The following is a 56,120-nucleotide window of genomic DNA, read 5'->3' on the forward strand; positions in this document are numbered from 1 at the left end:
TCTCCGCCGACCACCCGATGTCCGTGTCGGACGGGTCGTTGAGCGTGCCGTCGACGTGGACCGCGGTCCGCAGACCGGGCAGGTTCGTCGGGTCGATCGGCACGCCGCCGTCGACGTACGGCTTCGGCAGCGTGAGCTCCCAGATCGTCCCGAGTGGGTTGATCTCGAACTCGTAGTAGTTCTGCCCGTCGCCGTCCGGGTCGAGGAACAGCTCGAAGTTGTTCTCGTGGAACAGCTTGCTGTTGTGCTCGGTCATCGTCGACCAGACGTGCGGCTCCTCGAGCAGGCCGCCGACGTACAAGTACTGGTCGTCGTACATCAGCTTCGCCCGGGTCAGGAACCGCGGCGTGGGGCCGTCGTGGATCGGGACGAAGGCGGTCGTCCACGGCGCGGCGTCCCAGGCCGGGTCGGTCAGGGTGCCGTCGAGGTTCGGCGTGGTGGCGGTCCGCGGGCACTCGTAGACGGGCAGGTCAGGCATCGGCACGCTCCAGCAGTCGGGCGAGAAGGTTGGCGAGGAGGAAGGTGACGGCGGTCAGCACCGGTACGACGGCGAGGATCCACCGCGAGTCGAGATGGCCGGTCAGGAACGCCACCACCAGCGCGACCATGAACGCGACGCCGAGGAACGGGATCAGCTTCGGGTGCGGCATCGCCAGCCGGCTGAGCGCCGTACCGCCGAGCACCATCGTGACGACCACGATCAAGATCAGCAGCGGCAGCCCGAGGGCGCCGCAGTTCGTGGTGTCCCGGAACCGCTCGCAGCCGCGCTCACTCAGCCACACCAGCGCGATGGTCGCGAACCCGCACAGCAGCCCGACGACGGCCAGAATCAGCCCCGGCGGCAGCGGCGGCGCGTCGTACCGCCCCGGGCGCTCCTCCTCCGCCTCGTCGTCGGCGGCCTCCAGCACGGCCTCCAGATCGTCCGGCATCCGGTCGCCGTCGTCCTCCTGACTCATTGCGGCAGGCTATCGGGCTCCCAGGCTGTTCGCGATGGCATCGCGCACCTCGGCGTCGGTGGGCGCGGCGAGGCCCTGCTCCGCGGCCAGTTCGGCGAGCGAGACCATCGTGACGTCGTGCAGCCCGCAGCTGGTGAACGTGTGAAACACGGTCATGTCCGGGTCTACGTTCACCGAGAACCCGTGACTGGTCACACCGCGCCGGATCCGCATGCCGATCGAGCACAGCTTCCGGCCGTCCTCGGTCCAGACACCGACGAGGCTGCTGGCGCCCTTCGGCGTGTCCCGGCGTACGAGCGGGAAACCGAGCGACCCGAGAGCCTCGATCAGGCCGTTCTCGACCCAGCGCACGATGTCGACCGGGCCGCGCTGGTGCAGGTCGATCACCAGGTAGCCGACCAGCTGGCCGGGGCCGTGGTACGTCGCGAAGCCGCCGCGGTCGACCTGCACCGTCGGGATCGCGGCCGCCTCCGCGGGCAGGTCGTCGAGGACGGTCCTTGGTCCGTAGGTGATCACCGGCGGATGACTCAGCAGGAACAGACGGTCCTCGGCCTTGCCTGCGACGCGCTCCTCGACCCAACCACGCATGTCCTTCGCGGCGACGTCGTACTCCACCTCGCCGAGATCAACCCGCTCCATGCGTTCAGATTAGGCCGTACGGTGCGCGGCGCAGGACGTCGTACAGGAGCCGGCGGTCGAGAACGTTCCCATCTGGCTCCAACCAGTTGAGGAGTTCGCGGTCGGCGGACCGTGCGGACAGGCACGTCACGGCGGCCTCGGAGCCGGAGTCCGTCATGATCCTGCCCTGGCCCTCCACGGTCGGGTGGACGATCAGGAAGCCGCGTACCTGAGCCGTCCGCAGCCGTCCGCTCCAGGCAGCAACGGCGGCCTCCAGCGCGGGCACCGGGCTGTCGATCGGCTGGCCGTTGAAGACGAGGGACCCGTAGGCGTCGAGGGAGTACGCGCCGGGCGATCCCACCAGCGACACGATCAGCGCGACGCGGTGCCCGTTGAGCAGCATGTGATCGACGGCGACGGCACCGAGTTGCGCACCGTGCACCAGCTTCGCCGCGGGCAGTGCGCCGACCACAGGGTCGAGGAGGCTGGCCGTACGCCGCTGCAGCAGCACGTCGTACGCCGAGATCGGTGCGGCGAGCGCATCGTCGACGAGCGGCTCGCCGGGACGGCCCCACAGGTTGAACTCGTACGCCGCGGTCCGGTCGATCGCGAGATCCAGCGCGTGCGCTTTCGACCAGCGACCGGTGAGGATCCGAACCACCACCAGACCCGCGACGACCGCGCCGAGCAGAATCCGGCCGACCGTGGACGCGCCGCTCGCCGCGAACGGATTGAACGTCAGGATCAGCGCCAGCAGGAAGAAGGCCGCGGTGAGGACGCCGAGCGTCTTGAACAGGCCGCCGAGCGGCACTCGCCTGCTCCAGTGCGGTGGCATCGCCACCACGATCATCGCGGCGGTGCCGACGCCGAAGACAACGTCCCAGAAGCCGTGGTAGTCGATGCTGACAAGGATCCAGATGACGAGCGCGCAGAAGACGGTCAGCGCGACGAGGGCAGGAGCCCGCCAGCGGCCGAAGGGCGGACCGACGAGGATGGGCCCTGCATCCACCGGTTGGACCCGCTCACCGGTCGTCCTGGGCTGCTCCGGCTGCTCGCTCGACGAGCTCGACGTGCTGGACCAGGGCTGGTCGGTCGACCAGGTCCAGGTGGGCTCAGGTTCGGGCTGTGGATCAGGGTGGGGCTGCGGATCCGGCTCGCGGGTGGTCGTCGTCGACTGGCCGGCGAGCAGGCGGTCGTAGGAGGCGCGCTTGGCCGGGTCCGAGAGCGTGTTCCAGGCTTCCTGCACGAGGCGGAAGAGCGCCGCGTTGCCGCCCTGGTCCGGATGGACCTGGCGAACGAGCTTCCGGTACGCGGTCTTGATCTCGGCGGCGCTGGCCGTGCGCTCGACATTCAGCACTTCGTAGTGATCGGCCCCGCTCACCCCAGCACCTCCGCGACACGACAGAACGCACTGAGGGCCAGTCACCGCAGTGACTGACCCTCAATGGTGGTCGGGCTGACAGGATTTGAACCTGCGACCTCTTCGTCCCGAACGAAGCGCGCTACCAAGCTGCGCCACAGCCCGAAGTCGCGAGTAGCTTACATGGGCTCAGCGTCCGGACGAAATCGGGTTATTGCGTGGGACGAGGGTGAGCAAGGTCGCCTCGGGGCGGCAGGCGAAACGGACCGGCGCGTACGGCGACGTACCGAGCCCTGCCGACACGTGCAACGCCGCCTGACGGCCGCCGTACCCCCAGGTCGACAGGCCCTTCACGCGCGACGTGTCGAGGTCGCAGTTCGTCACCAGCGCGCCGTACAACGGGACTGCCAGCTGACCGCCGTGCGTGTGACCGGCGAGGACCAGCGGATAACCGTCGCCGACGAAGCCGTTCAGGACCCGCTGGTACGGCGCGTGCGTGACGCCGATCGACAGGTCCGCCGTCGGGTCGATCTCGCCCGCGACCTCGTCGTACCGGTCGCGCCTGATGTGCGGGTCGTCGGTGCCGGCGAAGTCCAGGCGCAGGCCGTTCACCTTCAGCGTGGCCTTGGCGTTGTTCAGGTCCGTCCAGCCGGCGCCGCTGAACGCACGGCGCATCTCCTCGTACGGCAGGTCGGGCCCGTGCGGCTTGTGGCGCTGCTTGTTCGCGGGCAGCAGGTACTTGCCCGGGTTCTTGAAGTGCGGCTTCCAGTAGTCGTTGGAGCCGAACACGAACACGCCAGGAAGATCGAGCAGATCGCCGTACGCACGGAGCAGCGGAGGAACCGAGTGCTCGCTCGCGAGGTTGTCGCCGGTGTTGACGATCAGGTCGGGCTCGAGCGCGGCCAGGTCGTTGACCCAGCGGATCTTCTTCTCCTGTGTGGGCATCAGGTGCAGGTCGGACAGGTGCAGCACCCGCAGCGGCGCGGTCCCCTCCGGCAGCACGGGCACCGTCACTCTGCGCAGCGTGAACCAGCGCACCTCGATACCGGCCGCGTACGCGACACAGGCGGCGCCCACGGCACCGACCACGGCGGTGGTCTTCAGGGTGGTGGTGGCGATCCCGCGCAAGCTCATCTCACCAGCCTGCCACAATCTCAGGTATGTCCAACTCCGGAATGAAGCAGCGCCTGCACGACGACATGACCGCCGCCCTCAAGGCGCGCGACGAGATCCGCAAGTCGACGCTGCGGATGGCGCTCACGGCAATCACCAAGGCGGAGGTGGCCGGTAAAGAGGCCCGCGAGCTCACCGACGCCGAGATCGTCGACGTACTCAGCTCCGAGGCCAAGAAGCGCCGCGAGTCCGTCATCGCCTACCGCGACGCCGGCCGCGCCGAGCTCGCCGAGAAGGAGCAGGCCGAGGCGGACATCCTGGCCGACTACCTCCCCGAGCAGCTCACCGAGGACGAGATCAAGGCCCTGGTCACCGAGACCATCGCCGCCACCGGCGCCGCCGAACTCGGCCCCCGCGGCATCGGCAAGGTCATGGGCGCCCTCCAACCCAAGGTCAAAGGCAAAGCCGACGGCTCGATCGTCTCCGCCGAAGTCAAACGCCAACTCGGCGCCTGACCGATCAGCCGTGGCCGCGGCCGCCGCAGTTGGGGTATTTCGGGTTCCAGGGTGGGCAGTTCGGGTTGATTGTGGTCGGCGACCCGGGTGGTTGCACGGTCTGTGTGGTTGTCGGCTTCCCGGGCTTGACCTGTTTGCTGCCGTTGGAGACGTAGATCGTCACCAGCGAGCCGGCGGGGGCGCCGTCGCGCTGCCTCGGGTCCGTGTAGGCGACCGTGCCGGCGGTCTCCTCGGAGTTGACGGTGCCGGAGGCGATGGCGACCTCGAAGCCGGCCTGGCGAAGCTTGTTCGCGGCGTCCTCGGGGTTCATACCGTTGACGAACGGCAGGCTCTTCACGTCACCGCGCTGCGTCTTGTCGGTAGGCGCAACGAAGCGCGTGGTCGGGTATCCCTGCAGGGCCGCCTTCATCGCGGCCTCCCAGATTGGGCCGGCCGTACCGGAACCTGACGGGTCGTTGATGCGCTTGCCATTCAGTGTCTGGTTCTGCAGCTTGGTGTATGGCACCGATGCGTCGGCCACCGTTGCTGCCGCGGCGAGCTTGGTCGAGTAGCCGGCGTACCAGACAGCCTTGGCGTCGTTGATGGTTCCGGTCTTGCCGGCCAGGTCGCTCTTGCCGAACTTCAGCTTGCCGCCGGTGCCGTTCGGCTCCATGACCTGATGCAGGACCGCGTTGACGCCGTCCGCGACCTCAGGCGCCAGCACCTGCTTGCAGTTCGCGCCGGGGACGCTGACTGACTTGTTGGCCGAGTCCTTGACCGATGTGATCAGCCACGGCGTGCAGTACATGCCCCGTGCGGCGAAGGCGGCGTACGCGTTCGACAGCTGCAACGGAGTGACGTAGTCGACGCCGAGGGTCATCGACGCGACCTGCTCGAGTGGCTTGAGGTTCTGCGCGTTGTACATCCCCAGGGAGCCGGCGAGCTTGGCGATCGGGCACAGGCCGACCCGCAGCGACAGTTGCAGGAAGTAAGTGTTCGTGGACTTCTGCGCGGCCTCGATCATGGTTGGGTCCGCGACATTGGTCGTCGAGTTCTTCGGCGAGTAACCGTCCGGGATCTTGCGAGGTCCGTCGCAGGTGCTGTACTTCATGCCGCCCATGTCCAGCGGGCTCGGCGAGTTGATCTTGTAGTTGAGCGGGATGCCCTTCTGGATCGCGGCCGCGATCGTGAATGCCTTCATCGTCGAGCCGTTCTGGAAACCGCCGTACCCGCCCGGATACGTCTTCGGGGCGTTGTAGTTGTACGCCGTCTGGCCGCGCTTGCTGCCGTACCCGCGGCTCTGCGCCATCGCCTTCACCAGACCCGTGCCCGGCTCGACGATCGTGATCGCCGCGATCGCCTGGTCGGTCGGCTTGGAGTGGGTGTCGATCGACCGCTGGGCGTCGGCCTGGATCTTCGGGTCGAGCGAGGTGCGGATCGTCAGGCCGGCGGTTTTGATGTAGTTCGCACGCTCGGTCTTCGTCTTGCCGAAGGCCGGGTTGTCCTCGAGCTCGGCGACGACGTACTCGCAGTAGAACGGGTATGGGCCGTTGCCGCAGCCGAGTTTGTTCGGGCGGACCTTGTTGGGGTCGATGACCGGGGTCTTCAGGGCCGAGTTGGCCTGGGCCACCGAGATGACGTGCAGTTCGAGCATCCGGCGGATGACCACGTCGCGGCGGTCCTTGGCGCGCTTGGCGTTGTTGGTCGGGTCGTAGCCGGTCGGGTTCTTGACCAGGCCGGCCAGCATCGCGGCCTGCGGGAGCGTCAGCTGGGAGGCGTTCACCGAGAAGTAGTGCTGGGCGGCGGCCTGGATGCCCCACGCGCCGTCGCCGAAGTTGGCGAGGTTGAGGTACTTCTCCAGGATCTCGTTCTTCGAGTACTGCTTCTCGACCGCGACCGCGTACCGCAGCTCGGCGACCTTGCGCTGGTACGTGTCGGCGGTCGCCGCGGCCACCTCGGCCGGCGTCTTCGCCTTCTCGACCAGGCTGATCTTCACGTACTGCTGGGTGATGCTCGAGCCACCCTGCTGCACCGAGCCCGAGGACTGGTTCTGCAGCAGCGCGCGCAGCGTGCCCTTCGCGTCCAGCGCGCCGTGCTCGTAGAAGCGGTCGTCCTCGATCGCGACGATCGCCTTCTGCATGATCGGCGCGACGTCCTTGAGCTTCACCGGAACCCGGTTCTGCTCGGCGAGCGTGGCGATCACCGTACCGTCGGCGGCCAGGATGGTGCTCTTCTGCTTGAGCGGCACCTCGTCGAACTGCTGCGGCAGGTCCTGCAGCGTGTCGGAAGTCTTCTCCGTGGTGAATCCGGCGAGGCCGGCGAACGGGATGGCGAGACCGGCGGCCAAGGCCCCCGACAGCACGCTCACCCCTAGGAACAGAACCACAGATTGGACGACGCCTCGGTCGCCCTTTTCCCTGACGCGCATGGTTGTTAAGACTACGGGACCGCAGATAAGGGTTACCGCTCCGCGTGTGAGTTCGGTCACCCTCGCTGGACAAAGTTCATCCAAAAGGAGGAGGGCCCGAGCAATTGCTCGGGCCCTCCTTCGGTACGCCCGGTCAGGCGGCGAACTGGTGTGCGCCGACCTCGGCCGGCTCCAGCGCCAGATCCAGCACCTCACGGACGTCGCTCACCGGGTGCACGGTCAGCTCCGCGAGCACGGACGCCGGCACGTCTTCCAGGTCCGGCTCGTTCCGTTTGGGGATCAGGATCGTGGTCAGCCCGGCCCGGTGCGCGGCGAGCAGCTTCTGCTTCACCCCACCGATCGGGAGCACCCGTCCGGTCAGCGACACCTCACCGGTCATCGCGACCTCCGAGCGGACCGGCCGCCCGGACAGCAGCGACGCCAGCGCCGTTGTCATCGTCACACCCGCCGACGGTCCGTCCTTCGGGACGGCACCGGCCGGCACGTGGATGTGCGCGTTCCGCTCGGCCAGGTCACCGACGGGCAGCCCCAGCTCCGCGCCGTGCGAGCGCAGGTACGACAGGGCGATCTGCGCCGACTCCTTCATCACGTCACCCAACTGCCCGGTCAACGTGACTCCGGTCGGGCCGGTCTCCTTGTCGGCCAGCGACGCCTCGACGAAGAGCACGTCACCACCCGCACCGGTTACTGCCAGTCCGGTCGCCACACCCGGAAGCGCCGTACGCTCGGCCGACTCCGGCGTGAACTTCGGCGAACCCAGGTACCCCTTCAGCCCACCGCCGTCGATCGTGAGGTTCCCAACGTCCTCGCCCAGAGCGAGCTTCGCCGTCACCTTCCGCAGGACCCGCGAGATCGACCGCTCGAGCTGCCGTACGCCGGCCTCCCGGGTGTACTCACCCGCGAGCACCCGGAGCGCCGACTCCTCGATGGTCACTTCGTCCGCCGTCAGGCCCGCCCGCTCCAGCTGACGCGGGAGCAGGTGGTCACGGGCGATGATGACCTTCTCGTCCTCGGTGTACCCGTCCAGCTGCACCAGTTCCATCCGGTCCAGCAACGGCGCCGGGATGGAGTCCAGCACGTTCGCCGTGGCCAGGAACACCACGTCGGACAGGTCCAGCTCGACCTCCAGGTAGTGGTCCCGGAAGGTGTGGTTCTGCGCCGGGTCGAGGACCTCGAGCAGCGCGGCCGTCGGGTCGCCCCGGTAGTCCGCACCGACCTTGTCGATCTCGTCCAGCAGTACGACGGGGTTCATCGAACCCGCCTCGGTGATGGCCCGGACGATCCGGCCCGGCAGCGCGCCGACGTACGTCCGCCGGTGGCCACGGATCTCGGCCTCGTCCCGCACGCCACCCAGGGCGACCCGGACGAACTTCCGGCCCATCGCACGCGCCACGGACTCACCCAGCGAGGTCTTGCCCACACCAGGAGGCCCGACCAGCGCCAGTACGGCGCCACTGCGGCGACCGCCCACGACACCGAGACCACGGTCCGCACGACGACGCCGTACGGCGAGGTACTCCGTGATGCGCTGCTTCACGTCGTCCAGGCCGGCGTGGTCCGCGTCCAGCACGGCCCGCGCCTCACGGATGTCGTAGCTGTCCTCGGTCCGCTCGTTCCAGGGCAGCTCGAGAACGGTGTCCAGCCAGGTCCGGATCCAGCCGACCTCGGGAGACTGCTCGGAGGTCCGCTCCAGCTTGTCGACCTCGGCCAGCGCGGCCTTCTGCACGTGCTCCGGCAGGTCGGCCGCCTCGACGCGGGCCCGGTAGTCCTCTTCCTCGGACTCGGCCTTGCCGTCGAGCTCGGCCAGCTCCTTGCGGATCGCGGCCATCTGCTGGCGCAGCAGGAACTCCCGCTGCTGCTTCTCCATGCCTTCCTGGACGTCCTTCTGGATCGTCTCGGAGACCTCGAGCTCGGCGAGGTGGTCCTTCACCCAGCCGATCAGCTTCTCCAGCCGCTCGGAGACGTTCGCGTTCTCCACCAGCCAGGACTTCTGCTCGTTGTTCAGGTACGACGCGTAGCCGGCCAGGTCGGACAGCTCCGCCGGGTCGTCGACCTGCTTGATCGAATCGATCACCTGGTACGCGCCGCGCCGCTGCAGCACCGAGGTGGTCAGGGTCTTGTACTCGCGGGCCAGCTCGACGGAGCGGTCGTCGGTGATCTCGTGCATCACCGTCGCGCCCACCCAGAGCGCCGCACCCGGGCCGGTGGTCCCGGCGCCGATGCGGACCCGCTGGGTCCCGCGGATCACGGCCGCCTGGGCACCGCCCGGCAGCCGGCCGATCTGCTCGATCTCACCGAGCGTCCCGGCCTTGGCGTATTTTCCGTCCAGCCGCGGGACCAGGAGCACCTGGTCCTGACCGGCGGCCTGCGCGGCATCGATCGCCGCCCGGGCCTCGCTGTCGGCGAGTCGGACCGGCACGACCATTCCCGGCAGGACCACGACGTCGTCCAGCGGCAGTACAGGAAGATTCAACGTATCGGTCACGCTGTCACACCCTTTTCCAAGTTGAGTCTGATGGGCTCAACCACAGGTGTAAGCAAGTAATTCCCGGCGCTTCCCGACGTTCGCTGACGGTGAAATCAGGCAGTCAGCAGGTCGCCGATCTGGCGTAGACCGGTCAGGTCGTGCACGTCGTCGGCCAGTGCGGGCACCTCGACGATCCGGATCGCGCGGTGACCTCGCCGGAAGCGTTCGGCCCGCTTGTGGTCGCCTACGACCTGCTGCATCTTGTCCGCGTGCAACCGCAGTACGGCGGCCGTCAGCGGCGACTTGTCCGCTTCCTCCAGCTTCTCTGCTGCGGCGAGTGACCGCTCCGCCGACAGTTCCGGCGCCTCCGTGTTCGTCACACGGTTCAGCACGACGCCCGCCAGCGGCATTCCCTCGGCCCGCAGCCGCTCCGCGAAGTACGACGCCTCCCGCAGCGCATCGTTCTGCGGCGAAGCCACGACGAGGAACGCGGTGTGCGACTCCCGGAGCAGCGCGACCGTCTGCTCGGCGCGCTGCCGGAACCCGCCGAACAACGTGTCGAACGCCGCCACGAACGTCTGTACGTCGGTCAGCACCTGAGCGCCGAGCACTTTGTTCAGCACCGACATGGCCATGTTCACCCCGGCCGACATCAGCTTGAACGGGCCACGCGCCGGCGCCAGCAGCAGCCTGAGGAAGCGGCCCTCGAGCAGCGACGCCAACCGCTCGGGCGCGTCCAGGAAGTCCAGCGCCGACCGCGACGGGGGAGTGTCCACGACGATCAGGTCCCACTCGCCGGTCCGCTCGGCCTGCTTGTGCAGCTGCCCGAGCTTCTCCATCGCCATGTACTCCTGCGTGCCGGCGAACGACGAGGAAAGCGCTTGATAGAAGGGATTCGCGAGAATCTGCTCGGCCTTCTCCGGCGTCGCATGCTGCAGAACGACGTCGTCGAACGTCCGCTTCATGTCGAGCATCATGGCGTCCAGCCGGCCGCCGTTCTTCGCGTTCACCTCCGCCACCGCACGCGGGGTGTTGTCGAGCTCGGTCAGCCCCAGCGACTGCGCCAGCCGCCGGGCGGGGTCGATCGTGAGGACGACGACCTTCCGGCCGCGCTCCGCCGCGCGCAGACCGAGCGCGGCCGCGGTCGTGGTCTTCCCGACTCCGCCGGAACCGCAGGTGACGATGATCCGCGTTTCGGCGTCGTCGATGAGCGCGTCCAGATCCAGATTCATGCCCGGAACTCCTCGGCCAGGTCGATCAGGGTGCCTTGGTCGATCCCGTCCGGCTGCAGCGTCAGCTCCGTCACCTGTTTGCCCAGGGCATCGATCCGGTCGCGGTTCTCGCGTTCGAGCCCGACCCGGATCGCGTGGTCGTGCGCCTCGCTCGCGAGCGTCTGCACGAGGTCGTCGCCGATCGTGAGACCGGCTGCCTTCAGGCCTCTGGTCAACTCGGCAGCAGGCAGTTTCTCCTTCACCGCAAGGGCAAGCGCGTCGTCGTCGAGCGGGCTGTTGCGGACCATGTTCACCACGATCGACCCGATCCGCAGGTCCAGTGCCTCGAGTTGCCCGACCGCGTCGAGGGTCTCCTGGACCGGCATCTCCTCGAGCAGCGTGACCAGGTGGATCCGGGTGATGTCCGAGCGCAGCATGCCCATGATCGCGTCCGCCTGGTTGCGGATCGGTCCGACCTTGGCGAGTCCGGCGACCTCGGTGTTGACGTTCAGGAACGGCGCGATCCGCCCGGTCGGCGGGGCGTCCACCACCACGGCGTCGTACGCGAGCTTCCCGTGCACCTTGCGGCGGGTGGCCTCGTACACCTTCCCGGTGAGCAGTACGTCGCGGAGCCCGGGGGCGATCGTGGTGACGAAGTCGATCGCGCCGACCTTCTCGAGCGCCTTCCCCGCGCGGCCGAGGTGGTAGTACATGTCGAGGTACTCCAGGAGCGCGGCCTCGGCGTCCACGGCCAGCGCGAACACCTCACCCCCGGCGGGGCCGTGCGCGATCCGGCGTTCGACGTACGGCAAGGGTGGTACGTCGAAGAGCTGGGCGAGACCCTGACGGCCCTCGACCTCGACCAGCAGGATCCGTTTGCCCTGCTCGGCCAGCGCGAGCGCCATCGCGGCCGCGACGGTGGTCTTCCCGGTGCCGCCCTTGCCGGTCACCACGTGCAGTCGCGCCATAGGTCCCAGGGTAGGACGTGTCCCGCGACACACCGTTAGAGTCCCCTTCATGAAGAAGTTCGAGTACTTCACCGCGCCGCTGCTGGTCCACTCGACCAAGGAGATCCTGGACAACTTCGGCCAGGACGGATGGGAGCTGGTCCAGGTGATCCCGGGCCTCAACCCGGAGAACCTGGTCGCCTACTTCAAGCGGGAGATCGAGGACAAATGAGCCACCCCGAGGAGAAGCTCGCCGAGCTCGGCCTGAAGCTGCCCGAGGTGGCCAAGCCGGTCGCCGCGTACGTCCCGGCCGTCCGGACCGGTGACCTGGTCTACACGTCCGGCCAGCTGCCGCTGCGCGAGGGCACGCTGATCGCCACCGGCAAGGTCGGCGACGCGGTCACACCCGAGGTGGCCGGCGAGTGCGCCCAGCAGTGCGCGCTGAACGCCCTGGCCGCGGTCAAGGCGGAGATCGGCGACCTGGGGAACGTGAAGCGGATCGTGAAAGCGGTCGCGTTCATCGCCTCCACGCCGGACTTCACCGGCCAGCCGCAGGTGGCGAACGGGGCGTCCGAGCTGTTCGGCCAGGTCTTCGGCGGCGCCGGGCAGCACGCCCGGAGCGCGGTCGGCGTCCCGGTCCTCCCGCTCGATGCCCCGGTCGAGATCGAACTGATCGTCGAGGTCGGCTGACCGCTCGTGCGGGACCTGAAGTCGCAGCTGATGACCGGCCGGATGGCCGAGGTGGCCCTCGAGTACGCCGCGGGCACCCGGACGCCGGCCGATCCTCGCCCCGCCTCCACGGTCATCCTCCTCCGCGACCCACCACCGACCACACCGGCCGCCCCACCCCGACCCGCCGCACCAGCGGGTCGCCCGGAGGTCTACCTGCTGCGGCGGCAGCGGACCATGGCGTTCGCTGCCGGGATGACGGTGTTCCCCGGCGGGCGGGTCGACGCGACGGATTCCACCGTCGCGGACTCCTGGTCGGGACCTTCGCCGGAGTGGTTCGGCGAGCGGCTCGGCTGCTCCGCGCGGACAGCAGCGGCGTACGTCGCCGCCGCCGTCCGCGAGACGTTCGAAGAGTCGGGCGTCCTGCTCGCCGGACCGTCGGACGACTCGGTCGTCGGCGACACCACCGGAGCCGACTGGGAGGCCGACCGGGTCGCCCTGGAAACCCGTGAGCTGGGCTTCTCGGAGTTCCTGCACCGCCGCGGGCTGGTTCTGCGCGCCGACCTGCTCGGCCCCTGGACGCACTGGATCACCCCGGAGTTCGAGCCCAAGCGGTACGACACCGCGTTCTTCGTCGCCGCGCTCCCCGCGGGACAGGTCACCCGAGACGTGACGAGCGAGTCCGACCAGGTCACCTGGATCCGCCCGGCGGACGCGGTCGCGGCCGTCGACGCGGGCGAGATGCTGATGCTGCCCCCGACGTACATCTGCTGCCACGAACTCTCGCAGTACGACGACGTCGCGGCGATCCTGGACGCGGCCGGCGCGCGGGAGATCCGCGCGATCATGCCCACCGTGCGCGTCGACGGCGACCAGGCCTATCTGGAGACCACATGAACGTCACCGAGTACGCCACGCTGGTGCGGGCCGACAATCCCGGCCTGATGACGCTGGACGGCACCAACACGTGGATCCTCCGTGCCCCGGACGCCGAGCGGTCCGTGGTCGTCGACCCCGGCCCGATGCTGGAGGACCACCTCCGCGCGGTCCTGGACGCGGCCGGCAAGGTCGCCGTCGTACTGCTGACCCACAAGCACCCGGACCACTCCGAGGGCGCCGCGTGGTTCGCCAACCAGGCCGGCTGTGGCGTACGGGCTGTGGATCCCGAGTTCCGCATCCCCACCGATCACGCCCACGGTCTGGCGGAGGGTGACGTGATCACCGCCGACGGCCTCCGGATCGAGGTCCTCCCGACGCCCGGCCACACGCTCGACTCGGTCTGCTTCTGGCTGCCCCAGGACGGCTCGCTCCTCACCGGAGACACCGTCCTCGGCCGCGGTACGTCGGTCGTCGCGTACCCGGACGGTGCCCTGGGCCCCTATCTCGACTCCCTCGAGCGCCTCCGGGCCTTCGCGAACTCCCCGGCCGACGTACTCCGCCTACTCCCCGGCCACGGCCCCGTGATCGACGACCCGTCCGACGTCCTCACGTACTACCTGAACCACCGCGAAGAACGCCTGGCCCAGGTCCGCGAAGCCATAGCCCAAGGCCACACAACCCCCGAATCCATCGTCCAACACGTCTACGCCGACGTACCCCAATCCCTCTGGCCCGCCGCCGAACGCTCAGTCCGAGCCCAACTCGACTACCTGAACCCCTAGCTCCAGATGGGGTTGCCCACCGACCCGGAGGGTTGCCCCTCATATTTTCAGTGGGTAACCCTCCAACCGAGGGGATGCCCACCGAGTTGGAGGGTTCGCGGTTATCCACAGGTTGGGGTTTGTGGCAGCCGGGGGAGGGCGATTCGGTTGATGCTTGGCTGGTGAATCCGAAGTTGAAGCTCCTCGCAGACACCCAGGGCGGGGTGTACAGCCGTGGTCAGGCCGCGGATTGCGGTTACACCCCAGGGCAGATCAACGACCGGATCCAGGACGGACGCTGGGAGCGGATCCGCCACGGGCAGTACGCCGAGGCAGTCGAGCTGGACCATCTCCCGGCGTGGGACCAGCAGAGCCTGAAGCATCGTCGACTCGTCCACGCGGTGATGAACTCGATGAGCCCCGGCAGGGTTGCCGTGAGCCATCAGTCCGCCCTGGTCCTGCACCGAGTGCCGCTGTGGGGGCTCGAGCTCGCAGAGGTTCACGTGAATCGACTCGACCGGCACCGTGGGGGTCGGATCGCCGGTGTCCGCCACCATCGCGGCAAGCTCACCGATGTCGATCTGACCGTCACGGACGGTCTGCTCGCGACGACCGTGCCGCGAGCCCTCTTCGAGACGGCGTGTACGTCGTCCTTCGAAGCGGCTGTCGTCAGCGCGGACGCCGTACGTCGGGATCATCCGATCAGCGAGGTCGACGTACAGCGTTTGCTGGAGGCTACCGAGTTCTGGCCGGGGAGTGCGACGGCGAGGGCGGCCCTCGGCTTCAGCGATCCGTTGTCGGAGTCGGTCGGCGAGTCGCGATTCCGGGTGCTGGTGCATACCTATGGACTCCCCGCGCCAGTGCTCCAGGCGGTGTTCACCGACGCCGCCGGATTCGTCGGCCGGGTTGACTTCTTCTTCGCCGCGGAGCGGACCGTGGTCGAGTTCGACGGTTTGCTCAAATACGGCGACGGGGCACGGGAAACCTTGATCCGGGAGAAACTGCGGGAGGACCGTCTCCGCGCCCTCGGACTGCAGGTCGTCCGCGTCACGTGGGCGGACCTCGACCACCCCGCCAGCCTCATCGCGCGCATCCGCGCCGCCTTCGCCCGCGCCTGACCGACCGAACGTTGCCCACTCATCTGGAGGGTTGCCCCCTCGTATTTTCAGTGGGCAACCCTCCAGTTGAGGGGATGCCCACCAAGCTGGAGGGTTCGCCGGCGGGCGGGAGTGGGGCTAGCGGGCGCGGCGTTGGAGGCGGTCTACGTCGAGGAGGACTACCGAGCGGGGTTCGAGGCGGACCCAGCCGCGGGAGGCGAAGTCGGCGAGGGCCTTGTTGACGGTTTCGCGGGAGGCGCCGACCAGTTGGGCGAGCTCCTCCTGGGTGAGGTCGTGGTGGACGTGAACGCCGTCGTCGGCGGTGCGGCCGAAGCGGCTGGCCAGGTCCAGGAGGGCCTTCGCGACCCGGCCCGGTACGTCGGAGAAGACGAGGTCGGCCACCACCTCCGAGACCTTGCGGAGCCGGCCGGCCAGCTGCAGCAGCAGGCCGCGGGCCACCGCGGGACGGCCGTCGAGCCAGCGGAGCAGCTCGTCGTGGGTCAGCGACATCAGCTGGGCGTCGGTGACGGCGGTGACGGTCGCGGACCGCGGTCCCGGGTCGAACAGCGACAGCTCACCGAACATCTGGCCCGGCCCGAGCACGGCGATCAGGTTCTCCCGGCCGTCGGCGGAGGTGCGGCCCAGCTTGACCTTGCCCTCGACCACGACGAACAGCCGGTCACCGGAATCGCCCTCGTGGAACAGCACCTGACCGCGGCGCAGCCGGCTCTCGGTCATCGATGCGGCCAGGGCGTCGGCCGCCTCGTCGTCGAGCTGACTGAACAGCGGTGCCTGTCGGAGCACTGCGGCATCCACTTCTGGGCCTCCTAGGACCTTCGACCACGACTACGAACGTGGGATCCGCCACGTCCGTCGACCGATATGTGTACACCCGGTCGCCCCAAAACCGTAGCTCCTCGGGTGTCGGCACCGCCATGTAGGCTCGCCCCGACTCGCCGGAGCACCACACAGTGTGCCCTTCGGCACCCTCAGTAACCCGCGATTGCCACGCCGCAGCCGCTGGGCAACGGCAGCGTGGGTTGTCGGTGGGCGGACGTAGGCTGGCCTCCATGCCATCCCCGCGCGTCGCGGAGCCCCTCGTGGCGGTCCCGCTCAAGCTTCCCCGCAAGGCCCCGGTGTACGTCGACGAGACGCATACCCAGCTGGTCCGCCGGGCCCGGAAAATGCACAAAGTACTGACCGAGACCTACCCCGACGCGCACTGCGAGCTGGACTTCACCACCCCGCTCGAGTTGCTGGTGGCCACCATTCTCTCGGCCCAGACCACCGACGTCACGGTGAACAAGGTGACCCCCACGCTGTTCGCGAAGTACCCGACCGCGCAGGCGTACGCCGAGGCCGACCGGGACGAGATGGAAGCGATCCTCAAACCGACCGGCTTCTTCCGGGCGAAGACCAACAGCGTCATGAAACTCGGCCAGGCGCTCGTCGACGACTACGACGGCGTCGTACCGAACAAGCTCGAGGAGCTCGTGAAGCTCCCCGGCACCGGCCGGAAGACGGCGAACGTGGTCCTCGGCAACGCGTTCGGCGTCCCGGGGATCACCGTCGACACGCACTTCGGCCGCCTGGTCCGCCGGTTCGGCTGGACCGCCGAGGAGGACCCGGTCAAGGTCGAGCACATCATCGGCGACCTGTTCCCGAAGAAGGACTGGACGATGCTGTCGCACCGGCTGATCTTCCACGGCCGTCGGCGCTGCCACGCGAAGAAGCCGGCCTGCGGCGCCTGCCCGATCGCCCAGTGGTGCCCGTCGTACGGCGCCGGACCCACCTCCCCCGACGTCGCCGCGAAGCTGGTGAAGGCCCCAGCGTGAGATCCGGTACGTCGTCCCGCGGCACGCGATCGCTCCTAGGGCATGTCTGGCAATCCAGACATGCCCTCGTCGGGGCGGTCGCGTTGGTGTTGTCGGTGACACTGGCGGCGTGTGGATCGGAGCAAGCAGGTGACAGCGGTACGCCGTCGTCCGGGCGGAGCGCGGTACCGGGCGCGGACCGGCTCAAGGCCTGCCCGTCGGCGCCCTCGAAGCCACCGGTCAGCAACGGCCTACCGGACATCAGCCTGCCGTGTCTGGGTACTGGACCGGACGTCCGGCTCGCCGATCTCCGGGGGCCGCTGGTGATCAACGTGTGGGCGCAGTGGTGCGGCCCGTGCCGCGACGAAGCGCCGTACCTGGCCGCGCTCGCGAAGTCGGGCAAGGTGACGATGCTGGGGATCGACTACGACGACCCGCGGCCGGAGCTCGCGGTGAAGTTCGCCGACGCGGAGGGCCTGGCCTATCCGCATGTCGTCGACCAGGACAAGGCGATCCAGCGGGCGCTGAAGGTCGGCGGCCCGCCCTTGACCGTCTTCGTCGACGACAAGGGCACGGTCGCCTACGTGCACCGCGGCGTACTGACGTCCCAGCAGCAGCTGGATCAGCTGCTCGAGGAGAAGCTCGGGGTGACCCGATGATCTTCAGTAACGTCGGGATCCCGGACTGGCTGGGGCCGCTGGCGAAGGCCTCCGAGGACGTGGATCCGAACGTGTTGTCCCGGTTCCTGCCGCCGGACGACCCGTCGGTGCGCAAGTCCGCCGTCCTGATCTTGCTTGCTGACGGCAACGACGGGCCCGAGGTGCTGCTCACCGAGCGGGCCTGGACGCTGCGCAAGCACGCCGGGCAGATGGCGTTCCCGGGCGGCGGCGCCGACCCGGAGGACGGTCCCGGGGAGAGTGGTCTGGTCCGCACGGCCTTGCGCGAGGCCGAGGAGGAGACCGGCCTCGACCCGGACGGCGTCGTACCGTTCGCGATCTGGCCGGCGCTCTGGGTGCCGGTGAGCAACTTCGGCGTGTCGCCGGTGCTGGCCTGGTGGCGGGAGCCGTCGCCGGTCGCGGTGGTCGACCCGGCCGAGGTCGCGTCCGTTCACCAGGTGCCGGTCAGCGCGCTCGCCGACCCGGCGAACCGGATCAGCTGCCTGCACCCGAGTGGTTTCACCGGCCCGGCGTTCATCATCGGCGACCTCTACATCTGGGGGTTCACGGCCGGGTTGCTGGACAAAATGCTGCAGCTCGGCGGGTGGTACCGCGACTGGGACCCCTCGAACGTCGTACCGTTGCCCGACCGACTGGTCGAGGCGGCCTGGCGGAGCGAGGGACGACGGCCGGAGGACGTGCGGCGGATGACCGCCATCGAGCACGATCTCGGCCGGACGCCAGGTGACAAGTCGGAAGGCGTGGAATGAGCTTGCTCGACTGGGTGGTCGTGGGTGCGGCGGTAGCGCTGGCCATCTCGGGGTACGTCGAGGGCTTCGTCGTCGGAGCGTGCGCAACGCTCGGCCTGCTCGGTGGTGCGGCGCTCGGTGTCTGGGGAGTCCCCAAGGCGCTCGACCACTTCTCACCGAGCGTCACCGTGTCGTTCGTCGCGTTGTTGCTGGTGGTGGCGCTCGCGTCGTTCGGGCGATGGCGTGCCGCCGTGATCGGCGCCTGGTTACGCAACAAGATGTCGTGGCGGCCGGTGCGCTTCCTGGATGCACTCGCCGGTGCGGCGCTGGCGGCCGCGTCGGCGCTGATCGTCGCGTGGGTGCTCGGGGTCGCGGTGAGCGGCGCCCGGATCCCGAGCGTCACGTCTGCCGTTCGCGGGTCCGAGGTGCTCGCGAAGGTCGACGAACTACTGCCGAACAGCGCCGACCGCGCGTTGCAGTCGTTCAACGACGTCGTCAACACGGACCTGTTCCCGCGGTTCCTCGACCCGTTCGTCCCGGAGCGGATCCGGGAGACGCAGCCGCCGGACAGCGCGATCGCCCGGCAGCAGCCGGTCCGGGACGCGTACACCCGGATCGCCAAGGTCACCGGCGTCGCCAGCTGCTCGCGCGGCCTGGAGGGCAGCGGGTTCGTCTACGCGCCGAAGCGCGTGATGACCAACGCGCACGTCGTCGCCGGAGTCAGCTCGCCGCAGGTCGAGGTGAACGGGAAGAAGTACGACGCCAAGGTCGTGGTGTTCGACCCGGAGACCGACATCGCGGTGCTGTACGTGCCGAAGCTGACCGAGGCCCCGCTGTCCTTCGACCTGACCGGTAAGGCCGACGACCCGGCGGTCGTGCTCGGCTACCCGGAGAACGGCCCGTTCGACTCCGAGCCGGCCCGGATCCGCTCCGAGGAACGGCTGCGCGGCCCGGACATCTACGGCGACAGGACGGTCACCCGCGAGGCGTTCTCGATCTGGGCCTCGGTCCGCCCGGGCAACTCCGGCGGTCCGCTGCTGTCCGCGAAGGGCGTCGTGTACGGCGTGGTCTTCGCGGCCTCCGTCGAGGACAACCGCACCGGTTACGTCCTCACCGCCCGGCAGGTCGCCGACGACGCCCGCGCCGGCGCCTCCGCCACCCAAGAGGTTTCCACCCAATCCTGCACCTGATGCAGCAGGTCGTGGTGCTCACCGCGTTGAAGGACTGTGGCGGTGGCAGCGAGTGAGGTGGGGCGTGAGTTGTCGTTCGACGAGCTGGTAGCGGCGAACGAGCAACGGTTGCTGCGGTTCGCCGTCATGCTGACGGGCGGACGGCACAGTGCGGAGGACCTGGTCCAGACCGTCTTCACGCGGGCGTACCGCAAGTGGAGCCGGATCAGCGAGGTCGATCAGCCCGATGCCTACTTGCGCCGGATGGTGCTCAACGAGTTCCTCAGTTGGCGCCGGCTGCTGAAGCACGGCGAGCTGCCGGTCGCCGAGACCCGCGACGTACCCACCGACGAGGACATCGGCAACCGTCACGCCCAGCGCGATGCGGTATGGCGGCTGCTCGCCGGGTTGCCCCGCAAGCAGCGCGCCGTGCTCGTCCTGCGGTACTACGAGGACCTTCCGGACGACGAGATCGGCAAGCTACTCGACATCACCCCGAGCACAGTCCGATCCAACGCTTCCCGAGCCCTCGCGGCTCTTCGCGACCAACTGCCCGCAGAGGAGGCCTGACATGACCAAGCCGACCCGGCTGACCGACGAGGAGCTCGGCGACCTCCTCCGCGAGACCTTCACCGAGCGCGAGACCCTGGCCGATCATTTGCCCGAGGCAACCAAGCGCCGGAACCCGGTCCCGGTCCTGCTCGCGGCCGCCGCGGTCCTCGTCGTCCTCGCCGGCGTCCTGTACGGCGTCCACCGGCCCGACCGCTCCGATCCGCCACCGGCAGCGACGCCGGCGGTCTCCGACGACGGCCAGATCTGGGCTGCCGCCGTCTTCTCGATCGCGCGCCGGGTCGAGCCTTCTGACGGCTGGCAAGTCGTGCAGGTATTCGGCCAAGGCCAGCGTGCAGAAACTCAAGCGTTGAAAGCATCCCCGGCCCCGGTCGTGACATTCTCCGCCACCGCGAAGGCGCGGATCGAGATGGCGGTCCGGCCGCTGGCGCCGGTCACGTTCGACGGCGAGGACCCGTCCTGTGCCGACCGACGGGTTGCGACCGTCACCGTCGGCCCCGTGGTCAGCAAGACCGACCACAAGGAAGTACACACCAGCATCTTCTACGACTGCGGCCGCGGCTCGATCCTGACCTACCGGATCGAGCAGGCGGCCGGCATTTGGAAGGTCACCGGCATTGTCGGCCACGTCACCGGCGTCGTGCCTGCGGGTGGATGTCCTTCAGCCAGTCCACGAGAAGGGTGTTGAACAGGTCCGGGGCTTCCTCGTGGGGGAAGTGGCCGGCGGGGGTGATGAGTTCGTGGCGCAGCGGTGCTGTGACCAGATCTGGGGGTGTGACCACGGTGGGGGACACCGCTGCGTCCCGTGCGCCTTGGAGCTGCAGGACGGGTACGGCGACCGGCGTACGCATCTTCGCCGAATACTTGCGGCCGTCCGGGCGCAACCGGGACCGGGCGAACCAGCGGTGGTACTCGAGCGCGCAGTGCGGTGCCGGCCAGACCTGGAGAGCGGCCCGGTAGCGCCGCGACGCCTCCGCGTCCGGGAAGGTCCCGCCCGGCGCGGCCCAGGCACGGAGCAGACGCTCGATGTGGATCCCGTCCTGCGCCAGCAGTCGGCGCTCGGGCAGGATCGGCAGCTGGAACCACGCGCTTCGCGTCAGCGCCTTCGTCTGCCCGGACCGGGTGAGCAACAGCGGGTGCGGCGCCGACACGGCAGCCAGCCCCCGGACCTGCCGCGGTGTCAGTACGGCGGCCGACCACCCGATGAACCCACCCCACCCGTGCCCGACGACGACCGCATCCGTTGCGCCGAGCGACCGGATCACCCCGGACACGTCGGCGGCCGCGGTGTACGGGTCATAACCACGAGGTGTCTTGTCGCTGGCGCCGTACCCCCGTAGATCCATCGCCACCGCGCGGTACCCGGCGGCCGCCACAACGGGCAGTTGGTGTCTCCAGGCCCACCAGAACTCGGGGAAGCCGTGCAGGAACAGGACGAGCGGATCCTGCGCCGCGCCACACTCCGCGACGTGGAACCGGGCCCCGTTGGCCGCGACCAGTGAGTGCGACCAGGGGCCGTCGACCAGGAGGTCGACGACTCCTGCCGGGCTCAGCGCCGTACGCCCGGCTCAGGCAAGGCCAACGTCTCGTCGTCGCCCTTGCCGATCGACTTGAGAACCTCGACCGACTCCTTCGAGGTCTCGATGGTCCGCGTCGGACCCTTCGCGCTCTTCAGCGCCCGCATCCCGATGAACACCAGGATCGCGCCGATCAGCAGGAAAGCGCCGGCGACGATCAGGAACGCGATGGCGGGGTGCAGGCCCGCCGCGGTCAGGCCGTACGCCGCGGCGATGCACAGCAGGATGACCGCGAGCAGCCCCAGGAACGCGGCCGCCGCGAACATCCCGGCTCCGGTTCCGGCCGCGACCGCGGTCTTCTTCAGCTCGGTCTTCGCGAGTTCGATCTCGCTGCGGACCAGGCTGGACAGCTCCTTGCTGGCATTCGCGACCAGCTGGCCGACCGTGGGCTCGTCCCCATTCATCGACATCGCGACTCCTTCCCGCACGTCCGTGCTCTGACACTACCGCCCACGCCCGCGGGTCAATCGGTGTACGCGCGGTTCCGGCGAGCCAGGAGCAGCGCGGCGATCAGCGCGGCCAGCACCGAGGCGATCAGTACGGCGGCCTTCGCGCGCTCGACCTGGGCGGCGTCCGACCCGAACGCGAGCTGCGCGATCAGCAGCGCGACCGTGAACCCGATCCCGGCCAGCACCGACACCGCGGCGACGTCCCGCCAGGCCAGATCGGAGTTCAGCTCGGCCCGGGTGAAGCGCGCGGTCAACCATGATCCGCCGAACACCCCGATGGTCTTCCCGGCCAGCAGCCCGGCGACGATGCCGATCGCGACCGGGTCGGTCAGCAACTGCCGTACGGCGCTGCCGCTCAACGTCACCCCGGCGGCGAACACCGCGAACAGCGGTACGCCGACCCCCGCGGACCACGGCCGCAGCCGGTGTTCGATCCGCTCGGCCGGCGCCTCGTCCTCACCGGGATCCGCGACCACCCGCGTGACGAGCCCGAGCGCGACGCCGGCGATCGTTGCGTGGATCCCCGACTCGTGCATGAACCACCAGGCCGCGATCGCGATCGGCACGTAGAGGAACGGCGTACGGACGCGGCGGCGCTGGAGGACGTACCAGAGCGCGATCAGGGCGACCGCGGCGAGCAGCTGGAACGGGTGGAACCCGTGCGAGAAGAACACGGCGATCACCAGGATCGCGCCGAAGTCGTCGACCACGGCGAGGGTGAGCAGGAACGCCCGCAGCGCGCTCGGCAGCGACGATCCGACGATCGCGAGGACGGCGAGCGCGAAGGCGATATCGGTTGCCGTGGGCACCGCCCAGCCCTCCGGCTTGCCGTCGTTGGTCACCAGGTTGGTGATCAGATAGATCATTGCCGGGAGCACCATTCCGGCGATCGCCGCGACCACCGGAACGACGGCCTCGTTGAGCTTCGACAGCGTGCCGACCACGATCTCGCGCTTCAGCTCGACCCCGGCCAGGTAGAAGAACAGTGTCAGCGCGCCGTCGGAGGCCCAGGCCTCGACGGTGAGCGGGCCGAGCTGCGCTTCGCGGACGTGGTGGTAAGCGTCCTGCCAGGGCGAGTTCGCCCAGACCAACGCGACCACGGCCGCGGCGAGCAGCAGCAGACCACCGGTCGTCTCGGCGCGCAGCGTGTCGGCGAGAAATGCCCGTTCACGGCCGAGAATGCGGGGAAATGCGCGCCTACGCTGCCGGATCCGTGGGTGCTCGCTCATGGACGGCCCTTCGTTCGGGGTCGGTCGGACGGACTGCCGACCAGACTTCCCGGCGCACCAACGCCATCCTAACGTGTCCCGACCGCTACTCCCGGATCAGTTCGGCCAGGGCCTCGAAGTCCGCGGCCGTGTGGTCCGGCGTGCCGAACACCTTCGGGTACGGCGTTTTCCGGCGGTCGATGTAGAAACCCTGGAGCCCGGCGCGCTGGGCGCCGTCGATGTCCCACGGGTGCACGGCGGCGAGACCGATCCGTTCCACGGGCACTCCGCAGACCTCGGCGGCGTACCGGTAGGCGTCGGGGTGCGGCTTCCAGCGTTGCGGCACCGACACGTCCAGCCGGTGCTCGAGCAGGGGCAGGATGCCGCCGTCCCGGAACACGTTTTCGGACATCGCTGCCGAGCCGTTGGTCAGGGTGACGATGCGTACGCCGGCCTCGTGGATCTTGTGCAGACCCGGCGCGACGTCGGCGTGCAGCGGGAGGCGGGTGAATCCGGAAAGTACGTTCTTTGTGGTTTCCGCGGTCGGCTCGATCCCGGCCGTGCGGAGCTGCGCCTCGAGGAGCTCGGCGGCCAGGTCGCGGAAAGCGGCGTACGCACCGACCGCGGTCAGCGCGAAACCGTCCCGCAACGTCGCGGCGAACCAGGCGTCGAGGCTGTGCCGGGGCAGCCCGGCCGCCTCGAACCCGTCCCGCAGCGGCTCCATATCGGTCAGCGTTTCGTTGACGTCGAGCACCAGTACGTCGATCATCACGACTCCTCGCTATCTTGGATCGGTCGTTCCAAGATATGATGCCGGGTATGCCCGATGTCAAACATTTCGACGAGGCGGAGGCATTGGCTGCCGTCGAGCAGTTGTTCTGGCGCCGTGGGAGTGCGGCGACCGGGATCCAGGACGTGGTCGCCGCGACCGGACTGAGCCGGTCGAGCCTGTACAACGCGTTCGGCGGCAAGGACGACCTGTATGCGGCGGCCGCGCGGCGGTACCTCGAACACCGGTCGCGGCCGATGTTCGACGAGCTCGCCGCGGACGGCCGAGGTCTCGCCGCGGTGCGGGCGTTCTTCGAGCAACTGGTGCGGTTGCGGTGCTCCGGGGAGTACGCCGGGTGGGGGTGCATGATGGCGAACGCGAACGCCGAGAGCCCGCCGGACGCCGTACGGGCGGTGTTGTCCGAGCATCACGCCGTACTGCGGGATTCGCTCGCCGCCGCGCTGAAGGTTGCTCAGGGCAACGGAGAGTTGCGGCCCGGGACCGACGTGCCGGGGGCGGCGGAGCTGCTGACGCTGCTTGCGTACGCGATCAACCTGCGTTCGCGATCAGGGGCGACCCGGGCGCAGTTGAGGTCGGCGGTCGACGCGGCGCTGGCGGCGCTCGCTACCTGATCCAGGCCAGCGGGTCCGGGCCCTTCGGGACGATGCCGGTCGGGTTGATGTTGTCGTGGGTGACGTAGTAGTGCCGCTTGATCTGATCGAAGTCGACGGTCTCGCCGAAGCCGGGAAGCTGGTACAGGCGGCGCGCGTACGCCCACAGGTTCGGGAACTCGGTGAGCTTCTGCCGGTTGCACTTGAAGTGCCCGTGGTAGACCGCGTCGAAGCGGACCAGCGTGGTGAACAGCCGCACGTCCACCTCGCGGAACGTGTCGCCGAGCAGATACGTGCGATCCGCGAGCCGTTCCTCCAGTACGTCGAGCCGCGCGAACAGGGCGTCGTACGCCGCGTCGTACGCCTCCTGGCTGGTCGCGAAACCGCAGCGGTACACGCCGTTGTTCACGTCCCGGTAGATCTCCTCGATCAACTGGTCCATCTCCGCGCGATCGGCGGGGATCAGTTGCGGGGCGTCGGGTCGGTGGAACTCGGTCCACTCGGTGGAGAGGTCGAGAGTGATCTGCGGGTAGTCGTTCGTGACCACTTCACCCGTGGTCGTGTCGACGATCGCGGGCACCGTCACGCGGCCGTCGTACGACGGGTCGGTACGCAGGTACGCCTCGGACAGGTACTCGATGCCGAGCACCGGGTCGCGACCGTCCGGGTCGAGCGTGAACCGCCAGCCGCGCTCGTCGCGGATCGGGTCCACGACCGCGAGGCTGATCGCGTCCTCGAGACCGAGCAGCCGGCGGACGATGATCGAGCGATGCGCCCACGGGCAGGCCAGGCTGACGACCAGCCGGTACCGGCCCGGCTCGACCGGCCACCGGCCCTGGTCGTCCGGTCCTTCGCCGGGTGCTGCCGTGGAGTCGCGGGAGATCCGGCCGGTGAATCTGTTGCCCTGCCGCTTCCACTCACCGGTCGACGACGTCTCCTGCACGAACTGTCCCGGGGTCATAGCGCTAAAACTACCCCCGGCGGGAATTGCCGAGCCTGTGGATCGTCGCTGGCCGTGAGGCGGCACCGGACGTTACAGTCGGCCTGACAAGGTCGTCCGGGACGAAGTGGTCGCGGGTGCCTTGCGCGGCCAGGACCCAGCCGCGGCCCGCGTTCCCCGGCAACCGGTTTGCCGGGCAGATTCCCAGGGATACTGACCTCATGGCCCGCCCACGGAACAACCCCGGCGATCTCGCCGAGCTCCCTACCGCGCTGCGGCCCGATCGTCCGAAGGGTGACCAGATTCGCGAGATTCTGGAGAACCTCACGCGCTCGCTGGCCGTCGGCACCGTGCTGCCGTCCGAGCGCGTCCTCGCCGAGCGTTTCGGCGTCGCCCGGATGACCGTCCGGCAGGAGGTCGACCGCGTCGTGGCCGAGGGCCTGGCCAACCGCCGCCCCGGCGGCGGCACCTTCGTCGCGGAACCGCGCCCGTCCCGGATGCTCGCGTCCTCGTTCAGCCAGGACATGATCAACCGCGGCATCGAGCCCGGCGCCAAGGTTCTCGAACACCGCGTCGGTGCCGCGGACGAGCACCTCGCCCGAGAGCTCGAGGAGCCGATCGGTACGCCGGTCCTGCACCTGGTCCGCCTGCGCACCGCCGACGGCGACCCGATGGCGATCGAACGCACCGCCCTGTCCCTGAACCGCTACCCCGGCCTGGAGGAGATCGACTTCGCCGAGAAGTCCCTGTACACGATCCTCGCCACCCGGTACGGCGTCACGCTCGGCATGGTCTCCGCCTCCATCGTCGCCGCCCCACCCGAACCAGGCGACGCCGAACTCCTCGAGATCGACAGCTCCACCCCCTGCCTGATCATCACCTCGGCCCCCCGAACCGCCACCGACCAGGTCATAGAGTTCGGCCGCTCCATCTACCGCTCAGACCGCTACGACATAACAGTCGCCTACCGCGCCACCTGACTCTCATGCGGTGAGCGGACGGCTGAGCGTTCGTGGGGCTAGACGTTCAGGCTGCGGAGGATGTTGGGGGGTTGGCCGCGGTCGGTCAGGCGGGTTACTACTTCTACGGTTAGGGCCTGGAGGAGTAGGGCGCCTACCAGGGTGGAGGTGGCGCCGGTGGGTTCCGGCGTACCGGGGACTTTGATGAGGGCGTCGCCTGGTACGCCGCAGTTGTCGATGACGACGTCGGCGGTTTCGAAGAGGCGTTGGCCGCCGGGGGCGCGGGACGTGGTGGCGTTCGAGTGGGCCAGTGAGGTCAGGGCGATCACCTTCACGCCGCGGGCGCGGGCGCCGAGGGCGAATTCGACGGGTACGGCGTTGCGGCCGGAGTTCGACGCGATGAGCAGTACGTCGCCGGACTCCAGCGGATTGATCTCCAGCAGGACGTCGGCCAGGCCGGGGAGGCGTTCGAGGAGCGAGCTCTTCTGCAGGCCCTCGTGCAGCATCAGTCCCGGTTCGAGGATCGCCCGTACGTCGGCCAGTCCGCCGGCGCGCCCGTACAGCTCCTCGGCCAGCGTGTGACTGTGCCCCGTCCCGAACACCCAGAACGTCTTCCCGTCGGCGAGCGCGTCGGCGACCAGCCCCGCCGCTACCCGGATCGCGCCGAGTTGCGTCTCGGCCGCCTCCTGCGCGATCGCCAACGCCTTACCCAAGTACTCCTCCGCCCCAGCCATATGCCGAACCTATCGCCCGTACGTCGGCGCCCGCGACCCACCCGTCTAGACCACTACCCCGATCGCGGTGCGGTGGTGCACCGGGCGGTCTACCTCGTCGACGAGTGCGACCGCGAAGTCGGCGTACGAGATCAGACCCTGGGCATCCGCCGGCGCCACGCGATACCTCCCCTTCCGGGACGGATCGGCGTGGTCGAAGTCCCCGGTGGGTGCGATCGAGACCCAGTCGAGGGACGACTGCGCGAAGACGTCCAGCGCTGCCTGGTGGGCGAGGAAGAACGAGCGGTACTCCCGCGGGTATCCGTCGGTGTCCATCAGCAACGTCCCGTCCGCGGTCGGCAGGATCGACGCCAGCCCGACCCACACGAGCCGTCGTACCCCGGCCTTCTCTAGCGCGTCGACGAGGGCCTGAGCAGCCCGCGGGAAGAACTCACCCGGGTCGCTCCCGCCGTCGTACACCCCCGCAATCACCGCATCGCAACCCATCGCCAACTCCGCAAGCCGCCCCGCATCCGTCACATCCCCGACGACCAACCCCGCAGCCGTCCCATCTCCAACGACCTGCCCGGCAGTCGTCGTACGGGCGACGCCGACGACGGAATGCCCGCGGCTCTGGGCCTCCGTGACGGCCGCTGATCCGGCCCGTCCGCGGGCTCCGATCACCAGAATCTTGCTCACCGCAACCTCCTCGACAAAGTGGTACGGCGACCGTAGGAGGAAGGGTGGTTACCGATTGGATACCGTGGTGAGCATGGCGGCGCTGCGAGCGGACATGTTCGAGGAGATCTGCCCGTCGACGCTGCTCCCGTTCCGGATCGGCACCGACAAATGGGCGGGTATGGTGCTGCGCTGCCTCGAGGACGGCCCGCGCCGGTACTCCGAGCTGCGGGTCCCGCTCGCCCGGATCAGCCCGAAGATGCTGACCCAGTCGCTGCGGGCGCTCGAGCGCGACGGGTTCGTTCGGCGGACGGTTGGCGAGCGCCGCGTCACGTACGAGCTCACCGACCTCGGCCGCAGTCTGCTCGAACCGCTGAAGCTGATGTGCGCCTGGGCCGAGGACCACTGGGACGAGCTCCTGGACGCCCGCGAATCGTAGGTGACGCCAACATCGGTGGAAGCGAACCGTTGACGACCTAGACTGCGCGGGTGGATGAGCAGACCCCGACCGCCCTGACCGAATTGCCGAGCTGGTTGCTGACCCAGAGTGCGAGCCAGGCACACCGGATCGTCACCGAGTCGTTCGCCGCCGGAGGTGCGCGGGCGTACCACTTCCGGCTGCTCGCGACGCTGGTGGAGTTCGGGCCGGCCAGTCAGGCGACCCTCGGGCGGCGCAGCTCGATCGACCGCAGCGATGTGGTTGCCGCCCTCAACGAACTCGAAGCCGAGGGGTACGTCGAACGCAGCGCCGACCCGGCCGACGGCCGTCGTAACGTCATCACGATCACCACGGCCGGCAAGCGCCAGTACCGGCGGCTGACGACGCTGGTCGGCAAGGCGCAGGAGGAGATCTTCGCCCCGCTGTCGGCCACCGACCGTACGCGCCTGACCACGATTCTGGGCAAGCTCCTCGCCTACCACCAGGAATAGCTTCAGACCGGAAGCTGGGCGCGGGCCGCCTTCTGGGTGCGGCGAACGCGCAGCTCGCGGGCGTGCACCCGGCGGCGCGCGGCCCGCGAGATCTTCCGGCGTTCCGCGGCGTCGTGAGTCGGCGTCTGGCCCATCGGCTGCATCGGGTTCACATACCGTCCGATGCGCACAGCACCCGTTTGGTTCCGCCGTACGCCGGAATTCCGTGGCCGTCCGTCCGCTGAGCCTGCCTGTTCGGCGCAGATTTGGAGCGGCTGGGCGATACGCCGGTTCCCGTGGCGGGGTCGGCGTTGGTAGAAAGGTAACCGGGCGCTCCAGCGCGCCGAAGCCAGCGATGAGGAGTCGTCGACGTGACGAATGCAGAGTCACCCCAGTCCGACAGCCAGTCCGGGGCCCAGTCCGAGGCGCTGTCGAACCTGATGCACGAGGAGCGCCGGTTCGAGCCGCCCGCCGAGCTCGCGGCGAACGCGAACCTGAAGGCCGACGCCTACGACCGGGCCGCGGCCGACTTCGAGGGGTTCTGGGCCGAGCAGGCCAAGCGGCTGACCTGGGCGACCGAGCCGACCGAGACGCTGGACTGGAGCAACCCGCCGTTCGCCAAGTGGTACGCCGACGGCAAGCTGAACGCGGCGTACAACTGTGTCGACCGGCACGTCGAGAACGGTCTCGGCGACAAGGTCGCGTACTACTTCGAGGGCGAGCCCGGTGACACCCGCGAGATCACGTACGCGCAGCTCAAGGACGAGGTCAGCCAGGCCGCGAACGCGCTGCTCGAGCTGAACGTCAAGCCTGGCGACATCGTCGCCATCTACATGCCGATGATTCCCGAGACCGTGGTCGCGATGCTCGCCTGCGCCCGGATCGGGGCCCCGCACACGGTCATCTTCGGCGGCTTCTCCTCGGACGCGCTCAAGGGCCGGATCCTGGACTGCGACGCCCGCGTCGTGATCACCTCCGACGGAGGCTACCGCCGGGGCGCCGCGTCCGCGCTGAAGCCGGCCGTCGACGCCGCGCTGGTCGACTGCCCGGACGTGCGCAACGTGCTCGTGGTGAAGCGCACCGGCCAGGAGACCGCGATGACCGACGGCCGCGACCTGTGGTGGGAGGACTTCGTCGGCAAGCAGTCGACCGAGCACACCCCGGAGGCGTTCGACGCCGAGCACCCGCTGTACGTGATGTACACGTCCGGCAGCACGGGCAAGCCGAAGGGCATCTTGCACACCACGGGCGGCTACCTCGTCGGTACGTCGTACACGCAGTGGGGTGTCTTCGACCTCAAGCCGGACACCGACGTCTACTGGACCGCTGCCGACATCGGCTGGGTGACCGGCCACAGCTACATCGTGTACGGCGCGCTCGCGAACGCAACGACTTCCGTGCTGTACGAAGGCACGCCGGACACGCCGCACCAGGGCCGCTGGTGGGAGATCGTCCAGAAGTACAAGGTCTCGATCCTGTACTGCGCGCCGACCGCGATCCGGACCTTCATGAAGTGGGGCGCCGACATCCCGGCGAAGTTCGACCTGTCGTCGCTGCGGGTGATCGGGTCGGTCGGCGAGCCGATCAACCCGGAGGCGTACATCTGGTACCGCGAGCACATCGGCGGGAACCAGGCGCCGGTCGTCGACACCTGGTGGCAGACCGAGACCGGGATGCACATGATCTCGCCGCTGCCGGGCGTGACCGCCGGTAAGCCGGGCGCCGCGATGAAGGCGATCCCCGGTGTCAGCGTGGATGTCGTCGACGACGCGGGCAAGCCGGTGCCGGACGGTTCCGGCGGCTACCTCGTCATCACCAAGCCGTGGCCGGCGATGCTGCGGACGCTGTGGGGCGACGACCAGCGGTTCGTCGACACGTACTGGTCGCGCTGGCCGGGCGTGTACTTCGCCGGTGACGGTGCGAAGAAGGACGAGGACGGCGACCTGTGGCTGCTCGGCCGGGTCGACGACGTGATGAACGTGTCCGGTCACCGGTTGTCGACGACCGAGATCGAGTCCGCGCTGGTCTCGCACCCGAAGGTCGCCGAGGCTGCCGTGGTCGGTGCGTCCGACCCGACGACGGGCCAGGCGATCGCCGCGTTCGTGATCCTGCGCTCGGAGGCCGGCGACGGCGGACCGGACGTGGTGCAGGAGCTGCGCAACCACGTCGCGAAGGAGATCGGTCCGATCGCGAAGCCGCGGCAGATCATGGTCGTCTCGGAGCTCCCGAAGACCCGCTCCGGCAAGATCATGCGCCGCCTGCTCCGTGACGTGGCCGAGAACCGCGAGGTCGGTGACGTCACCACCCTCGCCGACTCCACGGTCATGGACCTCATCAAGACCAACCTGGCCGCCGGCAAGTCCGACGAGGACTGACGACTCCAGAACAACAGGCCCCGGGTGCACGCCCGGGGCCTGTTGTGTTCAGAGGAAAGAAGGCATCTGCTCGAGCTCGACGACCGCGGCCGGCGGGAACGCCGAGGACGGCCCGTTAGGCCCTTCCTCCGCCCCGCGCAGGTACCGGTGCACGAACTGCTGGGTGGCGGTCAGAGCATCCGCGCACTGAGCGGGCGTGATCTTTGCCGTCCCTCAGGGCATCGCCCAGCTCGTCCAGATCCAGGACCTGATACCGGTTCACCGCCGGCGGGAACAGCAGATCGACATACAGGTCGTGCACGATCAGGTCGTCCCCGGAGCGCTCGATCTCCACCAGGTCGACGTACCACCATCCCTCGAGTGCCCCCTCGAACACGGCCGGCCTGGTGAGCTGGGCCGCCTCGTCGAGCAGCAGGTAACACCGATCGACAGTCGGCCGGCCGGCGACCTGGTACTCGGGCAGGATCCGCACGTCGTACGCGACAACTTCTCCGACCTGCCGCGCCGGGCACCACTGCCCGGTCCGGTGCAGGACTCTCATGCCGGCCGCGCGCGGAAAATGATGATTCCGACGTACTGTGCGAGCCATTCCTGCTTGTGCGGGTACTGCTGCTTCTTCTCCTCGGACAGTTGCGGTTCGAGGACTCGCTCGACCCGGAAACCGTTGTCGGTCAAGGAGTTGTGGATCGACGAGAACGTGTCGGTGGTGTGGGTGATGGTCACGTCCTCGTTCCACCGCGACGGGTACGAGTACGGGCCGACCGTGTGATAGGCGTCCCCGAGCCGGAGCTCGTCCCGCTCGGAGCGTTCCACCGCCCAGCGGATGGGATGCGCCATCGAGACGACCAGTACGCCGTCATCGGCCAGCACTGATCGCACGGTGCGAAGGGTTCTTCCCCGGTCCTGCGCGTACGCGAGGGACTGCAGGAACAGTACGACGTCGAACCGGCGGCCCTCCAGCGCCGGGATCTCGTCGAGGGTCGACAGGTCCCCGGTGAGAAGAGTGACGTCGGCGCCGTCCGGCGGTGTCAGGAACTGGGCGCCGACGTCGACGCCGACGGCCGCGGTCGCGCCGTGGTCGCGGACGAGTTCGATCGCCTTCTCGCCGTTGCCGCAGCCGATGTCCAGAACGGTCTTGCCCTCGACCGGGCCGATCAGACAGCGTTGCGCGTCCCACTCCATCAGTTGGTCGAGGGAGTCTTCGCGGGCCCGGGAATGTTCGTAGTCGGTGGTCAGCGTTTGCCAGGGGTCCATACCGCGAGGCTATAAGGCGGTGGCCCCGGCTGGGGCATAGTTTCGGGGCGTGACTACCGCGACGACGGCCGTGCTGGCGATCATTCATGTCGGGCTGGCCGCGGCATGGGTCGGGGGGATGGCGTACTCGTTGTTCGTGGTGCAACCCAAGTTGAAGAAGTACTTCGGGAAGGATCAGGAAGGCCGCGAGATGCTGACCGCGGTGATTGCCTCGGGCAACCGGTGGAAGGTGATCGGGCTGATCGGCGCGATCACGCTCACCGGTGGCGCGCTGCTCGCGATCACTCATGAGCACTGGTGGATCCACGCGGTCAAAGGCTTCCTGCTGCTGATCGCCACCGTCATCTTTTGGTATGTGTCCTGGCGGCATTGGCCGCAGCGCGTGTTCGCGACCACTGCCGAGCTACCGAAACTGCAGGCGCGGCTCATAACGCTCGCGACGACAATCCTCGGCCTCGCGGGAACGGCCTTCGCGCTCGGCGTCCTCGCCGAACACCTCTGAACAACCAGCGGCGCACCGTGGCGTGCGCGGCCGGTTGCGGATCGTGGGTATTTTGACCTGGTGACCCGCCCCGCACATCCCTCGTCCGCAGATCCCGCCGATCAGCCCGCCACGTACGGCGAGGTGTTCGGCGTGGCCGAGTTCCGATGGCTGTGGTTCGCGCAGCTCGGCTCGGTGATCGGGGACCAGTTGGCCCGGGTCGCGCTCGCCGTACTCGTGTTCGACCGGACCGGATCGGCCGGGCTGTCCGCGGTCACCTACGCGCTGACCTTCCTGCCCGACATCGCGGGCGGCCCGTTGCTGTCCGGACTGGCCGACCGCTATCCGCGCCGCCGGCTGATGATCGGCTGTGACGTCGCCCGCGCGGTGCTCGTGGCGGCGATGGCCATCCCCGGCGCCTCGCTGTGGATCCTGTGCGTGCTGCTCGTCGCGGTGCAGTTGCTCGCGTCGCCGTTCCAATCCGCCAGAGCCGCCTTGTTGCCGTCGATCCTGACCGGCGACAAGTACGTCCTGGCCAGCTCGGTGTCGAACATCACCGCGCAGGCCTCGCAACTGGCCGGGTTCGTGACCGGCGGCACCCTGGTCGCAGCCTTCGGCGCCGGGAACGCACTGCTGGCCGACGCCGTGACCTTCGCACTGTCGGCGGTGCTGCTGAGGCTCGGCGTGCGTGAACGTCCATTGCCGGAATCGACCGATGCGCGCCCGGGATGGTGGCCTTCGCTGTCGGCCGGCGCGCGGCTCGTCTGGAGCGATCGGCGGCTGCGGTACCTGGTCGCGCTGGCCTGCGTCGCCGGTTTCTACGTGAGCATCGAAGGACTTGCCGCGCCGTACGCCGCAGTGGTCGGAGGCGGGCCGGCCGCCGTCGGGATCCTGCTCGCCGCCAACCCGGCCGGGCAGATGGTCGGAATGCTGCTGCTGACGCGGGCCGCGCCGGCGCGGCGGCTCACGCTGATGGGCCCACTCGCGATCGGTTCCTGTGCGCCGCTGATCGGCTGTGTCGCCGAGCCGGGACTGTGGGTGACTGTCGCGTTGTGGTTCGTGTCGGGGTTGTGTGCGTCGTACCAGCTGGCCGCGAGTGCGGCGTTCGTGCTGAACGTGCCGGACGCGCAGCGCGGCCAGGCGTTCGGCCTGGCGCGCACTGCGCTGATCGTGTCCCAGGGAATAGGTGTGCTGGTCGCCGGGGCCGCTGCGGACCGGTGGGAGCCGGCGCTGGTCGTGGCGGCCGCGGGGATTCTGGGCGTACTGGTCGCGGCGGGCGCGGCGTACGGATACGTCGGCGCCACGCGACAACCTGCGTGATGGGTCACCAGTCGTTGTTCTGCATGGTGACCGCCTCCTCTCGCGGGATCTGGGCTCCTTGGGGGTGAGCGCAGCGAGACAAATAACAGGGAAGCCATGACATTGCGTGCACATCGCGGCTACTCTGTGACAAGGACCGACTGTGAGGCGGGGGTCTTTTTCATGAGTATCCGGCATCGGCTGGCGCGCCGTCGCCTACGCCGACGTCAAGACGCGTCCTGGAGCCCGGCAAGATGGGCGCTGTGGTCGCAGCCACGGAGCGTGCTCGGCTACGTCCTCGCGGTCGAGCTCATCACCGTTGTGGTCGTCGCGTCGACGTTCGACCTGGTGTCGGTCACCGCCGGTGACTGGATCCGGTTACTGGTCCTCGCGGCCGGATCGGCGATCCATCTGGAGGCCGCCCGCGACATCGAGCGGCTGCGCAAGGTCGGCGCCGAAGGTATTCCGTACGTAAATCTCAAAGGAATGTGGACCTTCGCCGGCGTCCTCATCCTGCCTCCGCCACTGGCCGCAGGGCTGATCGTCACCACCTACGTGCATTCCTGGATCCGGGTACGCCGAGTTCCGCCGTACCGATCGGTCTTCACCGCGACGACTCTCGTGCTCGCCGGCGCCGCGGGGGCTGTCGTTCTGGCCACGATCCGTCCCGGTGTCTACCCGGGCTACCCGTCCGGCCCGCTCGGACTCGTCGCTGTTGTCGCGGCCGGCTTGGCGTACTGGTTCGTGAACTACGCGCTGGTCGCAGGGGCGATCATGATGGCCAACCCCGATTCCCCGGGCCGCAACGCGCTCGGACGGCTCTCGGACCAGCTGATCGTGGCCGGGTCTCTCGGCCTGGGTGTGGCGACCGCCGCGTTGCTGCTCAGCCAGCCGTGGGCCGTCGCGGTTCTGCTGCTCACCATCCTCGGTCTGCACCGCGCGCTTCTGGTCGAGCAGTTCCAGACGGCGTCACGCACCGATCCCAAGACCGGCCTGGCCAATGCGGCCTTCTGGCACGAGATCGCGCGTCGTGAGTTCGCCGGCGCCGAACGCACGAACTCCCGACTCGGCGTGCTGTATCTCGATCTCGACCACTTCAAGGCCATCAACGACACCTACGGCCACCTCGCCGGCGACGAGGCCCTGAAAGCGGTCGCTGCCGAACTGCGCCACGAGGTCCGCGACAACGACCTGGTCGGGCGGCTCGGCGGCGAAGAGTTCGCCATCCTGCTCCCGCAGACCTCCGCGGCCGACACCGCCTTGGCCGCCGAGCGGATCCGGCGTCGCGTCGCGGGGCTGGCGGTCACCGTCGCCGCCCCGAACGGCCCGGTGCTGTGCGGCCCCATCACGTGTTCGATCGGCGCCGCGACGTACCCGGAGTCCGGTGCCAGCCTCGACGAGCTCCAGATGGCCGCCGATCTGGCCATGTACCAGGCCAAGGACGCCGGCCGCAACCGCGTCGTCGCCGCACCGGCCAACGGCGAGGTGCCGCCCTCCTGACCCGCCGTCCCGGCCCGGGCAGAAGGCCGGAGCGGTAGGAGATGTTTGGGTGCCTGTGCCAGGATTGCGCTTCCCGACGGAGGTGATCTGGATGGCGCAGGAGGCATTGCAGCTGCTGGTCAGCATGCACCGAATCGTCAGGCACCTGCGCCGGAGCAGGACCACCACGCTCCTGCACCCGACGCAGTTCCTGGCGCTGATGCTGATCGCCGACGAGCAACCGATCCGGATCGGCGAGATCGCCGCCCGGGTCCCGTGCTCGCAACCCACCGCGACCACGACGGTCGCCGGTCTGGAGGAGGCCGGCCTGGTCCGGCGCGAACCGGACCCCGTCGACGGGCGGGCGACTGCGGTGGTGCTCACCGAGGCGGGGGCCGAGACGGTCGAGGCGTCCGGCCGTCAGGCCGCCGAGGAGCTCGCCAACCTCCTCAGCCGCCTCGACGACGCCGACCGCGCGCTGGTCCTGCAGGCGGGCGCGGTCCTGATGCGGGTCACCGACGACCTTTAACGCAGGCCCGGTACGACGGTCACGGTGTACGGCGGCGTACCGGGTGCGATGTCCAGTTGGCTGTTCACCCACAGCAGCCGGCCGTGGTCGCGGGCGATCGTCGTCGGGGTCGCACCGGCCGCGCCCGGGCCCGAGTCCGCGACCAGGGTCGCCGCGGTGAGATCGTCGTTCAGGATCGCGAGCCGGGTGACGTACTTCCCGCCGCCGGCGTTGTAGACGGCGTACAACCGGCGCCCTTCGAGCAGGTACCCGTCGCCGGACAGGATGCCGTTCGGGACGTCGAGGACCGTGACCTGCCGGGTGCGGAGGTCGATCCGGTACGTGACGTCCTGGCCCTGCTCGCCGACCAGGAGCACGCGTCCGTCGGTGACGATGCCGTTCAGGAAGTACGGCGTCGGCTGGATCCGGTCGCGGGTGATCCATGGTTCGAGCTCGCCGAGGCCGTCGCGGGTGAGCGGCGCCCGCCAGATCTGGTTGTGCGCCGAATCGGTCACGTAGACGGCGTCGCCCGCGAGCGTGAAGTCGTTGAGGAACGAGCCGTCCGACGCTTTCCGTACGGCGAGGAGCCGGCCGCGGGCGTCGTACAGGAAGAGTTTCGACGTACTCGCGCCGGCGACGAGGACCCGGCCCCAGCGGTCCAGGTGGATGCCGGTGGCCGCGGTACGTCCGTCGCTGCCGGCCGGCAGGAACAGGCTGAGGCGGGACGAGTGGGTGTTGCCGCGGTACACCGCGCCGGTGGCGACGCTGGTGACGTACATCGTGCCGCCGGGCGTCACCGCGATCCCTTCGAGGTTCTCACCGGGAGTGGTCGAGACGACGTACTGCGTCGGTCGGTGGACTGCGCCCGCTTGCGCGGTGGTTGACGGGACGGCCGCCGCGAGGACCAGGGCGGTGAGGACTGCGAGACGTTTCATCGGGCCAGGGTCGGAGCGTACGGCGGCCGGCCGCGACCGGATTCGGCCTGAACCGAAGAGGTCTGGGCGGATGACCTCGTGGCCGTCACAATCGAGGGATGCTCCGCGTCCACTTCACCGCGGCGGACCTCGGCCGGGTCACGTTCCCCACCGAGCCGCACCCGCTGTGGGAAGCCGCGCTCGCGGCCCGGGCGCTCGGAGACCGGTCGATCTCGCCGGTCGCACGGCGCTGGCGGCGTACCGCGGCACCGCTGGTGCGGGGATCGATGCGCCCGCTGTTCAAGCTGATCTCGCCGGGCGGGTTGTTCCCGGACTTCCTGATCCCGGAGGTCGCGGGGCCCGGTCTCGAGCCGGCCGTCGCGGCGTTGATGGAGACGCCGGCCTCCGTCATCCGGGACGAACTGGAGCCGTGGTTACCGCCGGAGATCGACCGGTACATGCGTGGATTGCTGGACGGTCGCGCGGGCTCGCGGCGAGCGCTTGGCGGCGCGGTCCGGGACTCCCATCAGGAGGTGCTTGCGCCTTCGTCGGGGGAGTTGCAGCGACGGTACGGCGCTGACCTCGGGATCCGGTCGCGGGCTGTCCTGCACGGTGGGATCGATGCGCTGCTGTCGTCCCTGCATCCCGATGTCGAGTGGGCGACTCCGGTGCTGACGACGTACGGCCCCGTCGACGACTGGACCGCGGACATCCACCTGAACGGCCGCGGGCTCGAGCTCTACCCGTCCCCGCTGGTCTCCAACTGCCTCGCGATGGACACCCCCGACCGCCGCCCCGTCCTCGTCTATCCCTGCGCCGACCTGACCGACCCGGACGATGCCGCCACCGACGCCCTGGCAGACCTCCTGGGCCGGACACGAGCCGCAGTACTCCGTTCCCTCACCCACCCCGCCACCACAACCCAACTGGCCCGCCGAGTAGGCATCTCCCTGGCCTCAACCTCCGACCACACCAGAGTCCTCCGAGCCGCCGCCCTGATAACCACCCACAGAACCCAAGGCACCGCCCTGCACGCCCTGACCCCCACCGCCCACAACCTGCTAACCGGCGCATCCAAGGGCATCCCAGGCCAGATCGCGAACTCCTGACCAAGCCTCCAGGGGCCGCCGGGGTGGCGGCCCCTGGGGTGGGGTTGGTCAGTTGCGATTGATTGTGAAGGTTGTGGTGGTGTTCTGGATGTCTTTGGCGTTGTTGGTGAGGGTCAGGTTGTTGAAGGTGACGGAGCCTACGGCGGGGCCTTGGCCGGGTTCGGGGAGTTCGTTGGCCCAGATGCCGAAGCCGGACTTGGCGTCGAAGGCGTCGCCGGACTTGCGGGCGCCGGAGATCGTCGTGTTGGTGAAGACAGTGTCCGCGACCGGGAACTGCGGCCGGCCGCCGACGTAGTTCGTCTGGAACATGATCCCGCTGTACGTCGGATCGACGATGTCGAGATCATTGACGCGGATCCCCTGGAAGATCTTCGACGCCGAGAAGATCCACACCGCGGGGAACGCCTGGTTGCCCCAGAAATGCCCACCGGAACGTACGACGGAAACGTTCTGGAACTGTGTCGGCGGAGTGGCTCCGAACCCGTTCATCGGGATCCCGAAGTCCAGGGAACTGATGGTGATCCCGGGGTACGTGAGCATGTCCGCGGCGTACAGGTTCCGGAAAACGTTGTTCGTCCCGCCGTACACCGCGAATCCGGCGGCCCGCCAGGTCAGTGTCGCGGACAGGTTCTCGAACACGTTGTCCCGGACCTCGCCGCCGCCGTTGTCGGTGGCGTTGAACAGCGCGAAGCTGTCGTCACCCGTCGACCGGGCGTCGTTGTTGCTGACCGTGTTACCGGCCGACCCGTTCGTCATGTTGATGCCGTCGGCGAAGGTGTCCCGGATCCGCGAGTTCTTGATCGTCGAGGTGTCGGTGTTCGAACCCCAGTACAGACAGACCATGTGCTCGACCCAGATGTTGTCGATGGTCATGTTCGCCGTCCCCGAGAAGTCGAACACCTTCCCGGGGCCGTCGATCCGCGACGTGTAGTTGCCGAAGTACGCGAACCCGCTGAACGTCGACCCGTTCGCCGACGCCTCGGACCGGAACCCGACGTCGGTGTTGTCCTGTGTGGTCGGCGCGTGGAACCGGGTGAACCACGGCCCGGCCCCGACGACCTTGACCGCCTTGCCGTACACCTGGAACTTCGATGACGTGTCGTAGTCACCGGCAGGCAGGTAAACACCCTGCAGGTTGCTGTTCTGCCGCACCTGGTCGAGCGCGTTCTGCACGTCCTGATGGCTGAAGCCGGCCGGCGTGACGAAGCCCGCGCCGGGGTTCGGGACCGGCGTCGCCGCCTCGGTGTCGAGGAAGTCGATCGTGTACGTCAGGCTGTTCGCCGGATCCTTCTGCAGCCGGATCTTCGTCCCGGCCGGGTAGGTCTGGCCGAGCATCAGGTTGGCCTCGTCGTAGATGTGCCGCGCCGGTCCCGACCCGGGTGAGTTGTTCGGCGACGCCTCTGCGCCGTACAGCCAGGCGTACTTCGACGTCAGCGGCAACGTCTTCGCGAAGCTGCCGTTCACGTACACGCTGATCGACGACGTCTGCCCGCCGCCGCCCGACGAGTCCGGCATCGAGAACCGGGTGACGAGCGTGTTCGTGCTGGCGCGGGTGGTGAACTCGACGTACGCGCCGTTCGCGCCGAGCGTGACCGCGCGCCGCCCGGAGGCCTCACCGGCCAGGTCACCGATCGTCCGGTTCGGTCCGATGACGGACGCGCCGCCGCCGACCGTGGCGTCCTCCGCCTCGAGGTGGTCGTACGGCATGTTCGCGCCGCGACCGACGAAGAACGGCCGCTCGCTGGTGTTGTTCGTACGCTTCACCGGCAGTTCGTTGGCGTCGTCCGCCAGCACGACACGCAGGGTGTAGCGCCCGTTGACCGCGGTCCAGTTGCCGAGAGCAACAGCCGGCGTGGTCGCGCCGGCAGCGATCGATCCGTTGTAGGTCCCCGTCATCGTCGCGACAGCGGACGATCCGTTGAGAACCGTCAGCGTGATCCCATGCGCACCGGACGCAGAGGCGACACTACCTTGGTTCTTCAAAGACACCGAGAACGCGACCGAGTTCCCGGCCGACGGGTTCCCCGGAGTCCAGTTCACCGCCGCCGCCACGAGGTCGGAGCTCGCCACCGGGGTCACCACGAGCGGACCAGATGCGGCCGCCGTGTTGTTCCCGTCGTTCTGCTCGATCACCGAGTTTGCTTCGTCGACCTTGGCGCTCAACGCGTACGAGCCCGCGTCGCGCGTCCCGATCGACGCGCTGACCGTCGTCGACGCCCCGGCCGCGAGTGCGCCGACAGCCGCCGTACCGACCTTGGTCGTGCCGAGGTAGAAGTTCACGTCGGTCGCCGCGGAGCCCGCCGTACCGCCGTTGTTGACCGTCGCGCGGACCGTGATCGCGTCGGTCTCCACCGGCGATGTCGGTGTCCACGAGACGTTGGAGAGCGTGAGATCCGGGTTCGGCGCCGGTACGCCGAGCACCTGCAGTTCAGCGACCTGCCCGGCCGGTGCGCCGGTGTTCCCGGTGAAGTTCAGCCGTACGTCGGCCACTCGCGCGCTGACCGGGATCGTCACGCTGTTGCCGCTCGCCGGATTGAAGTCGTGGCCGGCCGAAGCGACGATCGTCGTGAAGTTCGACGCGCCCTGCTCTCGCCCGAGGATCGAGAACGTCTGCGTCCGCGGTCCCCACGCCGGATCGGGGTTGAGCCGCACCACGATCGAGCTGAGGTCCGCGTTCGCGCCCAGTTCGGTGGTCAGCGTGGCCGGGTTGGCGTTGCCCTCCCAGTACGTCGTCACGTCGTCGTCGTTCGCGTTCGCCGGGACGTAGGTGAACGTCGACCCGGACGCGCTGATCGGCTTGTGCAGTGCCAGGTTGCTGCCCGGGCCGCCGCTGCCGTTGCGGGTGACCGTGTTGCTGTTCGCTGACTGGTTGCCGGCGGCATCTTTCGCGCGAACGGTGTACGCGATCGACACGTTGGCCGGCTGGTTGTCGGTGTACGTGAGCACGTTGCCGGCCACGCTGGTGCGCAGTTGACCGTTCGCGTAGACGTCGTACCCGGTAACTCCGACGTTGTCGGTCGATGCGCTCCAGGTGAGTTTGATCTGCCCGGCGCCGGGTTCGGTGAGGGCCAGGTTGCCCGGGGCGGTGGGAGCCTGGGTGTCACCGGTCGACGGTCCGTAGACCTCGAGTTCGGAGAGTTGTCCGGCGGGCCAGCCGGTGTTCGCGGTGATCCGGATCCGGACGTATCGCGTGGTGGCGGTGCCGTAGTCGACGGTCACCGTGTTGTTCGGCGGGCTGAACGTGCGCGCCGCGGACGCGGACAGGTCCGTGAAGTTCTGCCCGTCGGTGCTGCCCTGGACGGCGAGGGTCTCGTCGCGGGCTCCCCAGTTCGTGGTCGGCAGCTTGAGCACGACCTGGTTCGTCGCGACCGACGTACCGAGATCGACCTGGATCCACTGCGGGAACGCGTTGTTCGCGCTCTCCCAGTAGGTGCCCTGGTTGCCGTCGGTCACGTTCGACGCGACGTAGTTCTGGGTGCTGCTGCTGGCCGTCGCGACCTTGCCGGCGGCGAGATCAGGACCGGCGAGTACGGCGGCAGACGCGGTGCCGGCCTTCGTCGGGTGGAGCAGTGGACTCGCTGCGAGCGCCAGGCTTGCAGCGAGCAAGGCGACCGGCAGCCGCCATTTCGGGATTCGCATGGCCTCTCCTGGTGGGCGGGTGATGAGGAGGCAGAGGAAACGGGCGCCACGCGAGAGTCCAGAACTTTCTCTACTTTTGCTCAATTCTTGCGTAGCGCTGGCTCATTGTTACGGCACGACTACGCGAGCGTCAACGGTTCATGACGCAGAAGGGCCGGCTCGCAGTGAATACGAGCCGGCCCTTGGGATGTACTGCGTCAGTACTGGGTCAGTGCTTGGCGGCACCCTCCGCGCCGGCGCCGGTGAGGGCGCGGACCGAGAGTTCGCTGTAGCGGTTCTCGCTCGACCTGTCCCGGCCGAGGTACGTGCCGAGTACGCCGAACAGGAAGCCGAGCGGGATCGACACGATGCCCGGGTTCGACAGCGGGAACCAGTGGAAGTCCGCACCGGTGATCATCGACTTCTCGCCGTTGCCGGACACCACCGGCGAGAAGACCACCAGGACGACGGCCGAGATCAGACCGCCGTAGATGCTCCAGACCGCGCCCGAGGTGTTGAACCGCTTCCAGAACAGGTTGAACAGCAGCGCCGGCAGGTTCGCCGAGGCCGCGACCGCGAACGCCAGCGCGACCAGGAACGCGATGTTCAGCTTCTGCGCCGGGATCGCCAGCCCGATCGCGACCGCGCCGATCCCGATCGCCGCGAACCGCGCCACCCGCAGTTCCTGCTTCTCGGTCGGCTTCTCCTTGGACATGACGTTGGCGTACAGGTCGTGTGCGAACGACGACGCCGAGGTCAGCGTCAGCCCGGCCACCACCGCGAGGATGGTGGCGAAGGCGACCGCCGCGATCAGCGCGAGCAGGATCGCCCCACCGGTCGAGCCGGCCCCACCGCCGACGGCCTCGGCCAGCAGCGGCGACGCCACGTTGCCCTTGGAGGTCTCGACCGCGGAACCCTTGGCGGTGTTCAGCAGAGCCGCGGCGCCGAACCCGAGGGCCAGCGTCATCAGGTAGAACACACCGATCAGGCCGATCGCCCACTGCACCGAGCGCCTCGCGGCCCGCGAGTCCGGCACCGTGTAGAAGCGGATCAGGATGTGCGGCAACCCCGCCGTACCGAGGACCAGCGCAAGACCGAGCGACAGGAAGTCGATCTGGCCCGTGAGGTCCTTGCCGTACAGCAGGCCCGGCTGCAGGAAGTCCTCGCCCTTTCCGGACTTGCCGGCGGCCGAGCCGAGCAGGTCGGAGATGTTGAAGTGGAACTTCAGCAGCACCAGGAACGTGATCACCACCGTGCCCGTCATCAGCAGCACGGCCTTGACGATCTGCACCCAGGTGGTGCCCTTCATGCCGCCGATCGTCACGTAGACGATCATCAGCGCGCCGACGAGCACGATCACGGCGGCCTTCAGACCCTCGCTCTTCACGCCGAGCAGCAGTCCGACCAGCGAACCCGCACCGACCATCTGGGCCAGCAGGTAGAAGATCGAGACCACGATCGTCGAGGTCGCGGCCGCCGTCCGGACCGGCTTCTGCTTCATCCGGAAGGCGAGCTGGTCGGCCATCGTGAAGCGGCCCGAGTTCCGCAGCAGCTCGGCGACCAGCAGGAGGGCGACCAGCCAGGCCACCAGGAAGCCGATGGAGTACAGGAAGCCGTCGTACCCGTAGAGGGCGATCTGGCCGGAGATCCCGAGGAACGATGCCGCGGACATGTAGTCGCCGGCCACCGCCAGGCCGTTCTGCGCGCCGCTGAACGAGCGGCCGCCGGCGTAGTAGTCGGCCGCGGTCTTGTTCTGCCGGGACGCCCACCAGGTGATGTACAGCGTCACGGCGACGACGGCGGTGAACAGCGAGATCGTCAGGGTCCGGTTGCCGGGCTCTGCGGCCAACGGAAGGGCCAGCGGGACGAGAAGTGCGTTCACCGGCGGCGCTCCCTCTTGTACTTGGCGTTCAGGCCGTGGGCCAGCGGATCGAGCTTGCGGTTGGCGAACCGGCCGTACAGGGCCGCGATCACGAACGTCGACACGAACTGCAACAGGCCGAAGATCAGCGCGACGTTGATGTGGCTGCCGCCCAGCCGGTGATCCATGAAACCGCGGGCCCAGTTGTTGCAGGCGACGTACGCCAGGTACCACGCCATGAAGGCGATCGTCGACGGTACGACGAAGTTCTTGTACCGCCGCTTCAGCTCTTTGAAATCGGCCGCGTCGTGCACCGCCTCATAGGCGCGGGCGTCCCGCTCGCGCACCACTTCCTCGTCCATGCGTTCCCCTTCGGTGGACTAGAACAGGTGCACGTTAGCCCCAAGTTGCGCATTTCTGACCTACCGCAACCAAAACGTTCTAAAGGTGCGGTGCCACCGGGCCGTCGACCGTACGGCGGTAGTTCGCGAACTCGCTGGGGTGGGCCCGGAAGCAGTCGGTGAAGTACGGCATCCGCAAGGCTTCCGGGGGCCGGGCGGTGTGCTCGTAGATCAGGTCGATCTGGTCCAGGACCTGGTCACGCCGGGTGTCCTTGAGTACGGCGACCCGCGAGTGCGACTGGGCCAACTGCCGCAGGCCCTCGCGGTTCAGGTCGTGCCAGTGCCGGAACCGGGCGCTCTCCAGGAAGGTGAACAGGTTCGACTGCTCGATGATCGGCACCGGGTCGAACCGGTCGCTGCCGCCGACGCCGTCACCCTGCATCACCTGCCAGATCCGGCGGACCCATGGGACCACGGTGTCGGCGTTGTTCCAGAGCAGGCCGAGGACGCCGCCCGGGCGCAGGACCCGGGCGATCTCGGGCAGCGCCCGGGCGTGGTCGAACCAGTGGAAAGCCTGCCCGACGATCACCGCGTCCACCGAGGCGTGCGCGAGCGGGATCGACTCCGCGGCCCCGACCATCGTGTCGATCCCGGGCCGCCGGCGGCAGACCTCGAGCATCTCCTGCGACGGGTCGACCGCGATCACGTCGTGCCCGAGACCGGCTGCGACCGCCGCGAGCTTGCCGGTGCCGGCCCCCAGGTCGAGCACCTGCAGCCCGCGGCCCGGGCCCAGGATCCAGCTCAGCGCCTCGACCGGGAACGTCGGCCGGCCCAGGTCGTAGGCCGCCGCGACGGCGCCGAACGACGTGGCCCGCGCGGCGTGCGCGCCGTTGCCCGCGCCGTTCTCCGGGGCAGCGGCGGAGTCCCCGGCCGGATCATTGGTGGTCATCACGGTAAATCATGCCCCAGGAACCAACACAGCGGAGCGTGCGATAGCTGCTACTCGCCGAGTTTCTTCTGTTCGATGTGCGCGTTCAGGGCGGCCAGCTCCGGGTGCTCGTCCAGAATCGCGACCAGTTCGGCACAGCCGAGCTCGGTCCCGCCGAAGTCCTCGATGAGGGCATCGAGCAACTTCCAGTCGTCTGCGGTGTCCAGCGTGAGCCGGTACCGCGCGCCACCGCCGGACCAGGGGAGGTTCAGCAGCCGCATCTCGCCGGACCGGTTCTGGTGCAGGTACGGCGTGACGTGCTCGCGGTCGGCCTTGAGCGTGGCGTTCGCCTCCGCGTCGTACAACCGGGCGCTGGAGAAGATCTCGAAGTCCATGCCGCGCGGGTAGGTGCGCACCAGACAGTTCGAGATGTAGAGGTCGGGGTCGTTCTCGGCACGCCACCGATCGACGCCCGCGGCAACGATCTCGGGATCGATCAGCGGGCAGTCGGAGGTGACCCGGACGACGGCGTCCAGGTCGTGCTCGCGGGCGGCGCCGGCGAACCGGCTGAGGACGTCGTCCTCGCTACCGCGGAAGACCGGGATGCCGTCCTCCTCGCAGACCTGGACGACCAGGTCGTCGTGGAGGTTCGTGGTGGTCGCGACGATCACCGGCAGGCCGGTCCGGCTCAGCCGGTCGAGGTGGTGCTCGAGATAGGAGCGCCCGGCAACGGCCAGCAGCACCTTGGCCGGCAGCCGGGTGCTGGTCACGCGGACCTGCGTGATGATTCCTACCTTCAGCTGTTCCATCGGAACATCTCCCGAATTTCTGCGGGTCCGGCGACGTGGTCGACGCCCAGTTCGGTGTCGGTGAACTCACGGGCGACCGCCGGCGGGACGTACGGCTGGTCCATCTCCGGCCACAGCCGTTTGATCCGCGCCTGTCCGCCGAACGACGGGTGCTCGTTCTCCAGCACCATGGGATCACCGTAGACCCCTGCCCCCAGGCCGAGCGAGGCGCCGTACAGAACGGCGGAGCTGAGCCGGTTGGAGGCGACCCGCTCGTGCTTGCGGAGCTCGCGCAGTTGCTTGACCAGGAACTTGGCGTCGGTCTTGCGCCAGTGCAGGCCGCGGTAGCCGTGCGTGATGACCCGGAATCCGGCGTCCTTGTAGACATTGCGGATCGCGGGTTTCTCGAACTCGTTCCAGTACAGGCAGACGGTCACCGGGCCGGTCTCGTGCTCGTTGATCGAGGCAACGATCCGGCCGTGGTCGCCGAGCACGTGCTGACCCTCCCAGCCGTGGAACGGGTAGAAGATGGTGCCCTTGGCCCGTTTCGACGAGGTCGCGAGCTGGGGGTGGGTCTTCAGCAGGTACAGCCAGACCGAGCCGATCACCGAGTAGTTGCGCAGGCCGAGTGCGTGGCCGCGGCGGCGGACGCTGTCCGACCAGACGAACTTGGGCATCCCGGGCGCGAAGTTCGTGCCGTGGGCGAAACCGTCGAGGATGTTCCAGCCGTGCTGCAGGTAGCCCCAGATCCGCGGCGGTATCGGGAGTCCGGCGTACGTCGCCATGATGTTGGCATGCCCGTAGAAGTGGTTGGCGTGGTGCATCAGCGGCGTACCTTCCGCAGCACCCGCTTGAGGCGGCGGCGGATCACCCGGACCGGGTTCAGGACGGCGTGGCCGACGCGATAGGGGAGCGAGCGGCGGATGCCGCTGACCGTGCCCTCGAAGAGGATCGCGCGGGCGCTCGCGTGCGCGAGCTCGTCGGCGAGCCGGGCGACGGTGGTCAACTGCTCGGCGCTGCCGCGTGGGCGAACGACCTCGTCCGGGGTGAATTCCTGCTCCGGCACGGTGATCCCCGCCATCGCCGCGAGCCGTGCGGTCAGCGCGTGCGGGTCGGCCGCCGCGGGCCATGGTTGCCGTGCGCCACTTTCCAGCGCTCGCCGCGCGAACCGCCGGAGGTGTTCGACAACATCCAGTTCCTGCGCCTCCCCGAACAACCGGTACGACGTCCCGTCCAGGATCACGTTGTCCGGCGACCCGGCACCACTCGCACCCAGCCAGGCGACGTACGTCGGAATCACCCGTCGAAGCTCCGCCTGATCATCACAGCGCAGGGCCATCAGAAGGTGTTCCTCCAACAGGACGCCTTCGCCCCCCGGCACCACACCTTCAGGCAGTACAGCCGGCGCCTCCGCACCAATCACGAAGTACCAGGCCGGCGCCAGCTCGAAGGCAACTCCCGCCGCGGCCGCGTCCAGCACCAGGCGGTACGGATCCATCAACACCGGGCCTTCGTTGCGAGAGGCAACAGCCCGCGCCGCAGTGATCCCTGCGAACCCATCGACTGTCGAGAGCGCGAGGTCCGCCTGAACCAGCGACGGAAAGACAGCAAAGGTCTGCACGTCGGAGGTGTCGAGAGCAGAGAGGAGGGGCTTGAGGCCTGCGGGGGCTCGGTCCGCGACGTCGCGTCCCCAGTCCTCGTCGCGCGGGATGGCTGCGGTGATGTCCGGCTGAATCAACCGCTCGAATCCGAAGGAGTTCGTGGCTCCGAGGAGCAGCCGGCCACCCGGCCGGAGCCGCTCACGCAGCCGATCCAGCGCCTCCACCCACGGGAAGCTCGCCGTATCGGGTCCGACAAGCCGCTCCAAGCCGTCCAGCGCGACGATCACGTCGTACGTTTCATCCACTACCCAACGATCGAGCGAGCCGCAGAAGACCTGCCCCTTGGCGTCGTCCAGTTGTTCGGCGAGTTCCTCGGCGTCAGGAGCCGAGCGGACCAAGAGGTCCACCGACGTGACCTGCGCGACCGCAGCCGTGATCAGCTCGGCGGCGTGCGGGCCGGCGATCAGGACGGCGTCGTCAGGCTGGAGCGCGGCGGCCAAGAGTGCCGTTGCTGCGGGTCCGGCAGCCGCGGGACGGGCATCGCCCGGGTGCAGATCCGACCAGTTGAGCATCTCGCCGCCGATCAGATTCGACCGGGTCACATCGATCACGTTATCCAACCAACTGCAGGAGGGTCTCGATTACCCGGTCGACGTCACTGTCGGTGAGGTCCGGGAAGAGGGGGAGGGAGAGTTCCTCGGCGTAGAAGCGTTCGGCGTTCGGGCAGAGGCCGCGCTGGTAGCCCTGGTGGGCGAAGACCGGGTGCCAGTACACGGGGATGTAGTTCACCTGTACGCCGATCCCCGCGGCGCGCATCGCCTCGAAGATCTCGCGCCGTCGACCGCCGAGGACGCGAACCGGGTAGAGGTGCCACATCGGGTCGACGCCGGCCCGCTGCACCGGCGTACGGAGTCCGTCGGCATCGGCGAACGCCGCGTTGTAGCGGGCGGTGATCTCGGTGCGGCGGCGTTTGAACTCCGCGAGCCGGCGCAGCTGGGACAGTCCGAGTGCGGCGCCCAGGTCGGTCAGGCGGTAGTTCACGCCGTACTCGTGGACCTCCTGGTGCCACGGTCCTTCGTCGGTGATCTCGAAGCGCGACGGGTCGCGGACCAGGCCGATGAAGTGGAACTCGTGGGCCCGCTGCCCAACCACATCATCTCTGCAGACCACCGCACCGCCTTCGCCGGTGGTGAGGTTCTTCGTGGGGAAGAAGGACATGGTGGTGACGTCGGCGAGGTCGCCTACTGGGCGGCCGTACGCCGAACCGCCGACGGAATGCGCTGCGTCGGCGAGGGTGTGCGCGCCTACTCGATCCGCCAGAACCTGCAGAGCTGGGTAGTCGGCGGATTGGCCCGCGTAGTCGACTGCGGAGATGACGCGGGACCGATCGGTAAGAGCAGCTTCGACGGCGGCTGGGTCGATCAGGCCGGTGTCGTAGTCCACGTCCGCGAACACCACGCGAGCGCCGAGCATCGCGGCGCAGGAGGCGGTGGCCACGAAGGTCATGGGCGTGGTGACGACCTCGTCGCCCGGGCCGATGCCGAGAGCGGCGTACGCGATGTGCAGGGCCGCGGTGCCCGACGTACAACTCACCGCGCGATGCCCGCCGGAGAGCTCGGAGATCGCGCTCTCGAAGGCGGTGACCGCTGGTCCGGTGGTCAGCCAGTCGCCCCGCAGTACGGCGGTGACCGCCTCGATGTCCTCCTCCGAGATCGACTGGCGCCCGTAGGGGAGCACGTCAGCCGTCGCTCTCGAGGATCTTGCGGATCTGCTCGATCGAGTACCACTGGTCGTTGGTGTCGGAGGCGTAGTGGAACCCGTCCGGCACCGGCGTACCGTCGCTCGGCGGCTGGTAGCCCCAGCTGGCCAGGTCGGGCTGCAGCACGAAGCGGTTGCCGAGGGACAGCGCGCGGCGGCCTTCCTCCGGGCTGATCATCTCCTCGTGCAGCTTCTCGCCGGGACGCAGGCCGACGTCGTGCATGGTCGCGCCGGGCGCGATCGCCTCGGCCAGGTCGGTCACCTTCATCGACGGGATCCGCGGCACGTACAGCTCGCCGCCGGTCATCAGGTCGAACGAGTCGACCACGAACTCGACCGCCTCCGGCAGCGTGATCAGGAACCGGGTGCAGCGCAGGTCGGTGATCGGCAGCGAGTGGCCGGCCGTGTGCAGCGCGCGGAACTTCGGGATGATCGAGCCCCGGCTGCCCATCACGTTGCCGTACCGGACGACGCTGAAGCGGGTGTCGTACGCCGCCGCGTAGTGGTTCCCGTTGATGAACAGCTTGTCCGCGGTCAGCTTGGTCGCGCCGTACAGGTTGATCGGGCTCGACGCCTTGTCCGTGGACAGCGCCACGACCCGCTTCACGCCGGAGTCGATGGCCGCCTCGATGACGTTCTGCGACCCGATCACGTTGGTCTGGACGAACTCCCAGGGGTTGTACTCACCGCTGTCCACCTGCTTCAGAGCGGCGGCGTGTACGACGTAGTCGACCCGGTGCATCGCCCGCAGCAACCGGGACCGGTCGCGGACGTCGCCGAGGAAGAACCGCAGCCGCGGGTCGTCGCCGAACGACTGGCGGACCTCCCACTGCTTCAGTTCGTCGCGGCTGAAGACGATGATCCGTCGCGGGTTCAGGTGGTTCAGCGCGTGCCGTACGAACGTCCGGCCGAACGACCCGGTACCGCCGGTGACCAGGATGTCGGAGCCGGTAAGGATTGACACGCGAGCGGGACCCTTCTGACGGACAGTTCCGAACCGCACACACGCGGTGCGGACCTCGAAACAATAGCTGCCCCGTGAGCGCCGACCTCAATCCACCATCTCAGCGCACCGTGATCAAACGTACGCTGGGGCCCGTGAAACGCGTCGGGGTGCGATGTGATGTGGGGCCGTCCCGGGGCGTCGGTCACGTGATGCGCTGTCTGGCGCTGGCCGAGGAGGTACGTCGCCGCGCTGTCGAGCTCGTCTTCGTCTGCGATGCGCACACCGTGCCGTGGGCCGCGGAGCAGATCGCGGCCCGGGGGATCGCCGTACAGCCCGCGGTCTGGGGACCCACCGAGCATGTCGAGCTCGTCGACCGGTTGGGGCTCGACGCTCTGGTCTTCGACTCGTACGACCTGGACGCTGCGGTCTATCCCGCCGTCCGGGCGACCGGGCTGCCCACGCTGGCGATCGTCGACGGTGACTTCCGCGGCGCCGAGGCCGATGTGCTGGTGGACCAGAACCTCGCCGCCGAGCTCGACCACCCGCGGTTGCCGCGCGACTCGAGCCGGCTCGCCGGCCTGCGGTACGTGATGATCCGCGACGAGATCCTCGACCACCGTCCCGCCGCTCCACCGGCCGACCGGAACACCGCCGTACCGACGGTGTTCGCGTTCTTCGGCGGCACGGATGCCTTCGGCGCCGGTCCGTACGTCGCCCGCGCGCTGGCCGCGACCGGTCTGCCGTTCGAGGCCACCGTGGTCGCACCCGGGCCGGACCTCGCCGCGAGGATCGCCGCTGTCGAGCTGCAACCGCACCAGCACCTCGAGGTGATCGGGCCGACGCATCAACTGGCAGCCCGTGTGCGTCACGCGGATCTGACGATCAGTGCGTCCGGTACGTCGACCTGGGAGCTGCTGTGTCTCGGGGCGACTGCGGGACTGGTGTGCGTGGTCGACAACCAGGAGATGGGCTACGAGCGCGCGATCGACACCGGCGCGGCTGCCGGACTCGGGCTGTTGAGCGCGCTGCAGGCGGATCCGAACTCAGCGGTCCCCATGCTCAAGCGATTGCTCACCGATTCGGCCGAGCGTGGTCGACTGGCGCGAGCTGGTTGGGAACTCGTCGACGGGCGCGGGCGTGAGCGAGTCGCCGACGCCCTGCTGCAACTTAGAGGTCCCGCGGATAGGTAGCGCCGTCGCGAGCGTCGTCCCGCGGGACCTCTCATCTGAGTTCGTAGATCGTCGCGTCCAGCGTGGCGTGTCGCAGGCGGACGTAGTTGCGGAGCGCCGGGGACACGTCGCCGGCCCGGTGGTCGGCGTACAGCCAGCGCACTCCGGCCTCCCGCAGGCGCTCGATCGCAGCCGGCGTAGGCGCCTTGAACGCGATGTCGTTGGCGGCGAGTTCCTCGCTGTTCCAGTACGGGATGAGGCTCGGGTTGGTGTCGTTGGTGAGGGCGATGCGGTTCGCCTGGTTGGAGTACGACCAGCCCTCGATCAGGACCGGACGCTCGGCCAGCGCTGCGAGCCAGAAGTGCCGGCTGTCGCAGAGACCGTCGCGCTGGATAATGCAGTGCGCGTTCGTCGCGATCAGGTCGCCCGGCGTGCTGTTGCGCCGTAGCCACTGCGCCGCGCCGGCCTCTGCCGCCGTCGCGCCACCGCGGAACGGGTGCGCGAAGACCAAGTTCGACGCCTTGTCCGACACGAGGCCCTGCATCGGCACCAGGGTCGCGCCGATCATGCACGCCGCCACCGCGCCGCCGAGCAACGCGACGAAGAAGTTGCCCGGTCGCCGCGCCAGCTTCCAGACCACGGCCACCAACAGCGCGACAACTGCCACGGCCGCGACAGTCCACACCCACGGGCCCCTGATGCCCTGCAGGTCCGCGGACTGCGAGCGCGCAACTGCGAGGGCCACCAGCCCGAGCAGCCCGGCCGCGCCGACGAGCACCACGGCTCGCCGGTCTCCGAGCCGCCCGACCAGATTCGCCAGCCCGACAGCCGCGAGTACGGCGATGACCGGGAAGGCCGTCCGCAGGAAGTACAGCTGGCTGACTCCTGATTGGGTCGTCAGCAACGTGCCCAGCAAGCCCGCGACCGCGACCCCGGCAAGGAACACCGCACCGGAGTCCCGCCACCTCCGGCCGAGGAAGAACAACCCCGACGCGGCCAGCGCCCAGCTCAGCAAAGTCGTTGCCCCTGACAACAGTTGCGCATGCGGGTTCGACACCAGCATCGGGTACGGCGCCAACTGGACGAACGTCTCGAACGGCTTGATCTCGGTCCCCCACGTGCTCCCGCCGAAGATCGCGATCAACGCCCCCACGAATACCGTCAGCGACAGCAACCCACCGAGGAACGCCGGCCGCGTACTCCGCCGCGCCAGCCCCAGCTGGAGAAACGCGAACGCGAACCCGGCACCCACCAACGGCAGGATCGTCGACTTCGCCCCGGCCGCGATCAGCGCGAGCAGCACCAGCAACACCCACCGGCCACGCGGCCGGCCGTCCGCCCGCAGCAGGTCCACCGCCACCACGCAGAGCGCCAGCGCGATCAGGACCCCGAGGTTCTGTGTCGGACTCAGGTACGCCGCCACCGCGGTCGAGATCCCGCCCAGTCCGGCGTCCGCCAACGGCTGCACGGCCCCACCGAGACCGGCGACGAACACCGCGAGCGGTCCGGCCCACGTGGCGCCGGACTCGGCGGTCGGGGCCAGCCGACTGGTGAGGGCGAACACCAGCCCGCACCCGGCGAGGAACAGCGGCAGCCAGCTCAGTGAATGGATCAGATCGGTCAGGTCGATCCGCGTCCCCCACTGCGTCGCGGCCGTCGCCTGGTGGAAGAACGTGTGGTACCTCATCGGCTCGCCACCGAGCCACAACGTCGAGATGGGTACGTCGTACTTCGCACTCGCGGCCAGCGCCTGCTGGAAGGCCAGGTCGGGATACGCACGCAGCGGATCGGCGTACGCCGGGAGGAACTGGCCCGGCCCGCGCCGGTACACGATCAGCAGCACGACCGCTGTCGACGCCGCGAGCAGCCAGGCCTGCAGCGGACGCAACGGCCGCTCGACCCGCCGCCAGACCCGAGCCCGCGCGTCGCTGTCCACGAAGGCGATCACCAAGACGATCGGCGCCCACACCCACGACCAGGCCTGCAGCCCGATCGACGCACTGGCCAGGTAGACCAGAACCTGCCCGGCCGTGCCGACGGCGAACCCGGCCGACAGGTCCTCCACGAGGTTGCGCCCATACCCGCCGATCAGCCGCCAGAGCGCGAACCCGGGCAGCGCCACCGCGACACCGGTGAAGAGCACGAACCGGACGACCTCGAAGACCGTCGCGTGCAGCGCGAGCAGCACGATCGCCAGCACCACGATTGCGAGCCCGGCGACCAGACCGGAAAGGGACGGCCCCGCCGTCCGCGGTCCCCGCCGCCTCGCTTTCGCGCGCATGTCGTAACGCTAATGTGAAATCCGTCGCGCCACGAACGCAACCTGTCACTCCAGGTGAGCCTCGTAACCACGATGCCTTAAGCTCGGCGGCCTATGAGTTGGTACGACGCGCTCGAAGCCGGTGAACTGACCGTGCGGCCGTCCGTGGACGCGGCCAAGCGGTTCGGGGTCGCCATCGACCGGATGTCGGTGTCCGCCTCGGCCGGTACGCCGCTCGCCGAGGTGCTGGCCGCCGTCGAGAAGTCGACCGCGGACGTGATCGTGCTTCGCTACCCGGCCCGTGAGACCACTTGGTTCGCCGCGCTGGCCGACGGGCCGCGTCAGGCGTTGCTGGCCGACGCCGTCACTTGCTGGGCGCTGCCGGTCGGCAAGGGCCGGCGCCCCGCGCCGCTGGCGGGCTTCACCGCGCAGCTCGAGCCGGAGGTCGACGACGACCTGGTGGACGACCTGGTCGCGGACGTCTTCGGCGACTCCGGCAACCACTACTGCGCCAACCCGATGTTCGACCGGGCGGTCGCGCTGGCCGGCCGCCAGGAGTGGGCCCGGCGGCGGATCGGTGCGGCAGGTGCCGTCGTACTGCGGGGGCCGGACCGGCGGGTGCTCGCGCTGGCGGCCGTCGACGAACAGCGGTCGTGGACCGAGATCCAGCTGGCCGGCGTCGTACCCGCCGAGCAGGGTCGTGGCCGGTACGGTCACCTGCTGGCCGCGATCGAGGACGTCTGTACGACGCGACGCCTGGTCGTCACCGCGCAGGCCCATCAGATCGGCATCCAACGGGTGTGGTCCCGCTACGGGTTCGAGCCTGTGCATAACCTCCTGACGGTTCACCTCGTTGCCGCTACGTAAAGATTCGTAGCGACCGCGGAGGAGGACACACCGGAGTGACTCCGCGGTTGAGCGTTGTGGTGCCCTTCTACGGCGTCGGCGAGTACCTCGGGGACTGCCTGGAATCGATCGCCCGGCAGGCCTGGTCCGACTTCGAGGCGATCCTCGTCGACGACGGCTCGCCCGACGACAGCGCTGTCGTCGCGAAGGAGTTCTGCAGCCGGGACCCGCGGTTCCGGTTGATCCAGCAGGACAACGCCGGCCCCGGTCCGGCCCGGGACGCGGGCATCCGGGAGGCCGCTGGCGAGTACCTGGCGTTCGTCGACGGCGACGACCTGGTCTCGCGGTACGGGTTCGCCGCCCTGGTCCGGACCCTGGACCGCACCGGTTCCGACATCGCCGGCGGCAATGCGCGGCGGTTCAACAACAGCTTCGGCGTCCGCCCGTCGTGGCTGCACAAGCAGCCGTTCGCGCGGGTCCGGCACGCCACGCACGTGACCGAGTTCCCCGATCTGGTCCTGGACCGGATGCTCTGGAACAAGGTCTACCGCAGGTCGTTCTGGACCGAGTACGGGTACACGTTCCCCCCGATCCGGTACGAGGACTACCCGGTCGCGCTCAAGGCGCACCTGGACGCGGTGACCGTGGACACGATCACGCAGGCCGTCTACTACTGGCGCGAGCGCGAGTCAGGCGAGTCGATCACGCAGCAGAAGTTCCAGCTCGGCAACATCCGGGACCGGGTGACCTCGGCCGGGATGGTCGTCGATCTCGTCGAGGACGCCGTACCGGTGGTCCGCCGGCGGGTGCACGCGCATCTCGCGCAGATCGACGTACTGACGCTGGTGTCCGCGTTCGGCTCGGTCCCGAGCGAGGACGAGCAGGCCTTGCTGGATCTGTCCCGTGAGCTCCTCGACCGGCTCGACGACGACGTTCTGGCCGCCACCCACCGGTATGACCGGATCCAGCACGCCGCGCTCCGGTCCGGCGACGTGGAACTGCTCCGGCGGCTCGCGGACTTCCGGAACTCGGGCGGGCTCCGCGGCGGGGCGCGTGCCGTACCGCGTCCGCGCCGGTCGCGGCAGCTCGACTACAACTACCCGGGCCTCGGCGAGTCCGCCGTACCTCAGGCGCTTTACAAGCTCCGCGAGCAGGACCTGACCCTCGCGACGAGCGTGCGCGAGGTGGGCTGGGTCGACGGCAAGCTGTCGGTCAAGGGCACCGCGGAGATCCGCCACCTGGAGACCTTGCGTACGTCGACCCTCGAGATCGCACTGGCCGTCGGTGAGACGACGTACCCGCTGGACGTACGTCGGTACAACGCGCTGGACCTGCACGGGGACAAGACACTCGTCGGGTTCGAGGTGCTGCTGGACCGCGAGCTGCTCGGTCAGTGCACGGGCGCGCCGGCCCACTTCGAGGTGCGGATGCGGTCAGGGCGACGGGAGCGGAAGGGCATGCTCGGCGGTCAGGGCCCGGGGAGTCCCGGCTGGCCGCCCGGTGCATGGATCGACGAGCTGAACTGGATCCAGCCCGGGCCGGGGAAGTACGGCTGGTTCTCGTTGCGACGGCTGACGGACCCGTGCCGGCTGACCGCGGTCGAGCAGACGGCCGACGAGCTGGTGCTGCACGGGCGGGCATCGTTCGACCAGCCGGAGCTGTACCTGAGCCGGCCGGTTGTCGGTGGCGAGGAAGAGGTCCCGTTGGAGATCGACGGCCGCGACTTCACCGCTCGCCTGCCGATCCAGGACATCCTCGCGGCCGCGAACCACGACGACCCGTTCGGCCAGCGCACGACCAGGGTGTTCCGGATG

At 68.9% G+C, this 56,120-nt stretch carries 56 protein-coding genes and 1 tRNA gene (2 of these 57 running past the window's edge); 25 read left to right on the forward strand and 32 right to left on the reverse strand.

Translation table 11 applies throughout. The features are described from left to right. From EV647_RS12645 to EV647_RS12670, 6 genes are all read right to left on the reverse strand, one after another. Positions 1-478, reverse strand: partial view of a carbohydrate-binding family 9-like protein gene (locus EV647_RS12645; protein WP_134002368.1) — the 5' portion only. 221 nt of this gene lie to the left of the window's left edge; 478 of the gene's 699 nt are visible here — the first part of the coding sequence; it begins with the start codon at positions 476-478; the stop codon falls past the left edge of the window. Beyond that, entirely contained in the window at positions 471-956 is a 486-nt protein-coding gene (locus EV647_RS12650; RefSeq protein ID WP_134002370.1) for a hypothetical protein, read from the reverse strand. The genes EV647_RS12645 and EV647_RS12650 overlap by 8 nt, the downstream gene beginning before the upstream one ends. A 9-nt stretch (positions 957-965) precedes the next feature. Next, positions 966-1,595 carry a lipoyl(octanoyl) transferase LipB gene (gene lipB / locus EV647_RS12655; protein WP_134002373.1) on the reverse strand — a complete coding sequence of 210 codons (630 nt, stop codon included), beginning with the start codon at positions 1,593-1,595 and terminating at the stop codon, positions 966-968. Positions 1,596-1,599: 4 nt separating this feature from the next. Next, complete coding sequence (locus EV647_RS12660; protein WP_134002375.1) at positions 1,600-2,955, reverse strand: J domain-containing protein; 1,356 nt, start codon at positions 2,953-2,955, stop codon at positions 1,600-1,602. A gap of 67 nt (positions 2,956-3,022) precedes the next feature. Continuing rightward, positions 3,023-3,099: transfer RNA gene (locus EV647_RS12665), tRNA-Pro, on the reverse strand. A 24-nt stretch (positions 3,100-3,123) separates the two neighbouring features. Then, the gene (locus EV647_RS12670) at positions 3,124-4,062 is read right to left on the reverse strand and encodes a metallophosphoesterase (protein WP_370343360.1); all 939 of its coding nucleotides are present in this window, start codon (positions 4,060-4,062) and stop codon (positions 3,124-3,126) included. A gap of 32 nt (positions 4,063-4,094) precedes the next feature. On the opposite strand from EV647_RS12670, the gene EV647_RS12675 reads away from it, so the two are divergent. Continuing rightward, positions 4,095-4,562, forward strand: coding sequence for a GatB/YqeY domain-containing protein (locus tag EV647_RS12675; RefSeq protein WP_134002379.1), 468 nt, complete (start codon positions 4,095-4,097; stop codon positions 4,560-4,562). Between the two features lie 4 nt (positions 4,563-4,566). Here EV647_RS12675 and EV647_RS12680 read toward each other — a convergent pair whose 3' ends face one another. The 4 genes from EV647_RS12680 to EV647_RS12695 all read right to left on the reverse strand — a co-directional run bounded on the left by EV647_RS12680 (position 4,567) and on the right by EV647_RS12695 (position 11,615). After that, positions 4,567-6,969, reverse strand: a complete 2,403-nt coding sequence (locus EV647_RS12680) for a penicillin-binding protein (RefSeq protein ID WP_134002381.1) — start codon at positions 6,967-6,969, stop codon at positions 4,567-4,569. A 133-nt stretch (positions 6,970-7,102) separates the two neighbouring features. Then, positions 7,103-9,454 carry an endopeptidase La gene (gene lon, locus EV647_RS12685; protein ID WP_134002383.1) on the reverse strand — a complete coding sequence of 784 codons (2,352 nt, stop codon included), beginning with the start codon at positions 9,452-9,454 and terminating at the stop codon, positions 7,103-7,105. Positions 9,455-9,549: 95 nt separating this feature from the next. Beyond that, the gene (locus EV647_RS12690; protein WP_134002385.1) at positions 9,550-10,668 is read right to left on the reverse strand and encodes an ArsA family ATPase; all 1,119 of its coding nucleotides are present in this window, start codon (positions 10,666-10,668) and stop codon (positions 9,550-9,552) included. Continuing rightward, positions 10,665-11,615, reverse strand: a complete 951-nt coding sequence (locus EV647_RS12695; RefSeq protein ID WP_134002388.1) for an ArsA-related P-loop ATPase — start codon at positions 11,613-11,615, stop codon at positions 10,665-10,667. The genes EV647_RS12690 and EV647_RS12695 overlap by 4 nt, the downstream gene beginning before the upstream one ends. A gap of 49 nt (positions 11,616-11,664) precedes the next feature. Here EV647_RS12695 and EV647_RS41970 point away from each other — a divergent pair, with 49 nt between their 5' ends. The 5 genes from EV647_RS41970 (at position 11,665) to EV647_RS12715 (ending at position 15,021) form a co-directional block, all read left to right on the forward strand. Then, on the forward strand, positions 11,665-11,826 hold the full coding sequence (locus EV647_RS41970; protein ID WP_166679940.1) for a hypothetical protein: 162 nt from the start codon (positions 11,665-11,667) through the stop codon (positions 11,824-11,826). Continuing rightward, positions 11,823-12,284, forward strand: a complete 462-nt coding sequence (locus tag EV647_RS12700; protein ID WP_134002390.1) for a RidA family protein — start codon at positions 11,823-11,825, stop codon at positions 12,282-12,284. The genes EV647_RS41970 and EV647_RS12700 overlap by 4 nt, the downstream gene beginning before the upstream one ends. Positions 12,285-12,290: 6 nt before the next feature. After that, positions 12,291-13,160 carry an NUDIX hydrolase gene (locus EV647_RS12705; RefSeq protein WP_370342945.1) on the forward strand — a complete coding sequence of 290 codons (870 nt, stop codon included), beginning with the start codon at positions 12,291-12,293 and terminating at the stop codon, positions 13,158-13,160. Next, on the forward strand, positions 13,157-13,924 hold the full coding sequence (locus EV647_RS12710) for an MBL fold metallo-hydrolase (RefSeq protein WP_134002392.1): 768 nt from the start codon (positions 13,157-13,159) through the stop codon (positions 13,922-13,924). The genes EV647_RS12705 and EV647_RS12710 overlap by 4 nt, the downstream gene beginning before the upstream one ends. Before the next feature lie 161 nt (positions 13,925-14,085). Beyond that, positions 14,086-15,021 carry a type IV toxin-antitoxin system AbiEi family antitoxin domain-containing protein gene (locus EV647_RS12715; protein WP_134002394.1) on the forward strand — a complete coding sequence of 312 codons (936 nt, stop codon included), beginning with the start codon at positions 14,086-14,088 and terminating at the stop codon, positions 15,019-15,021. Between the two features lie 117 nt (positions 15,022-15,138). Here the strand turns inward: EV647_RS12715 and EV647_RS12720 are convergent, their stop codons facing one another. Next, positions 15,139-15,816: a Crp/Fnr family transcriptional regulator gene (locus EV647_RS12720; protein ID WP_134002396.1), complete on the reverse strand. Its 678-nt coding sequence runs from the start codon at positions 15,814-15,816 to the stop codon at positions 15,139-15,141. Between the two features lie 254 nt (positions 15,817-16,070). Between EV647_RS12720 and nth the strand changes: the two genes are divergently transcribed. The 6 genes from nth to EV647_RS12750 are packed head-to-tail and all read left to right on the forward strand — an operon-like array spanning position 16,071 to position 20,646. Next, positions 16,071-16,835, forward strand: a complete 765-nt coding sequence (nth, locus tag EV647_RS12725) for an endonuclease III (protein WP_134002398.1) — start codon at positions 16,071-16,073, stop codon at positions 16,833-16,835. Further along, positions 16,832-17,473: a TlpA disulfide reductase family protein gene (locus EV647_RS12730; RefSeq protein WP_238177172.1), complete on the forward strand. Its 642-nt coding sequence runs from the start codon at positions 16,832-16,834 to the stop codon at positions 17,471-17,473. The genes nth and EV647_RS12730 overlap by 4 nt, the downstream gene beginning before the upstream one ends. After that, positions 17,470-18,240 carry a CoA pyrophosphatase gene (locus tag EV647_RS12735; RefSeq protein WP_134002400.1) on the forward strand — a complete coding sequence of 257 codons (771 nt, stop codon included), beginning with the start codon at positions 17,470-17,472 and terminating at the stop codon, positions 18,238-18,240. The genes EV647_RS12730 and EV647_RS12735 overlap by 4 nt, the downstream gene beginning before the upstream one ends. Further along, positions 18,237-19,409 carry a MarP family serine protease gene (locus EV647_RS12740; RefSeq protein ID WP_134002402.1) on the forward strand — a complete coding sequence of 391 codons (1,173 nt, stop codon included), beginning with the start codon at positions 18,237-18,239 and terminating at the stop codon, positions 19,407-19,409. Before EV647_RS12735 ends, EV647_RS12740 begins: the two co-directional genes overlap by 4 nt. A 42-nt stretch (positions 19,410-19,451) precedes the next feature. Next, positions 19,452-19,958 (forward strand): SigE family RNA polymerase sigma factor, encoded by a 507-nt coding sequence (locus EV647_RS12745; protein WP_238175426.1) that lies wholly within the window; start codon positions 19,452-19,454, stop codon positions 19,956-19,958. Between the two features lies 1 nt (position 19,959). Next, entirely contained in the window at positions 19,960-20,646 is a 687-nt protein-coding gene (locus EV647_RS12750; RefSeq protein WP_134002404.1) for a hypothetical protein, read from the forward strand. On the opposite strand, the gene EV647_RS12755 is transcribed toward EV647_RS12750, so the two are convergent. The 4 genes from EV647_RS12755 to EV647_RS12770 form a co-directional block, all read right to left on the reverse strand. Continuing rightward, positions 20,588-21,511, reverse strand: coding sequence for an alpha/beta fold hydrolase (locus EV647_RS12755; protein WP_134002406.1), 924 nt, complete (start codon positions 21,509-21,511; stop codon positions 20,588-20,590). The two genes, EV647_RS12750 and EV647_RS12755, sit on opposite strands and share 59 nt — an antisense overlap. After that, positions 21,508-21,945 (reverse strand): phage holin family protein, encoded by a 438-nt coding sequence (locus EV647_RS12760; RefSeq protein ID WP_134002408.1) that lies wholly within the window; start codon positions 21,943-21,945, stop codon positions 21,508-21,510. The genes EV647_RS12755 and EV647_RS12760 overlap by 4 nt, the downstream gene beginning before the upstream one ends. Before the next feature lie 53 nt (positions 21,946-21,998). After that, positions 21,999-23,213: a Na+/H+ antiporter NhaA gene (gene nhaA, locus EV647_RS12765; protein WP_134002410.1), complete on the reverse strand. Its 1,215-nt coding sequence runs from the start codon at positions 23,211-23,213 to the stop codon at positions 21,999-22,001. An 85-nt stretch (positions 23,214-23,298) separates the two neighbouring features. Then, positions 23,299-23,961 (reverse strand): haloacid dehalogenase type II, encoded by a 663-nt coding sequence (locus tag EV647_RS12770; protein WP_134002412.1) that lies wholly within the window; start codon positions 23,959-23,961, stop codon positions 23,299-23,301. 50 nt (positions 23,962-24,011) lie between these two features. Here EV647_RS12770 and EV647_RS12775 point away from each other — a divergent pair, with 50 nt between their 5' ends. After that, complete coding sequence (locus EV647_RS12775; protein WP_134002414.1) at positions 24,012-24,593, forward strand: TetR/AcrR family transcriptional regulator; 582 nt, start codon at positions 24,012-24,014, stop codon at positions 24,591-24,593. Here EV647_RS12775 and EV647_RS12780 read toward each other — a convergent pair. Then, complete coding sequence (locus EV647_RS12780) at positions 24,586-25,533, reverse strand: glutathione S-transferase family protein (protein ID WP_134002416.1); 948 nt, start codon at positions 25,531-25,533, stop codon at positions 24,586-24,588. The two genes, EV647_RS12775 and EV647_RS12780, sit on opposite strands and share 8 nt — an antisense overlap. A 200-nt stretch (positions 25,534-25,733) precedes the next feature. Between EV647_RS12780 and EV647_RS12785 the strand changes: the two genes are divergently transcribed. After that, positions 25,734-26,492 (forward strand): GntR family transcriptional regulator, encoded by a 759-nt coding sequence (locus EV647_RS12785; RefSeq protein WP_134002418.1) that lies wholly within the window; start codon positions 25,734-25,736, stop codon positions 26,490-26,492. Positions 26,493-26,530: 38 nt separating this feature from the next. Here the strand turns inward: EV647_RS12785 and EV647_RS12790 are convergent, their stop codons facing one another. Beyond that, positions 26,531-27,205, reverse strand: coding sequence for a sugar isomerase domain-containing protein (locus EV647_RS12790; RefSeq protein ID WP_134002420.1), 675 nt, complete (start codon positions 27,203-27,205; stop codon positions 26,531-26,533). 45 nt (positions 27,206-27,250) lie between these two features. Then, a complete protein-coding gene (locus EV647_RS12795) occupies positions 27,251-27,883 on the reverse strand; it encodes an NAD(P)-dependent oxidoreductase (protein WP_134002422.1) in 633 nt (210 codons plus the stop codon). A gap of 73 nt (positions 27,884-27,956) precedes the next feature. Between EV647_RS12795 and EV647_RS12800 the strand changes: the two genes are divergently transcribed. Beyond that, the gene (locus tag EV647_RS12800; RefSeq protein ID WP_134002424.1) at positions 27,957-28,301 is read left to right on the forward strand and encodes a helix-turn-helix domain-containing protein; all 345 of its coding nucleotides are present in this window, start codon (positions 27,957-27,959) and stop codon (positions 28,299-28,301) included. Positions 28,302-28,351: 50 nt separating this feature from the next. After that, complete coding sequence (locus tag EV647_RS12805) at positions 28,352-28,792, forward strand: MarR family winged helix-turn-helix transcriptional regulator (protein WP_134002426.1); 441 nt, start codon at positions 28,352-28,354, stop codon at positions 28,790-28,792. 2 nt (positions 28,793-28,794) lie between these two features. Here the strand turns inward: EV647_RS12805 and EV647_RS41975 are convergent, their stop codons facing one another. Next, complete coding sequence (locus EV647_RS41975) at positions 28,795-28,962, reverse strand: hypothetical protein (protein WP_166679941.1); 168 nt, start codon at positions 28,960-28,962, stop codon at positions 28,795-28,797. Between the two features lie 249 nt (positions 28,963-29,211). Here EV647_RS41975 and acs point away from each other — a divergent pair, with 249 nt between their 5' ends. After that, positions 29,212-31,146 (forward strand): acetate--CoA ligase, encoded by a 1,935-nt coding sequence (gene acs, locus EV647_RS12810; protein ID WP_134004268.1) that lies wholly within the window; start codon positions 29,212-29,214, stop codon positions 31,144-31,146. Positions 31,147-31,261: 115 nt separating this feature from the next. Here the strand turns inward: acs and EV647_RS12815 are convergent, their stop codons facing one another. After that, positions 31,262-31,687, reverse strand: a complete 426-nt coding sequence (locus tag EV647_RS12815; RefSeq protein ID WP_134002428.1) for a DUF402 domain-containing protein — start codon at positions 31,685-31,687, stop codon at positions 31,262-31,264. Beyond that, the gene (locus tag EV647_RS12820; protein ID WP_134002430.1) at positions 31,684-32,400 is read right to left on the reverse strand and encodes a bifunctional 2-polyprenyl-6-hydroxyphenol methylase/3-demethylubiquinol 3-O-methyltransferase UbiG; all 717 of its coding nucleotides are present in this window, start codon (positions 32,398-32,400) and stop codon (positions 31,684-31,686) included. The genes EV647_RS12815 and EV647_RS12820 overlap by 4 nt, the downstream gene beginning before the upstream one ends. Before the next feature lie 49 nt (positions 32,401-32,449). Between EV647_RS12820 and EV647_RS12825 the strand changes: the two genes are divergently transcribed. The 4 genes from EV647_RS12825 (at position 32,450) to EV647_RS12840 (ending at position 36,188) form a co-directional block, all read left to right on the forward strand. Next, positions 32,450-32,902, forward strand: a complete 453-nt coding sequence (locus EV647_RS12825; protein ID WP_238177173.1) for a hypothetical protein — start codon at positions 32,450-32,452, stop codon at positions 32,900-32,902. 60 nt (positions 32,903-32,962) lie between these two features. After that, a complete protein-coding gene (locus EV647_RS12830; protein WP_238177174.1) occupies positions 32,963-34,201 on the forward strand; it encodes an MFS transporter in 1,239 nt (412 codons plus the stop codon). A 162-nt stretch (positions 34,202-34,363) separates the two neighbouring features. Then, positions 34,364-35,680, forward strand: a complete 1,317-nt coding sequence (locus EV647_RS12835) for a diguanylate cyclase (RefSeq protein WP_166679942.1) — start codon at positions 34,364-34,366, stop codon at positions 35,678-35,680. Positions 35,681-35,729: 49 nt separating this feature from the next. Beyond that, entirely contained in the window at positions 35,730-36,188 is a 459-nt protein-coding gene (locus EV647_RS12840; RefSeq protein WP_238175429.1) for a MarR family winged helix-turn-helix transcriptional regulator, read from the forward strand. On the opposite strand, the gene EV647_RS12845 is transcribed toward EV647_RS12840, so the two are convergent. Then, a complete protein-coding gene (locus EV647_RS12845; protein ID WP_134002434.1) occupies positions 36,185-37,102 on the reverse strand; it encodes a superoxide dismutase in 918 nt (305 codons plus the stop codon). The genes EV647_RS12840 and EV647_RS12845 overlap by 4 nt on opposite strands. Positions 37,103-37,200: 98 nt before the next feature. Between EV647_RS12845 and EV647_RS12850 the strand changes: the two genes are divergently transcribed. Continuing rightward, a complete protein-coding gene (locus tag EV647_RS12850) occupies positions 37,201-38,190 on the forward strand; it encodes a winged helix-turn-helix domain-containing protein (protein WP_134002436.1) in 990 nt (329 codons plus the stop codon). A 48-nt stretch (positions 38,191-38,238) separates the two neighbouring features. Here the strand turns inward: EV647_RS12850 and EV647_RS12855 are convergent, their stop codons facing one another. From EV647_RS12855 to pseB, 9 genes are all read right to left on the reverse strand, one after another. Further along, positions 38,239-41,829: a discoidin domain-containing protein gene (locus EV647_RS12855; RefSeq protein ID WP_134002439.1), complete on the reverse strand. Its 3,591-nt coding sequence runs from the start codon at positions 41,827-41,829 to the stop codon at positions 38,239-38,241. A 208-nt stretch (positions 41,830-42,037) separates the two neighbouring features. Next, positions 42,038-43,690: a cation acetate symporter gene (locus EV647_RS12860; RefSeq protein ID WP_134002441.1), complete on the reverse strand. Its 1,653-nt coding sequence runs from the start codon at positions 43,688-43,690 to the stop codon at positions 42,038-42,040. Beyond that, a complete protein-coding gene (locus EV647_RS12865; protein ID WP_134002443.1) occupies positions 43,687-44,031 on the reverse strand; it encodes a DUF485 domain-containing protein in 345 nt (114 codons plus the stop codon). Before EV647_RS12865 ends, EV647_RS12860 begins: the two co-directional genes overlap by 4 nt. 79 nt (positions 44,032-44,110) lie before the next feature. Then, positions 44,111-44,959, reverse strand: coding sequence for a class I SAM-dependent methyltransferase (locus EV647_RS12870; RefSeq protein WP_134002445.1), 849 nt, complete (start codon positions 44,957-44,959; stop codon positions 44,111-44,113). 50 nt (positions 44,960-45,009) lie between these two features. After that, positions 45,010-45,747: a cytidylyltransferase domain-containing protein gene (locus EV647_RS12875; RefSeq protein WP_238177175.1), complete on the reverse strand. Its 738-nt coding sequence runs from the start codon at positions 45,745-45,747 to the stop codon at positions 45,010-45,012. Beyond that, positions 45,735-46,550: a hypothetical protein gene (locus tag EV647_RS12880; protein WP_134002447.1), complete on the reverse strand. Its 816-nt coding sequence runs from the start codon at positions 46,548-46,550 to the stop codon at positions 45,735-45,737. Before EV647_RS12880 ends, EV647_RS12875 begins: the two co-directional genes overlap by 13 nt. Next, the gene (locus EV647_RS12885; protein WP_238177176.1) at positions 46,550-47,929 is read right to left on the reverse strand and encodes a class I SAM-dependent methyltransferase; all 1,380 of its coding nucleotides are present in this window, start codon (positions 47,927-47,929) and stop codon (positions 46,550-46,552) included. Before EV647_RS12885 ends, EV647_RS12880 begins: the two co-directional genes overlap by 1 nt. Before the next feature lie 10 nt (positions 47,930-47,939). Continuing rightward, the gene (locus EV647_RS12890; RefSeq protein ID WP_134002449.1) at positions 47,940-49,064 is read right to left on the reverse strand and encodes a DegT/DnrJ/EryC1/StrS aminotransferase family protein; all 1,125 of its coding nucleotides are present in this window, start codon (positions 49,062-49,064) and stop codon (positions 47,940-47,942) included. Between the two features lies 1 nt (position 49,065). Beyond that, entirely contained in the window at positions 49,066-50,049 is a 984-nt protein-coding gene (pseB, locus tag EV647_RS12895; RefSeq protein WP_134002451.1) for a UDP-N-acetylglucosamine 4,6-dehydratase (inverting), read from the reverse strand. Between the two features lie 134 nt (positions 50,050-50,183). Between pseB and EV647_RS12900 the strand changes: the two genes are divergently transcribed. After that, positions 50,184-51,221: a PseG/SpsG family protein gene (locus EV647_RS12900; RefSeq protein ID WP_134002453.1), complete on the forward strand. Its 1,038-nt coding sequence runs from the start codon at positions 50,184-50,186 to the stop codon at positions 51,219-51,221. Between the two features lie 31 nt (positions 51,222-51,252). Here the strand turns inward: EV647_RS12900 and EV647_RS12905 are convergent, their stop codons facing one another. Continuing rightward, positions 51,253-53,481 carry a hypothetical protein gene (locus EV647_RS12905; protein WP_134002455.1) on the reverse strand — a complete coding sequence of 743 codons (2,229 nt, stop codon included), beginning with the start codon at positions 53,479-53,481 and terminating at the stop codon, positions 51,253-51,255. A gap of 93 nt (positions 53,482-53,574) precedes the next feature. On the opposite strand from EV647_RS12905, the gene EV647_RS12910 reads away from it, so the two are divergent. Both EV647_RS12910 and EV647_RS12915 read left to right on the forward strand, forming a co-directional pair. After that, positions 53,575-54,327, forward strand: a complete 753-nt coding sequence (locus tag EV647_RS12910) for an N-acetyltransferase (RefSeq protein ID WP_134002458.1) — start codon at positions 53,575-53,577, stop codon at positions 54,325-54,327. Between the two features lie 47 nt (positions 54,328-54,374). Continuing rightward, positions 54,375-56,120: the 5' portion of a glycosyltransferase family 2 protein gene (locus EV647_RS12915; protein WP_134002460.1), read on the forward strand. The gene runs 525 nt beyond the window's last position; only the first 1,746 of its 2,271 coding nucleotides appear in the window; its start codon is at positions 54,375-54,377; its stop codon lies beyond the right edge, outside the window.

The organism is Kribbella sp. VKM Ac-2566 (assembly GCF_004366005.1).
Lineage (GTDB): Bacteria > Actinomycetota > Actinomycetes > Propionibacteriales > Kribbellaceae > Kribbella > Kribbella pratensis.

What these genes read in the sequence shown, in the direction of transcription:
- EV647_RS12820 (WP_134002430.1), bottom strand. Translation starts at nt 32,400, where the DNA reads ATGGACCCCTGGCAAACGCTGACCACCGACTACGAACATTCCCGGGCC.
- EV647_RS12775 (WP_134002414.1), top strand. Translation starts at nt 24,012, where the DNA reads ATGCCCGATGTCAAACATTTCGACGAGGCGGAGGCATTGGCTGCCGTC.
- EV647_RS12875 (WP_238177175.1), bottom strand. Translation starts at nt 45,747, where the DNA reads ATGGAACAGCTGAAGGTAGGAATCATCACGCAGGTCCGCGTGACCAGC.
- EV647_RS12800 (WP_134002424.1), top strand. Translation starts at nt 27,957, where the DNA reads ATGGCGGCGCTGCGAGCGGACATGTTCGAGGAGATCTGCCCGTCGACG.
- EV647_RS12735 (WP_134002400.1), top strand. Translation starts at nt 17,470, where the DNA reads ATGATCTTCAGTAACGTCGGGATCCCGGACTGGCTGGGGCCGCTGGCG.
- EV647_RS41970 (WP_166679940.1), top strand. Translation starts at nt 11,665, where the DNA reads ATGAAGAAGTTCGAGTACTTCACCGCGCCGCTGCTGGTCCACTCGACC.
- EV647_RS12760 (WP_134002408.1), bottom strand. Translation starts at nt 21,945, where the DNA reads ATGTCGATGAATGGGGACGAGCCCACGGTCGGCCAGCTGGTCGCGAAT.
- nhaA (WP_134002410.1), bottom strand. Translation starts at nt 23,213, where the DNA reads ATGAGCGAGCACCCACGGATCCGGCAGCGTAGGCGCGCATTTCCCCGC.
- EV647_RS12905 (WP_134002455.1), bottom strand. Translation starts at nt 53,481, where the DNA reads ATGCGCGCGAAAGCGAGGCGGCGGGGACCGCGGACGGCGGGGCCGTCC.
- EV647_RS12845 (WP_134002434.1), bottom strand. Translation starts at nt 37,102, where the DNA reads ATGAAACGTCTCGCAGTCCTCACCGCCCTGGTCCTCGCGGCGGCCGTC.
- acs (WP_134004268.1), top strand. Translation starts at nt 29,212, where the DNA reads ATGCACGAGGAGCGCCGGTTCGAGCCGCCCGCCGAGCTCGCGGCGAAC.
- EV647_RS12870 (WP_134002445.1), bottom strand. Translation starts at nt 44,959, where the DNA reads ATGACCACCAATGATCCGGCCGGGGACTCCGCCGCTGCCCCGGAGAAC.
- EV647_RS12690 (WP_134002385.1), bottom strand. Translation starts at nt 10,668, where the DNA reads ATGAATCTGGATCTGGACGCGCTCATCGACGACGCCGAAACGCGGATC.
- EV647_RS12785 (WP_134002418.1), top strand. Translation starts at nt 25,734, where the DNA reads ATGGCCCGCCCACGGAACAACCCCGGCGATCTCGCCGAGCTCCCTACC.
- EV647_RS12700 (WP_134002390.1), top strand. Translation starts at nt 11,823, where the DNA reads ATGAGCCACCCCGAGGAGAAGCTCGCCGAGCTCGGCCTGAAGCTGCCC.
- EV647_RS12675 (WP_134002379.1), top strand. Translation starts at nt 4,095, where the DNA reads ATGTCCAACTCCGGAATGAAGCAGCGCCTGCACGACGACATGACCGCC.
- EV647_RS12780 (WP_134002416.1), bottom strand. Translation starts at nt 25,533, where the DNA reads ATGACCCCGGGACAGTTCGTGCAGGAGACGTCGTCGACCGGTGAGTGG.
- EV647_RS12815 (WP_134002428.1), bottom strand. Translation starts at nt 31,687, where the DNA reads ATGAGAGTCCTGCACCGGACCGGGCAGTGGTGCCCGGCGCGGCAGGTC.
- EV647_RS12855 (WP_134002439.1), bottom strand. Translation starts at nt 41,829, where the DNA reads ATGCGAATCCCGAAATGGCGGCTGCCGGTCGCCTTGCTCGCTGCAAGC.
- EV647_RS12835 (WP_166679942.1), top strand. Translation starts at nt 34,364, where the DNA reads ATGAGTATCCGGCATCGGCTGGCGCGCCGTCGCCTACGCCGACGTCAA.
- EV647_RS12850 (WP_134002436.1), top strand. Translation starts at nt 37,201, where the DNA reads ATGCTCCGCGTCCACTTCACCGCGGCGGACCTCGGCCGGGTCACGTTC.
- EV647_RS12865 (WP_134002443.1), bottom strand. Translation starts at nt 44,031, where the DNA reads ATGGACGAGGAAGTGGTGCGCGAGCGGGACGCCCGCGCCTATGAGGCG.
- EV647_RS12710 (WP_134002392.1), top strand. Translation starts at nt 13,157, where the DNA reads ATGAACGTCACCGAGTACGCCACGCTGGTGCGGGCCGACAATCCCGGC.
- EV647_RS12880 (WP_134002447.1), bottom strand. Translation starts at nt 46,550, where the DNA reads ATGCACCACGCCAACCACTTCTACGGGCATGCCAACATCATGGCGACG.
- EV647_RS12750 (WP_134002404.1), top strand. Translation starts at nt 19,960, where the DNA reads ATGACCAAGCCGACCCGGCTGACCGACGAGGAGCTCGGCGACCTCCTC.
- EV647_RS12790 (WP_134002420.1), bottom strand. Translation starts at nt 27,205, where the DNA reads ATGGCTGGGGCGGAGGAGTACTTGGGTAAGGCGTTGGCGATCGCGCAG.
- nth (WP_134002398.1), top strand. Translation starts at nt 16,071, where the DNA reads ATGCCATCCCCGCGCGTCGCGGAGCCCCTCGTGGCGGTCCCGCTCAAG.
- EV647_RS12680 (WP_134002381.1), bottom strand. Translation starts at nt 6,969, where the DNA reads ATGCGCGTCAGGGAAAAGGGCGACCGAGGCGTCGTCCAATCTGTGGTT.
- lipB (WP_134002373.1), bottom strand. Translation starts at nt 1,595, where the DNA reads ATGGAGCGGGTTGATCTCGGCGAGGTGGAGTACGACGTCGCCGCGAAG.
- EV647_RS12740 (WP_134002402.1), top strand. Translation starts at nt 18,237, where the DNA reads ATGAGCTTGCTCGACTGGGTGGTCGTGGGTGCGGCGGTAGCGCTGGCC.
- EV647_RS12770 (WP_134002412.1), bottom strand. Translation starts at nt 23,961, where the DNA reads ATGATCGACGTACTGGTGCTCGACGTCAACGAAACGCTGACCGATATG.
- EV647_RS12650 (WP_134002370.1), bottom strand. Translation starts at nt 956, where the DNA reads ATGAGTCAGGAGGACGACGGCGACCGGATGCCGGACGATCTGGAGGCC.
- EV647_RS12910 (WP_134002458.1), top strand. Translation starts at nt 53,575, where the DNA reads ATGAGTTGGTACGACGCGCTCGAAGCCGGTGAACTGACCGTGCGGCCG.
- EV647_RS12695 (WP_134002388.1), bottom strand. Translation starts at nt 11,615, where the DNA reads ATGGCGCGACTGCACGTGGTGACCGGCAAGGGCGGCACCGGGAAGACC.